The 57,050-nt window shown below is 60.0% G+C and carries 49 protein-coding genes, 1 tRNA gene, 3 pseudogenes and 1 CRISPR repeat array (2 of these 54 cut by a window edge); of the genes and pseudogenes, 24 read left to right on the top strand and 29 right to left on the bottom strand.

What is annotated here, in order from left to right:
- Positions 1-235: direct repeats of the CRISPR family, unit length 28 nt; unit sequence TTTCTGAGCTGCCTATACGGCAGTGAAC; it reaches 453 nt to the left of the window's first position.
- 54 nt (positions 236-289) lie between these two features.
- Positions 290-1,458, top strand: a protein-coding gene (locus AC6I6U_RS14800; RefSeq protein ID WP_497878044.1) for an IS3 family transposase whose coding sequence is annotated in 2 segments (ribosomal slippage) — positions 290-551 and positions 551-1,458 — 1,170 coding nt in all. Because the reading frame shifts where the segments join, the coding sequence is not laid out codon by codon here.
- Positions 1,459-1,669: 211 nt separating this feature from the next.
- Here AC6I6U_RS14800 and AC6I6U_RS14795 read toward each other — a convergent pair.
- Positions 1,670-2,371 carry a transposase gene (locus AC6I6U_RS14795; RefSeq protein WP_497882646.1) on the bottom strand — a complete coding sequence of 234 codons (702 nt, stop codon included), beginning with the start codon at positions 2,369-2,371 and terminating at the stop codon, positions 1,670-1,672.
- Between the two features lie 104 nt (positions 2,372-2,475).
- Between AC6I6U_RS14795 and AC6I6U_RS14790 the strand changes: the two genes are divergently transcribed.
- Positions 2,476-2,610, top strand: a complete 135-nt coding sequence (locus tag AC6I6U_RS14790) for a hypothetical protein (RefSeq protein ID WP_497882645.1) — start codon at positions 2,476-2,478, stop codon at positions 2,608-2,610.
- A gap of 418 nt (positions 2,611-3,028) precedes the next feature.
- On the opposite strand, the gene AC6I6U_RS14785 is transcribed toward AC6I6U_RS14790, so the two are convergent.
- The 4 genes from AC6I6U_RS14785 to AC6I6U_RS14770 all read right to left on the bottom strand — a co-directional run bounded on the left by AC6I6U_RS14785 (position 3,029) and on the right by AC6I6U_RS14770 (position 5,271).
- The gene (locus AC6I6U_RS14785) at positions 3,029-3,562 is read right to left on the bottom strand and encodes a DUF7919 family protein (RefSeq protein WP_497882644.1); all 534 of its coding nucleotides are present in this window, start codon (positions 3,560-3,562) and stop codon (positions 3,029-3,031) included.
- 5 nt (positions 3,563-3,567) lie between these two features.
- Positions 3,568-4,209: a putative adhesin gene (locus AC6I6U_RS14780; RefSeq protein WP_497882643.1), complete on the bottom strand. Its 642-nt coding sequence runs from the start codon at positions 4,207-4,209 to the stop codon at positions 3,568-3,570.
- A gap of 197 nt (positions 4,210-4,406) precedes the next feature.
- A complete protein-coding gene (locus tag AC6I6U_RS14775) occupies positions 4,407-4,691 on the bottom strand; it encodes a hypothetical protein (RefSeq protein ID WP_497882642.1) in 285 nt (94 codons plus the stop codon).
- The gene (locus AC6I6U_RS14770) at positions 4,666-5,271 is read right to left on the bottom strand and encodes a cysteine peptidase family C39 domain-containing protein (protein ID WP_497882641.1); all 606 of its coding nucleotides are present in this window, start codon (positions 5,269-5,271) and stop codon (positions 4,666-4,668) included. Before AC6I6U_RS14770 ends, AC6I6U_RS14775 begins: the two co-directional genes overlap by 26 nt.
- Positions 5,272-5,358: 87 nt before the next feature.
- On the opposite strand from AC6I6U_RS14770, the pseudogene AC6I6U_RS14765 reads away from it, so the two are divergent.
- A pseudogene (locus AC6I6U_RS14765) lies at positions 5,359-6,020 on the top strand (MFS transporter); the annotation flags it as partial.
- Between the two features lie 557 nt (positions 6,021-6,577).
- On the opposite strand, the pseudogene AC6I6U_RS14760 reads toward AC6I6U_RS14765, so the two are convergent.
- The 3 genes and pseudogenes from AC6I6U_RS14760 to AC6I6U_RS14750 all read right to left on the bottom strand — a co-directional run.
- Positions 6,578-6,673 (bottom strand): annotated as a pseudogene (locus tag AC6I6U_RS14760) (transposase); the annotation flags it as partial.
- A 67-nt stretch (positions 6,674-6,740) separates the two neighbouring features.
- Entirely contained in the window at positions 6,741-7,199 is a 459-nt protein-coding gene (locus AC6I6U_RS14755; protein WP_497882640.1) for a hypothetical protein, read from the bottom strand.
- A 5-nt stretch (positions 7,200-7,204) separates the two neighbouring features.
- Positions 7,205-16,330 (bottom strand): hemagglutinin repeat-containing protein, encoded by a 9,126-nt coding sequence (locus AC6I6U_RS14750; protein WP_497882639.1) that lies wholly within the window; start codon positions 16,328-16,330, stop codon positions 7,205-7,207.
- Positions 16,331-16,593: 263 nt separating this feature from the next.
- On the opposite strand from AC6I6U_RS14750, the gene AC6I6U_RS14745 reads away from it, so the two are divergent.
- Positions 16,594-16,824 (top strand): hypothetical protein, encoded by a 231-nt coding sequence (locus tag AC6I6U_RS14745; protein ID WP_497882638.1) that lies wholly within the window; start codon positions 16,594-16,596, stop codon positions 16,822-16,824.
- A 212-nt stretch (positions 16,825-17,036) separates the two neighbouring features.
- Entirely contained in the window at positions 17,037-17,585 is a 549-nt protein-coding gene (locus tag AC6I6U_RS14740) for an RNA 2'-phosphotransferase (protein WP_497882637.1), read from the top strand.
- 77 nt (positions 17,586-17,662) lie between these two features.
- On the opposite strand, the gene AC6I6U_RS14735 is transcribed toward AC6I6U_RS14740, so the two are convergent.
- Complete coding sequence (locus AC6I6U_RS14735) at positions 17,663-18,178, bottom strand: GNAT family N-acetyltransferase (RefSeq protein ID WP_497882636.1); 516 nt, start codon at positions 18,176-18,178, stop codon at positions 17,663-17,665.
- Positions 18,179-18,320: 142 nt separating this feature from the next.
- Here AC6I6U_RS14735 and ybiA point away from each other — a divergent pair, with 142 nt between their 5' ends.
- Complete coding sequence (gene ybiA / locus AC6I6U_RS14730) at positions 18,321-18,875, top strand: riboflavin biosynthesis intermediates N-glycosidase (RefSeq protein WP_497882635.1); 555 nt, start codon at positions 18,321-18,323, stop codon at positions 18,873-18,875.
- Positions 18,876-18,933: 58 nt separating this feature from the next.
- Here ybiA and AC6I6U_RS14725 read toward each other — a convergent pair whose 3' ends face one another.
- Both AC6I6U_RS14725 and AC6I6U_RS14720 read right to left on the bottom strand, forming a co-directional pair.
- Positions 18,934-19,887 carry a sensor domain-containing diguanylate cyclase gene (locus tag AC6I6U_RS14725; RefSeq protein ID WP_497882634.1) on the bottom strand — a complete coding sequence of 318 codons (954 nt, stop codon included), beginning with the start codon at positions 19,885-19,887 and terminating at the stop codon, positions 18,934-18,936.
- Between the two features lies 1 nt (position 19,888).
- Positions 19,889-20,881, bottom strand: coding sequence for a response regulator (locus AC6I6U_RS14720; RefSeq protein ID WP_497882633.1), 993 nt, complete (start codon positions 20,879-20,881; stop codon positions 19,889-19,891).
- 301 nt (positions 20,882-21,182) lie between these two features.
- Here AC6I6U_RS14720 and AC6I6U_RS14715 point away from each other — a divergent pair, with 301 nt between their 5' ends.
- A complete protein-coding gene (locus AC6I6U_RS14715) occupies positions 21,183-23,012 on the top strand; it encodes a serine hydrolase domain-containing protein (RefSeq protein WP_497882632.1) in 1,830 nt (609 codons plus the stop codon).
- Positions 23,013-23,054: 42 nt separating this feature from the next.
- Here AC6I6U_RS14715 and AC6I6U_RS14710 read toward each other — a convergent pair whose 3' ends face one another.
- From AC6I6U_RS14710 to AC6I6U_RS14680, 7 genes are all read right to left on the bottom strand, one after another.
- Positions 23,055-24,377, bottom strand: coding sequence for an ABC transporter ATP-binding protein (locus tag AC6I6U_RS14710; protein WP_497882631.1), 1,323 nt, complete (start codon positions 24,375-24,377; stop codon positions 23,055-23,057).
- A gap of 14 nt (positions 24,378-24,391) precedes the next feature.
- The gene (locus AC6I6U_RS14705) at positions 24,392-26,140 is read right to left on the bottom strand and encodes an ABC transporter permease (protein ID WP_497882630.1); all 1,749 of its coding nucleotides are present in this window, start codon (positions 26,138-26,140) and stop codon (positions 24,392-24,394) included.
- A gap of 326 nt (positions 26,141-26,466) precedes the next feature.
- Complete coding sequence (locus AC6I6U_RS14700) at positions 26,467-27,222, bottom strand: ABC transporter permease (protein ID WP_497882629.1); 756 nt, start codon at positions 27,220-27,222, stop codon at positions 26,467-26,469.
- On the bottom strand, positions 27,222-28,421 hold the full coding sequence (locus tag AC6I6U_RS14695; RefSeq protein WP_497882628.1) for an ABC transporter substrate-binding protein: 1,200 nt from the start codon (positions 28,419-28,421) through the stop codon (positions 27,222-27,224). The genes AC6I6U_RS14700 and AC6I6U_RS14695 overlap by 1 nt, the downstream gene beginning before the upstream one ends.
- Entirely contained in the window at positions 28,387-29,229 is an 843-nt protein-coding gene (locus AC6I6U_RS14690) for an ABC transporter ATP-binding protein (protein WP_497882627.1), read from the bottom strand. The genes AC6I6U_RS14695 and AC6I6U_RS14690 overlap by 35 nt, the downstream gene beginning before the upstream one ends.
- A complete protein-coding gene (locus AC6I6U_RS14685) occupies positions 29,226-30,296 on the bottom strand; it encodes an acyl-CoA dehydrogenase family protein (RefSeq protein ID WP_497882626.1) in 1,071 nt (356 codons plus the stop codon). The genes AC6I6U_RS14690 and AC6I6U_RS14685 overlap by 4 nt, the downstream gene beginning before the upstream one ends.
- 49 nt (positions 30,297-30,345) lie before the next feature.
- Complete coding sequence (locus tag AC6I6U_RS14680) at positions 30,346-30,906, bottom strand: carboxymuconolactone decarboxylase family protein (RefSeq protein WP_497882625.1); 561 nt, start codon at positions 30,904-30,906, stop codon at positions 30,346-30,348.
- A gap of 105 nt (positions 30,907-31,011) precedes the next feature.
- Between AC6I6U_RS14680 and AC6I6U_RS14675 the strand changes: the two genes are divergently transcribed.
- Entirely contained in the window at positions 31,012-31,932 is a 921-nt protein-coding gene (locus AC6I6U_RS14675) for a cupin domain-containing protein (protein WP_497882624.1), read from the top strand.
- A 149-nt stretch (positions 31,933-32,081) separates the two neighbouring features.
- Positions 32,082-32,903 (top strand): cyclase family protein, encoded by an 822-nt coding sequence (locus AC6I6U_RS14670; protein WP_497882623.1) that lies wholly within the window; start codon positions 32,082-32,084, stop codon positions 32,901-32,903.
- A gap of 12 nt (positions 32,904-32,915) precedes the next feature.
- On the opposite strand, the gene AC6I6U_RS14665 is transcribed toward AC6I6U_RS14670, so the two are convergent.
- On the bottom strand, positions 32,916-34,796 hold the full coding sequence (locus tag AC6I6U_RS14665; RefSeq protein WP_497882622.1) for an ATP-binding protein: 1,881 nt from the start codon (positions 34,794-34,796) through the stop codon (positions 32,916-32,918).
- 202 nt (positions 34,797-34,998) lie between these two features.
- A complete protein-coding gene (locus tag AC6I6U_RS14660; protein ID WP_497882621.1) occupies positions 34,999-35,817 on the bottom strand; it encodes an alpha/beta fold hydrolase in 819 nt (272 codons plus the stop codon).
- Positions 35,818-36,199: 382 nt separating this feature from the next.
- Between AC6I6U_RS14660 and AC6I6U_RS14655 the strand changes: the two genes are divergently transcribed.
- The 4 genes from AC6I6U_RS14655 to AC6I6U_RS14640 all read left to right on the top strand — a co-directional run bounded on the left by AC6I6U_RS14655 (position 36,200) and on the right by AC6I6U_RS14640 (position 41,039).
- The gene (locus tag AC6I6U_RS14655) at positions 36,200-37,246 is read left to right on the top strand and encodes an N-acetylmuramidase family protein (RefSeq protein WP_497882620.1); all 1,047 of its coding nucleotides are present in this window, start codon (positions 36,200-36,202) and stop codon (positions 37,244-37,246) included.
- A 1-nt stretch (position 37,247) separates the two neighbouring features.
- Positions 37,248-37,850 carry a hypothetical protein gene (locus tag AC6I6U_RS14650; protein WP_497882619.1) on the top strand — a complete coding sequence of 201 codons (603 nt, stop codon included), beginning with the start codon at positions 37,248-37,250 and terminating at the stop codon, positions 37,848-37,850.
- A gap of 307 nt (positions 37,851-38,157) precedes the next feature.
- Positions 38,158-40,011: an acyltransferase family protein gene (locus AC6I6U_RS14645; protein ID WP_497882618.1), complete on the top strand. Its 1,854-nt coding sequence runs from the start codon at positions 38,158-38,160 to the stop codon at positions 40,009-40,011.
- A gap of 158 nt (positions 40,012-40,169) precedes the next feature.
- Positions 40,170-41,039, top strand: a complete 870-nt coding sequence (locus AC6I6U_RS14640) for an isocitrate lyase/PEP mutase family protein (RefSeq protein ID WP_497882617.1) — start codon at positions 40,170-40,172, stop codon at positions 41,037-41,039.
- A 135-nt stretch (positions 41,040-41,174) separates the two neighbouring features.
- Here AC6I6U_RS14640 and aepX read toward each other — a convergent pair whose 3' ends face one another.
- From aepX to AC6I6U_RS14605, 7 genes are all read right to left on the bottom strand, one after another.
- The gene (gene aepX / locus AC6I6U_RS14635) at positions 41,175-42,065 is read right to left on the bottom strand and encodes a phosphoenolpyruvate mutase (RefSeq protein ID WP_497882616.1); all 891 of its coding nucleotides are present in this window, start codon (positions 42,063-42,065) and stop codon (positions 41,175-41,177) included.
- Between the two features lie 47 nt (positions 42,066-42,112).
- Positions 42,113-43,501 (bottom strand): class II fumarate hydratase, encoded by a 1,389-nt coding sequence (gene fumC, locus AC6I6U_RS14630; RefSeq protein WP_497883031.1) that lies wholly within the window; start codon positions 43,499-43,501, stop codon positions 42,113-42,115.
- A 62-nt stretch (positions 43,502-43,563) separates the two neighbouring features.
- A complete protein-coding gene (locus AC6I6U_RS14625) occupies positions 43,564-44,394 on the bottom strand; it encodes a hypothetical protein (RefSeq protein WP_497882615.1) in 831 nt (276 codons plus the stop codon).
- A 28-nt stretch (positions 44,395-44,422) separates the two neighbouring features.
- Positions 44,423-45,661, bottom strand: a complete 1,239-nt coding sequence (locus AC6I6U_RS14620; protein WP_497882614.1) for a pyridoxal phosphate-dependent aminotransferase — start codon at positions 45,659-45,661, stop codon at positions 44,423-44,425.
- A gap of 104 nt (positions 45,662-45,765) precedes the next feature.
- A complete protein-coding gene (locus AC6I6U_RS14615; protein ID WP_497882613.1) occupies positions 45,766-46,986 on the bottom strand; it encodes an MFS transporter in 1,221 nt (406 codons plus the stop codon).
- Positions 46,979-47,821 carry a hypothetical protein gene (locus AC6I6U_RS14610; protein WP_497882612.1) on the bottom strand — a complete coding sequence of 281 codons (843 nt, stop codon included), beginning with the start codon at positions 47,819-47,821 and terminating at the stop codon, positions 46,979-46,981. Before AC6I6U_RS14610 ends, AC6I6U_RS14615 begins: the two co-directional genes overlap by 8 nt.
- Before the next feature lie 41 nt (positions 47,822-47,862).
- Positions 47,863-49,035 (bottom strand): MFS transporter, encoded by a 1,173-nt coding sequence (locus tag AC6I6U_RS14605; RefSeq protein WP_497882611.1) that lies wholly within the window; start codon positions 49,033-49,035, stop codon positions 47,863-47,865.
- A gap of 92 nt (positions 49,036-49,127) precedes the next feature.
- Here AC6I6U_RS14605 and AC6I6U_RS14600 point away from each other — a divergent pair, with 92 nt between their 5' ends.
- From AC6I6U_RS14600 to AC6I6U_RS14590, 3 genes are all read left to right on the top strand, one after another.
- Positions 49,128-50,027 (top strand): LysR family transcriptional regulator, encoded by a 900-nt coding sequence (locus AC6I6U_RS14600; RefSeq protein ID WP_497882610.1) that lies wholly within the window; start codon positions 49,128-49,130, stop codon positions 50,025-50,027.
- Between the two features lie 197 nt (positions 50,028-50,224).
- Positions 50,225-50,734 (top strand): ProQ/FinO family protein, encoded by a 510-nt coding sequence (locus AC6I6U_RS14595; RefSeq protein WP_497882609.1) that lies wholly within the window; start codon positions 50,225-50,227, stop codon positions 50,732-50,734.
- Positions 50,735-51,174: 440 nt separating this feature from the next.
- Positions 51,175-51,975 carry an EAL domain-containing protein gene (locus AC6I6U_RS14590; RefSeq protein ID WP_497882608.1) on the top strand — a complete coding sequence of 267 codons (801 nt, stop codon included), beginning with the start codon at positions 51,175-51,177 and terminating at the stop codon, positions 51,973-51,975.
- A gap of 133 nt (positions 51,976-52,108) precedes the next feature.
- On the opposite strand, the gene AC6I6U_RS14585 is transcribed toward AC6I6U_RS14590, so the two are convergent.
- A complete protein-coding gene (locus tag AC6I6U_RS14585) occupies positions 52,109-52,579 on the bottom strand; it encodes a BRO-N domain-containing protein (RefSeq protein ID WP_497882607.1) in 471 nt (156 codons plus the stop codon).
- A gap of 633 nt (positions 52,580-53,212) precedes the next feature.
- On the opposite strand from AC6I6U_RS14585, the pseudogene AC6I6U_RS14580 reads away from it, so the two are divergent.
- Both AC6I6U_RS14580 and AC6I6U_RS14575 read left to right on the top strand, forming a co-directional pair.
- Positions 53,213-53,425: pseudogene (locus AC6I6U_RS14580) on the top strand (DUF4258 domain-containing protein); the annotation flags it as partial.
- A 106-nt stretch (positions 53,426-53,531) separates the two neighbouring features.
- Complete coding sequence (locus AC6I6U_RS14575) at positions 53,532-53,963, top strand: helix-turn-helix domain-containing protein (RefSeq protein WP_497882606.1); 432 nt, start codon at positions 53,532-53,534, stop codon at positions 53,961-53,963.
- Between the two features lie 213 nt (positions 53,964-54,176).
- Here the strand turns inward: AC6I6U_RS14575 and AC6I6U_RS14570 are convergent.
- A tRNA-Ser gene (locus tag AC6I6U_RS14570) sits at positions 54,177-54,264 on the bottom strand.
- Positions 54,265-54,385: 121 nt separating this feature from the next.
- Between AC6I6U_RS14570 and AC6I6U_RS14565 the strand changes: the two genes are divergently transcribed.
- The 6 genes from AC6I6U_RS14565 to AC6I6U_RS14540 all read left to right on the top strand — a co-directional run.
- Positions 54,386-55,057: a Bax inhibitor-1/YccA family protein gene (locus tag AC6I6U_RS14565; protein WP_497882605.1), complete on the top strand. Its 672-nt coding sequence runs from the start codon at positions 54,386-54,388 to the stop codon at positions 55,055-55,057.
- Between the two features lie 111 nt (positions 55,058-55,168).
- Positions 55,169-55,561: a sulfurtransferase complex subunit TusD gene (gene tusD / locus AC6I6U_RS14560; RefSeq protein WP_497882604.1), complete on the top strand. Its 393-nt coding sequence runs from the start codon at positions 55,169-55,171 to the stop codon at positions 55,559-55,561.
- Between the two features lies 1 nt (position 55,562).
- Positions 55,563-55,925, top strand: a complete 363-nt coding sequence (gene tusC, locus AC6I6U_RS14555) for a sulfurtransferase complex subunit TusC (RefSeq protein WP_497882603.1) — start codon at positions 55,563-55,565, stop codon at positions 55,923-55,925.
- Complete coding sequence (gene tusB, locus AC6I6U_RS14550; RefSeq protein ID WP_497882602.1) at positions 55,925-56,224, top strand: sulfurtransferase complex subunit TusB; 300 nt, start codon at positions 55,925-55,927, stop codon at positions 56,222-56,224. Before tusC ends, tusB begins: the two co-directional genes overlap by 1 nt.
- Complete coding sequence (locus tag AC6I6U_RS14545; protein ID WP_497882601.1) at positions 56,221-56,556, top strand: TusE/DsrC/DsvC family sulfur relay protein; 336 nt, start codon at positions 56,221-56,223, stop codon at positions 56,554-56,556. The genes tusB and AC6I6U_RS14545 overlap by 4 nt, the downstream gene beginning before the upstream one ends.
- Positions 56,553-57,050: the 5' portion of a glycosyl transferase family protein gene (locus AC6I6U_RS14540; protein WP_497882600.1), read on the top strand. 504 nt of this gene lie beyond the right edge of the window; the window shows 498 of its 1,002 coding nt (coding positions 1-498); its start codon is at positions 56,553-56,555; the stop codon falls past the right edge of the window. The genes AC6I6U_RS14545 and AC6I6U_RS14540 overlap by 4 nt, the downstream gene beginning before the upstream one ends.

The following is a 57,050-nucleotide window of genomic DNA, read 5'->3' as shown; positions in this document are numbered from 1 at the left end:
AGCTGCGACGGTGGCCTGGCACCCGCTTTTCTGAGCTGCCTATACGGCAGTGAACGCGTTTCATTGATTGAAGTCTCCGCAAATGAGTTTCTGAGCTGCCTATACGGCAGTGAACTCCTGCCTCAACCCTTCGATGACTTGGCGTCCTTTCTGAGCTGCCTATACGGCAGTGAACCCTTGTAACCGGCTGGAACCAAATCGTAGCCATTTCTGAGCTGCCTATACTGTAGTGGTCTACTAACCCCGGACACCTTTTTAGGCGAGAATGATCGCCATACAGAGGTGTTCGATGAGCAGACAACGACGTACTTTCACCCCCGCCTTCAAGCGTGAGGCTGCCAGCCTGGTGCTCGATCAAGGCTACAGTTGCCCCGAGGCCGCCAGATCCCTCGACGTGGGTGAGAGCTTGTTGCGTCGCTGGGTCGCCCAGTTGCAACTGGAGCGCGGCGGCATTACCCCCACTGCCAAGGCGCTCACGCCGGAGCAGCAGACGATCCAGGAGCTTCAGGCCCGCATCAACCGGCTGGAGCTTGAGAAGAAAATCTTAAAGGAGGCCACTGCGCTCTTGATGGCCGAGGAACACGGGCGCAGACGTTGAAGTCGATTCGGCAGTTGGCAAGACACTACCCTGTTCAACTGTTGTGTTCGGTCTTCGAACTGCCCCGATCTTGTTACTACGCCCATCTGGCCCGGCGCCGTCGTATCGATGTGCGCCGAGTGAGCCTGCGCAGCCGCGTCAACGAGCTGTTCAGTCAAAGCCGTAGCTCAGCGGGTAGCCGCAGTCTCGTTGCCATGCTCCGGGATGAAGGCGTCGAGGTCGGGCGTTTCAAAGTCAGAAGATTGATGAAGGAGCAGGGTTTGATCAGCAAACAGCCTGGTTCTCATGCCTACAAGAAGGCCACGGTTGAGCGCCCCGACATTCCCAATGTCCTTGATCGGCAGTTCACCGTGGCAGCGCCGAACACGGTCTGGTGCGGTGACATCACCTATATCTGGGCACAGGGTCGATGGAATTACCTGGCCGTTGTATTGGACTTGTTCAGCCGCAGAGTGGTGGGCTGGGCGATGTCGGCCAAGCCTGATGCCGAACTGGTCATCAAGGCGCTCGACAGGGCTTACGAGATGCGTGGCAGACCACGGGGTGTCCTGTTTCACAGCGACCAAGGCAGTCAATATGGCAGCCGTAGTTTTCGCCAGCGGCTCTGGCGCTATCGGATGACCCAAAGCATGAGCCGACGAGGAAATTGTTACGACAATGCCCCCATGGAGCGGCTGTTTCGTAGCCTGAAAACGGAGTGGGTGCCGACGGTGGGTTACATGACGACCGCGTTGGCCGAGCAGGACATCGGCCGCTACCTCATGCAGCGGTACAACTGGATAAGGCCGCATCAGCACAACGGTTTCGTACCGCCGGCGGTGGCGGAAGAAAAACTCAATTCTGTGTCCGGGAATTGTTGACCACTACAGTGCTCTCGGATAACGAGCTCCCCATACCTCCCATGTTGGAGACAGCCAAGGCCGCTTGAGCCAGCTTCACGGCCTTGAGCTTCGGATCATCGGCATTGTTCGCCGCCTTGACCGCGCTACGGATAGTGTTGACGCTATCCACGACAACACTACTGATCACCCGCCCTACCGGGAAAACGGGGACGGATTTATTTTCCCATATTTACTTTCCCAAATCCCTCCCTGGACGCCCCGGACCTCGCCTCTCTATCCTTAAACCAATAATCCTCTCTACCTCGTCCACGAAACGACACGTCCCCGTCAACTGACTTCGTTGCAGGGCATCGCGGATCAAATTGATCTCGTCAGTTGAAACAACTTGTCGTACAAAGGTCTCGTAACGACGGCCTCGTTCTTTCGCAGTTTCGCCCAAAGCAGCAAAGCAAGGGTCAAAATCCAGCAAACCGTCATTTTCAAGCCCATTCAAACGAGCTTGGTAGCTCGACCATGGGTAATCCACGGGGTCAGCGACCATGCGAGCACGCACAGGATTCAGCTCGATGTAGCGACAACACGCCAGCAGATAAGCATCCGATTGCACGACACTGGACTTGTATCGGCTTTCCCACAAGGTGCCCGAACGCCCCTCCAACCGATTGCGATAACGTGTCGTCCGTGCTGCCAGAGCCTTCATCAATTGGCCCAACCCTGCGACTGCTTCACCGGGGGCCAGCAAGAGATGAACATGATTGGTCATCAGGCAATAGGCGTAAACCTTCACGCCGAATGCTTCTTTGAGCTCCCGCAGATTCGCGAGATAACGCCGATAATCTTCCGCACCCGCAAACACTATCTGACGGTTATGACCGCGTTGTACTACATGGTGCGGGTAGTTTGGTAAAACAATACGTCCCATCCTGGGCATACCTGAAGCCTCCTTCCGTTGAAGCTTTCAGAGTAGCAAAGGGGTCAGAAAATAAATCCGTCCCCGTTTCTACGGTCCCCGTTTCTACGCCGTTTCTACGCAAGGTGCTGTTCATCACGGGCTACGCCGAGAATTCGGCGATCAGCGACGGCGAGCTGCCCTGCGGCATGCAGGTGATGACCAAGCCGTTTGTGCTGGATAGCCTGGAGAGTCGGATACGGGAGATATTGACGGTGTAGGTGATCGCTGCGCTGTCGATCAACACGGCAGCTTACGAGCCGTGGAACTGAGAACCCGTGCCGGTGCTACTGACCGCGATTATCGCCATGAGCATATTCAGTACCGCTGCTGCACAGATCAAAGGCCTGCCAAGGGATTGCTGGCGATGAGAAGTCTTCATTAGCGGTAGAAGGCTTGCATGCCAACACTGATAATCTCCCGCGCCCACAAACACTATCTGACGACTATTACTGTGCTGTACTAAATGATGCGGTTAGTTTGATAAACAATACGTCCCATCTCGGGCATACCTGAAGCCTCTTTCCATTGAAGCTTTCAGAGTAGCAAATGGGTCAGAAAATAAACCCGTCCCGTTTCTACTGCTGAACATAAACCCCAAAAAAATCTGCCCCAGCTCCTCCGCCCTTCCCGGCCAGCCTAATTTGATTTTCCGCCAGACATTCGCTCGCTATTTACTTTAGCAATATTCATCTTCTCCTCAGCCGATAACCTACCCCACTCGCTATGCCACAACCTTTCTCTATATACGTCATCTGCAACAAAAGGAATATTTTCATCCAACGCATCAATTGCAGAAATATATTCTACAGGAGGAAGATAACCATGAACCTCAATATAATGGAGAATCGTTACAGGAGACGCATAGACAACTTCACGCCCAGGAATCCAAAGCCCAGAATCAGGTATCAATCTCCCAGAAGACCCAAACAGCTTAATCTCACCACATAATTCACAAACAGGAAGTTCCCGAAGCGGCTCCACAAGAGGCTTAACACAACCAGCGCCATCGACAAGAGACTTCAACTTACTAAAAGTTGAAGCCGGCATATCTCCCACCGAAAACTCAGACCCAACATCAATCCAACCAACATTTTTCACCCCTTTTAAAATACAAGGCGTTATCCCATAAGAATATTCAGTCAAGTCGGGAAAAACATTGAATTTATTCATAATCACTACTTCGACGGTATGTATGGAACGGGCTGAGTGCAAGCAGCCCAGAAAACGCAACCCATATTTGGCTCCAAAAACTCTGAAAGCTGAGTCGGCGCGTTAGTTGTAGTTGAATTACTCAATATATTCAGAGGCTTACCCTGAAAACCTGGGCTAAGCAAAGTATAATTATATCCAGCCTCACCAGGCTTTGTCACCTGATAATTCCGAAGATCCGCATAATTTCGATCAGAGAGAATATATCCATTTGGAGCCACCCCACTCTTAATAGTATGTTCCAACTGTTCTACCGATGTAAGCTGCTCCAAAATTTTACCAGTTGAATCAGAGATAGTTATGCCAGGCCGTGGAGAAATAACAAATGTGCCCTCAGGAGAAACATATTGCATTGACACGCCACTGCCGTTCATCACACCGTGGCCAGCGAGCGCCTGTCCACTCCCCCCCTCTGTAACGGTCTCGGCAAACTCATGACCGCTGGTACCACCAAGTCCTCTCTCGGCCTCCGATGCTGACTTTATACCATTTGCCGAAACGGTTGCTTTCAAACCAACCACATTCAAAAGAGCCTGCGCAAACCAACCAATTCGCTCCCCTGTGGTCGCCTCGGCTCCCGTCACTGGATTTACCACACCAGCTGCCATCGAAAGCTGGCAACCAATGCCAATCGCCCCCACAGAAAAACGGGGACGGATTTATTTCCCTCAACGGTTCAGAAAATAAATCCGTCCCCGTTTTTCTGCGTCCCCGTTTCTGGTCCCCGTTTCTGTTCGCCCCCGTTTCTTTTGCGTTTCTTTTGTGCCCCGTTTCTATCAGTCACCGCTCCCACAAAAAGTTACAATTAAATGAGAGGCACAGGAAATTCAACCCTCCCCCCTTCAGCACAAGCCCAAGTCAAAGCCACAAGTTTCTTAGAGACTCCTTGATCAACAGGCATGAGCCCCATCAAAAAATCTTCTAATTCCTCACTATATTCAACACCTTTTATGCCACCCTCGCCCTTCAACTTCCCAACAAATTCACATCCAACACCATCCACATCAAAAGAATACACTACCTTCGAGCCAGCTTCAAAAATAACAATGGCGCGAACAACAACACTATTGCTTATAAACTGCATGACCATTCCAGACCTCCTTAAATTTATCTACCTCCATCTTATACTGGGCACCATTAAATGGATCCTTGACAACTACGCGCCCCACATCATCGACCCCGTTAACCACGACCCAGTGCCCAACTCTGCTTCCAGAGTCCCACATCATAGCACTCCACGTACCGGTCCTATTGAGCGCATTAAAACTAGAGCTATCCACAGCATTACCAACCCACCCAGAATCAACTTTATTTAGCTTATTTGCCAATGAATGCATAGAAGTGAGTTCGGTCCCCAAATCAACCTGAGAAGCGAACACCCCTCGATCTTTCAACAGCATTTCACCACATGCAGCACCACAGGATGTAGGAGTGACCTGCTTCACGACACTAGGATTAACAACTTCATCTAAAACATTCCAGTTTCCACCAGCACCTGCCAGCGCATCTTTCGTACTAGCACTAACAATGGTGCTCTTAAGACCCACGATGTTCAACAGAGCCTGCGCAAACCAACCAATCCGCTCCCCTGTGGTCGCCTCGGCACCCGTCACCGGGTTTGCCACGCCAGCTGCCATCGATAGCTGGCAACCAATACCAATCGGCCCCATACCACCGCAGCCCCCAGCAAAAGAAAAACGGGGACGGATTTATTTCCCTCAACGGTTCAGAAAATAAATCCGTCCCCGTTTCTGTTCTTGCGCGAGGTGTTCCACAGCCTGTTCGTCGACCACCGCCGCCGGGCGCTGGTCGGCCTGACCCTGCTGACCGCCCAGGCGTTCTTCTACAACGCGATCTTTTTCACCTATGCGCTGGTGCTCACCGACTTCTATGACGTGCCCTCGGCCCATATCGGCTGGTACCTGCTGCCCTTCGCCCTCGGCAATTTCTGCGGGCCGTTACTGCTCGGCCGTCTGTTCGACGTGGTCGGCCGGTGCATCATGATCAGCAGCACCTACCTGATTTCCGGCGTGCTGCTATGCTTCAGCGGCTACCTGTTCCAGCAGCAGCTGATCGACGCCACCCAGCAGACCATCGCCTGGGTGGTGATTTTCTTCTTCGCCTCGGCGGCGGCCAGCTCGGCCTACCTGACCGTAGCCGAGACCTTTCCGCTGGAGATCCGCGCGCTGGCCATCGCCGTGTTCTACGCCTTCGGCACCGGCCTGGGCGGTTTGATCGGTCCGACGCTGTTCGGCGCACTGATCGAAACCGGGCAACGGACCAATGTGCTGTATGGCTACCTGATCGGGGCGGCGTTGATGATTGCGGCGGCGGGGGTGCAGGCGATCTGGGGGTGGCGGCGGAACGGCGGTCGCTGGAGCACGTGACCAGACCGTTATCACAGATGAAAGACAGCTAGCGTCTCGATCCCCCGCCCTCACGAATATACGCAACTAACGCCGTCGACCGATAACTGACGGTGTAGATTCTCGCAGTAGCATCGATCAAATCAGAAACTTGAAAACTGCACAAAGCTGGGGATGGCTTGATGCAGAAAAGCAGCTATTGCCCCGATGAAGGGCAGCCGGAGACAATAAATTCTTTCCACTCCGACAAAGCGCTCTCAAAATTATCAAGGCTCATATCCACGAAACAATTTTCATCATAGAGAAAATATATCCTGACTCCCTCAATACTAAAAACCGCCCCCCAACATTCTCGTATCCAGTCACCTTCTTTCAAATCTCCAGACCGCACCTGCTTTATCGCCAAAAGACCATTATCAATCCACGGAACAGTCTCAATACAGGAGACTCCACCACCATCCACCAAAAGACTCGACAGCAAGTCAACCCCGTCCTCATTACGAACATTTGAGCAACTATTTGGAAATGGCTCACCAAAGGAATAATCCCAAAAAAAAGACAGATCTGAAAACGGGGACGGATTTATTTCCCAGCAGCAGAAAATAAATCCGTCCCCATTTCTCCCAAACACTATCTGACGGTTATGACCGCGTTGTACTACATGGTGCGGGTAGTTTGGTAAAACAATACGTCCCATCCTGGGCATACCTGAAGCCTCCTTCCGTTGAAGCTTTTAGAGTAGCAAGGGGCTCAGAAAATACCCCCCGCTTCGCCTATCTACGCTCTTTTAAAAAAGCATCCCTACCGAGATACAGAGAGATTTCCAAGGGTAAAACACAGATCATATCCTTTATGCTATCTGGTAAGTCGAGGTAGCGAATACCAACATTGGGCTTTGCCATTAAAACATAACCATCACTATCGCCAACCTCACCATCCAAATCAGCATCATAGCTAAACAACCCCTTCTTCGCCATCGCAGCAAAGCCCTTCAAATAGCAATCACGCTGCCCATCACCGTTAAACCGAGGATGCCTCGACTCAATAACCTCAGCATCAAAATTTTCAGGCAGCGATTCAAAATACTCATAAAGGGCTTCATAATTAGAAAGTGATGACCTCACTTCCAACGGTACGACTCCTCTTCCTCCCGTAGAAAAATGAAAAATAGAACCATCGTAACTAGAAGCAAACCAATCCAAGTCGTGATCACTCAGAAAATCATCATCCATTTCCATCATTCAACCCCAAAAATATTTACACAATTCTCGCAACGAGGACGAACTTCATTCTTACTAGGACGAATAGCTGGCGTAAATACAATATCCGACACCTTGAGATCTGGATTGTGCAGCATCAAATCATTAGCCGCTCTAAATTCAGCGCAACGACCAAGCACATTACCACAAGAGGTCTTAACACCCAATCCCCCCAAGCGCTCCGCATAAGCCATCAATTCTGGAGCAACTTTAGCAGGAACATCCCCATTACTTGCAACAACAACATATCCGGTCAAAGGATCTGCAGCCCCGATAGCCATGGCTGGCTTAAACTTACCAAGCCCACCAATGTACTGACTTAACTTGAGACTTGCACTTTCAAGTAGACTTTCCTTATTAAGCGCCAAAGCTCCAAGACCAGATGTTCCTAGAACTGTACCGCCCAGCGCTGCCTGCCCTGCTCCCATCTCTGCCGCAATGATAGCCACTTCATTGCACAACGCAGGAGAAAGCCCACACCCCATGGCCAATTCTGGAAGCACCAAAGCAACGCCAGCAGCTCCAGAAGCATACGCCCAGCCCTCGACAAAGTCGTGACCTGGCCCCCTGTACCCATCACCTCTCGCAAGCGCTCGTTGAGCTTCGCTTCTTTCCTCTGGAGTCGCTCCCTGCTGAACCAGATAGGTGTCCCAACTAGCTGCGGCCGCACCGAAGCTATCACTCAGCGGGAAAGATATTTCGTTGTTCTCAACAGCGTTCTTCGCCGTGTTGCCTGCCACGATGGCACTGGTCGAATCGCCACCAATCAGGCCACCCACCCAACCACCGGCCAGCGTCGACAACGCCGAGATCTTCTGCTTTTCAACCTCGCTCAGCTCACTGGCTTTCTTGCCTGGATAAAGCTGAGTTGCAAGCAGCTCACCTATACTGGCGCCAGCGGCTCCAGCCAACGCCGAACCATCCTGGGACTTGGCCAAGACCGCGCCAAGAACCGCGTGGGCCATGATTCTGGCTTCGAGGTTATCGCCGGTGCTCTCCTTGATAATACCGGCCAGATACGGAGCCGAAGCACCCGCCAACGCTTGAGCAATGTTGCCACCAGCCAGCCCCTGAATCGCAGCCGTAACAGCCTGCGCGGCACGTTGGTAATTACCCCCCGTCCCGTAATCACGCATGACAACATTGGTAATCTGGTTGGCAATCTGCTCGTTTGTAGGATTGGTGTTGCCCTTATCGGCCAATTGCTGGCGCGCCGCTTCGATCTTCTGAGGATCCTTCAGCGCCTTGGCTGTCTCAATCGCTCCCTGAGTACGAATGATGTCTGCTGCCTGGGTACCGATCTCTCCGATCAGTTGGGCCTGGCGCAAACGTTTCTGCTCTTTTTCCTTGTCAAAAATCGGGCTCAGAGCATTGTTCGCGTGCTCGACATCACGGCTCAGCGTGGCGACATCCTGCTCTTGCTTGTCCTTGTCACGGATGTTGATCTCACCCGCCGAGACCGCCGAGTAGGTTGTACTACTGTCATGACCACTGTGGTTCGCTCCAGCCAACAGCATGCTGCCCATGTTGCCCATGAACATCGAACCGGTGTTGCCACCCGTCCCGCCGCTGATTCCTTGGTGCTGGCTGGTAAAGTCAGCCTTGTTACCGATATCGGTCCAACCCAGTGTTCCAGTACTCAGCTTATTTTGATCGGCAGTGGATGTGCTCGCTATTACCGCACCATTGAGCTGGGTATGCTCCCCGACGGTAACCTGATAGCCATCTTTACCAGCAAACAGACCGGTTTGCTCCTGAACACTGTCGAAGTTCGACTTGATCTTGTCCTGGCTGATGCTGAGCGAGGCACTGCCAGACATGGTGCCAAACGTAAAGCTGGCGCCACCGCTAACGTTGGTCTGCTTGGAGTCAAAACGATCGGAGTCTTGCAGACTGGTCAAGGCCAGATTACGACCAACATCGGCAACCACTTTTTGGGCCGTAGCCTGCGCGCCTTCCAACGTAGTATCACGGCCACTTTTCAGGGTCAGTTGATTACCAGCATTGACAGTGGTTTCTGTCCAGGCAGTCCCATTGCCTTTCTCCTTGCCGACACCACTGTTTCCACTAGCAAAGATACTTAGCCCCGCACCACTGGAACTCACTCCCAGACTGATACCAACCGCGCCACCGCCACTCTTGTTGGAGCCTTCCTGTTTCTGTGTATTACTTCCCGCATCCAGTTCAATGTCCCGAGCGGCAGTCATCGATACATCATGACTGGCCTGCAGCTTGCTTCCGACGACCGAAATATCTCCAGCAGTCGAGCCCGGCTGCCCGTTCCCTGTCGCAATGATGGTCAGGTCCTTACCAGCCGTCAGGCTGCTTCCTTGACTGACGCTCTGCTCCTGGAGCTGCTTGGAGCTGGATTTCTGCGTTCCCAGTGAGAGGGAAATGCCCACAAAGCTACCGGTCTGTGCACCAGACTCCAGTGCCTGGGCTCCCTGCCAAGCCTGATAGCCGGACAAACCGGCCTTGATACCTTGCAGTGCCGCAAGACGGGAGTCGTCCTCTTGTTTGGCGGCCTGGACGGTTTGTACTGCCGTATTGACCGCCTCTCCAACAACACCGGACAACGCCAGCGTCAAACCACTCTTGCTACTCGTCTGAGCGGATCGAGTTGAGTTGGTATTGGCAGCATCAGTGATGTGGACGTTTTGCCCAGCGAGGTTGATATCCTTATCAGCGACCACATCGCTGGCCTTGATGCTTAGGTCCTTGCCAGCAGTGATATTGACGTTACCCAGCACACTCCCAACAGTGCTGGCTTTTTCTGTCTTGGTTTCAGTGCTTTGCGTATAGGTATTCTTGGAAGACCCCAAAGTCACGCCTACACCGCCAGAACTCATCAAGCCAGACTTCTTGGTCAACTGGCTATGTTGTGCACTGAAGCTTTCGGTATCACTCTCAATGCGGATGTCGTTGCGGGCTTGCAAATCGGTTTGTTCTGTAGAAACCACGTTGCTGGCGGAAACGACAAGATCATGCCCAGCCTGAATCAGCGTCGTATCCGCGCTAAGCGTTGCCCCTGTCAGCGATGTGCTGCTGGAAGAGTCACTGCTTTTTTTGCTCGTACTGGAGAATCCGAAACCACCCGACTTCGACTTGGCCGAAGCGTTGAACTGGCTGTTTTGCGCTGCGCTCAAGTTGACGTCGTTGCCAGCTTGAACAACCAGAGCACCCTTTTCACTGTTAACGGTTGAGCCCGTGATATTCACGTCATTAACAGCAGCAATCGTGGTCTTCCCTTGCGCCTCGATAACCGAAGAAACAGCCTGCTCACTGCCGCTTTCCGTCATCGTCGATGACTTCTTGCCCCAAGAGCCTTTTTTTGTCTTGGAGTAGTGGGAGTAATCACTGTTTGCTGCCGTTTCCAGCGTCAGATCATTACCTGCGTAAACATAAGCCTCATTACCCGATGTCACTCGGCTGGCCACCAACCTCAGATCGTTGCCCGCCGTCAGCATCAGGCTGCCGCCAGCATTGACCGAGCTGGAAACCTGGCTGCTATGGTTCTCCTCCCCCCGATACTTCTTATTCCAACCGCTGTAGCTACTTTCATTCGCGGCTGAATACAGTGTGAGATCATTCAGCGCGCCCATGGCAACATCGCGCTTGGCATCAATCTGGCTCGCAGTGCTCCTCAGATCGCGCCCGGCGCTGATGGACACATCGCGCCCGGAACTCAGGGTCGAACTCAACTGAGTCACCTGGGCACTGGCGTAGTTGTCATAGCGGACACTGCTGGCCTGCTCGGCCGAGGTTATGCTGACATCACGCCCGCCCGTAATCTGCGTGTCGCGCCCGCTCTGCAGCACACTGCCCAGGCTGGCTACGTCACGACCAGCCTTGACGCTCAGGTCATTGCTCGCCTCAATACGCGCAGCATTGTCCGCAAAATCCTTCCGATTGCTGACCAGGCCGTCAGAGCTCTGATGCGTGGTCACCGTTCGCTCGTTGCGCACATCCCCCGTGACAGCAGCCACACTCACGTCGCGCCCGGCAATAATCCCGCCGGCCTTGTTGCTGAGGTTATTGTTCGCCAAGGCATCAAGGCGATTACCAGCTTCCAGCAGGCCACTGTTCACCAGGTCATTGCTGGCGGTCGCCTTCAGATTGTTGCTGGCCCGCAGGGTGCCGGCGTTTTCCAGGTCCTTGCCGGCGATCAGGCTTACATCAGCGCCCTGGATCAGCGCGCCATTGTCCGCCAGGCGGTTATTGGCATTGGCCAGGTACAGCACCGGTACCAAGACCTGCTCACCGTTGATGGTCTGGTTTTCCATCCAGACGATATCGTGGGTCAGCGCCGCGACCTGCTCGGAGGTCAGGCTGACGCCCAGTTGCAGATTCAACGCCTGCTTGCTGGCGACCGCGTTGTTCATCAGGTACTTGAACATCGCATCATCGGAGGTCTGCCCATCGATGAAACGCTGGCCGGTACGAGCCGTCACTGCCTGCTGGATCAGTTTCTGCTCGTAGAAACCATCGCCCAGGCGCTTGGCACTGGCGTCCGGGTCATACCCCAGGTTGGACAGCAGGTAGTCCGAACTCATGAACTGCTTGAGGTCGGTGAGCACCGGGTTGGTTTCGATCAGGTATTTCTGCGGATTGGACCTGGCCGAAGTGTCGGGCAGGCCCGGCACGTGCGGTTGATTGGCCGCCGGGGCCGTGCTGCCCTGCCCACTCAGACGAAACAGGCCGTTCTGGCCTGTCGGCAAGCTGAAGCCAGGCAGAGACACCGGATTGATCTGTTGCTGGGCCAGATCTGGCGGGAGCTGTGCGTTGATATAGACCGCAGTCGAATAACCGTTGCCCGTTCCGGTGTCGGCGGCGGTGCGGCCGGCTGCGACATATTCATAGAAGGGCCGGATCACACTGTTGTTGATCTTGTTATCGGCATCGAGCGTGACATTACCACCAGCCTGGATGATGGCATCGTAGGACTTGTCACTGGTATTGGTGGTGACTGAAGTCCCCCCCAGGTCGACGGTCGCCCAGCGGAAGAATGCCCCCAGGTCCGAACCGTAGGAGGCCGAAGGCGTCGGGTTGTTTCTGGCGTTGAACGTGGCGGCAGCACCAGCCGCGGCACCGGTTTCGTTGACGAAACTCCAGTAGCGGCGCGTGGTTTTGATTTCCTGCGGTTGCAAGCCCTTGTTGTTGATCGTGCTGGCGTTGACCTGCACATTGTCGGTGGCGGCAATGGTGCTGCTGGTGTTGTTCAGCGTTTGCGTGTCGATCGCCAGGTCGGCGCCGCTGGTCAGGCTCGCGGCCGCCGTGCTGCGGGTGACATTCAGGCGATCGGTTTCCGCCAGTTCCCACAGGCCGTTGATACGGCCACCACCCCGATCATCACAACCGGCACCGGGAATCAGCGTGCAGGAGAGCCGGGTAATACCCGTGGCGCTCTTTTCATGCTCGGTGTACTCCAGCACATCCATGACGTTATTGACGGTGGTCGCCGCAATCGTCAGCTTGCCAATGCTCTCGATGTCCCCCGAGCGGTTATCCAGCAGATCGGCCTTGGTCCCCGCTGTGTCGCGGGCAATCAACGCCGTCCCCAGGCTGTAGACCTGCGCGTAACGGTTGGTGAAGCTACTGGCCAGCAACTGCATGTCGCCGCCGCTGGAGATCAGGCCCTGGTCGTTGACCAGCGCCCCGGTGGTGACCAGCAGGTCCTTGCCGCTGCCCAGCGTGCCGTTGTTGGTCACACCGGTCGCCGTCAGCTTCAGGTTGCCGCTGGAGGTCACGCGCCCGGCGCTGTTGAGCAAGGCATCGATGTTGATCGTGGTATCGCCGCCACCGGCGATGCTCGCCGTGTCCTGCAGTTCGGCTTGCGCCGCGTGGAAATCCAGAGTGCCAAGGCTGCTCAGGCGGCCCTTGCCGGCGTAGTGGCCGCTCAGGTCGATATCGAGGGCACCGTCGGTGCCGAACAGACCATCGTTGGTCCAGTCGATCCCCCGGCCCTTCAGGCCCGACGTCGACAGGAGCTGAGCGCCGTCGGTCTGGGTCAGGTGGTTGACGTTGACGGTCAGGTGCTCGGCCTGGATCGAGGTGCTGTTGGTCCAGCTGTCGCCATCGAGTGTCAGGTCACCGTGGGTGACCAGGCGCCCACCAACGTCCTCGAGGTTGGCCATGGAGAGACCGAAGACCCCGGTACCGACGTGCAGCAGGCTACCGCCCTGGTTGCGGAAGCTGCCAGCGTCCAGCCCCAGATCGGTGTTGGCGGTTTCCAGGGTGCCGTTGCTGTTGTCGAGCAAACCGCCGATGGCGAAGACGGTCTTGAGGCTACGGCCCAACGAGCGCAGCTGGCCATTCTGGTTGTCCAGGCTGGCCGCCGTGGTCGACAGGGTGCTGCCACTCTCGATGATGCCCTTGCGGTTGTTCAGCTTGCCCAACAGGGAGAAGCTGATCTCGCTGGCGCTGATCTTGCCGCCCTGGTCACCGCTGTTGTCCAGGTCGTTGCCGCTGACCTGCACGAGGTTAGTGGCGTAGAGTCCACCGTTGCGGTTGTCGATGTTGCCGCTGCGGGCATCGAGCACCGCGTCGCCCGCCTGGGCGGCGATGCGGCCACCGTTGTTGTCGATGCCACCAAAGGCATTGAGCGCCAGGCGCTGGGCCTGGATCGTGCCGCCCTGGCTGTTGTTGCTCAGGTCGTAGCCGTTTTTCAGTACGCCGACGATGTGGCTTTCAAAGGCGCCCTTCACGCTGGACAACAGGCCGCTGCGGCTGTCGAGGTTGGCTGCGGTGACGGTCAGGTCGCCGTCCTGGGCGATGACCTTGCCGCTCTGGTTGTCGATGTCGCCCGCGACATCCAGGGTGACTGCGCCCTTGCCCTGCAGCGAGCCCTTGGCGTTACCCAGGCTGGCAGCGTTGAGTTGCAGGTCGGCATTGCGGCTCGCGATCAGGCCGTCGGCGCTGTTGTCGACGTTGCCACTAGCGGTAATCAACAGCGTGTCAGTGGCACCGAGGGTGCCCTGCTGGCTGTTGTCCAGGCTGCCGGTGAGCAGGGTCAGCAGGCCCTTGCTGTTGATGCCGCCGTGCTGGTTGTTGATCTGCGCACTGCGCTGGACCAGCAACGGCCCGGCGCTGGAGAGCTTGCCGTAGCTATTGGTCAGGGTGCCGAGCAGGTCGAGGGTGACACCGGCATTGCCAGTGAAAGTGCCGTGGCTGTTGTCCAGGTCGGTGCCGGTGAAACTCAGGGCATCATCGGCGCTGATCGTGCCGGCGTTGTTCAGGGCCATCGCTTGCAGGGTCAGGGTGGCCGAGCTGGTGATGGAGCCGCCCTGGGTGTTGTCGAGCAGGCCGGTGACGGTCAGCTTCTGGGCAGCGCCGCTGGAGAGAACGCCCTGATCGCTGTTGTCGAGGCTGTCGGCCGTGACGGTCAGGGCCTTCTGGCTGACCACGGCACCGGCCTGGCTGTTGAGCAGCGCACCGCTGAGGGTGACGCCGACATCACCGTTGCGACTGGAGACGGTACCGTTGTTGCGGTTGTCCAGGCGGGTGCCGGTGACAGTCAGGCCCTGCCAGCCGGAGAGGACGCCGTTCTGGTTATTGATGGCATCGGTGGCGGTGAGGCTCAGGGTGTTTTCGGCCATCACCAGGCCGGTGAGGTTGTCCATCGTGCCGAGGATCAGCGTGCTGCTGGCCTTGCTGGAGACTTCACCGCCGTTGTTGTTCAGATGGCCGAGGGTCGCTGTCAGTTGGCCGACACTGTTGATCAGGCCTCCCTGCCCGTTCAGCGCAGTATCGGCGGTCAGGTTCAGGCTGTCCGAACTCAGGACCCGGCCCTGGTTCTGGTTGTCGAGGGTGCCGGCACTGACCGTGACCTGGCGCTTGCCGCTCAGGGTACCGCCCTGGTTGGTCAGCGCCTGGGGGGTGGTGATGGTCAGGTCGCGGCTGGCGATGACGCTCTTGCCGGTGTTGGTGAAGTTCTGTGCGGTGACGCTGACGTCGCCTGCGGTGTTGCGGCTGTTATCGGCGTTGACCCCGGCTTCGATGATGCCGTTGTTGGTCAGTTGGCCGCCGCTGCCCAGGGTGATGCGGTCCTTGGCCACGAGGTTGTTCTGGCTGGTCAGGTCGCCGGTGGTCTTCACGTCCAGGGTGGTGCCGGCATAGACCGGCCCCTTGGCTTCCAGACTCTGCGCCTTGACGTTGACCGCACCAGTCGCCGCCGCGTCGACCATGCTCAGGTGGCCGTTGGCATCGAGCTGGATGTCGCCACCGCTGGCGACCATCTTGCCGTCGAGCTTGACCCCGACCCCCGCTTCGGTACCCACCAGCTTGATCGCCCCGGCGTACATGCCGCCCAGGGCCGAGGAGTCGATCGCCAGTTGCGGAGCACTGGCCGGATCGGCTGCGCGCGCAGTGGCCTTGAGGGTCTTGGCATCGACGTCGTTGGCACCGGCAACGATGGTCAGGTTCTTCGCCTGGATCTCGGCATTGAGCTTGGCCGAGCGGGTGATGATCTCGAAGCGGTCGAGGTTGTTGGCGTTCAGGCCTGCGCCTTCAATCGAGACACTGCCCTGATCGACCTGGTAGCCCGAAACCTGCCCATTGGTAATCACCGCCTTGCCGGTGCTGAGCGTCGCCTGCGGCGTGTTGATGAAGCCGCAGCCGTTACAGGTGATGCCATAGGGATTGGCGACGATCACATGGGCCGACTGACCCGCCACTTCGGTGTAGCCGCGCAGTTGGCTCGGGCTACCGCCATTGACCTCGTTGAGAATCGTGGTGGCGGCACGCCCGTTGAGGTTGCTGTTGCCGAGGATGATCCCGCCCAGTTGCGTCGACTGGGTGCGATCGGTGGCGTTGTTGAGGATGACGCCCTGGCTCCCGACGTTATAGTCGTGGAACTGGTTGTGCGACAGGCCGCTGCCGTTCGGTGCGGCGATGTTGACGATGGGCACGCCGTTGCCCGCCTGACCGAGCGTCGTCCCCGGTGCACTGACCACGATTCCATCCGCCTGCACCCACAGCGGCTGCCAGAACATGACGTTGGCCAGCAGGAAGGCCAACCCACGTTTCGGCAGTCCCCAAAAGTGCTCACGTTTTTTCAGGGACGCAGAAGGCTGATTCGCGAGGAAGGCGAAGTGACGAATGTCCATGTCAGGAATCTCGGCGCGCCACACAAAAAACGGGCCGCCCAGTCGTCTCGATGAAGAGACAGGCAGCCCGTTTTTCGCATGAATGATATTAAAGTAATATCACAATGTTAATTTGCCATCATTCTGGCGTCAACAATCCTCCGCCCCATACGCAAACAACGGGATAGCAGCCGCTGAACCGACTCCCGATTCAGCCTGCAACCTTCTGCGCACCGGCTAGTGCTGTCGTACCGCCGCCCCGGCCAAAGAGGAGCCCTACCTCCTTGAAGACCCGAGTCGAACACGTGGTGTTGCTTGCAGACCTGGCCGGTACCGCCGTGTTCGCCGCCGAAGGCGATCATCGCCCGGCGTCTGGGCGTACCCCCGGTGACCTCGGCACTGCTGGCCGCAATGGCTTGCGTTGCACTAGGTCTGGCTTCGGTGAGCTGGGGCTGGCAACTGCCGAAAGGATGGATTCAGTACTGGATAAGCCGACTGCCGGAGCCGGTAGCTGATAAGCCTGATGTTCAACAGAACGGGAAGCCTAGCCTCCCGTTCTCACGGAGAGATGGGCGACATTCAAGCCTCCTCCTCATCAGCAGCCAGATTGATAGTCAGGGGCTGCTTCACTGGCCCACGCACCTCACTACTCTGTGCTCGCCCCAGTTCGATGTGATAGTTTTAAAAAGAAACATGTTTCACTCAAAACAACACCAAAACGGAAACCATGAACAGTAAGAAACTCACCGAAACCAGCAAATTCCTCAGCTACGTTCTACGACATGAGCCCCACTCCATTGGCCTTCAACTGGACACCGAAGGCTGGGCAGACATCGACGCCCTGATCGCCGGCGCAGCCAAGTCAGGCCGCACCCTGGACCACGAACTGATCCAGGCCGTTGTCAGCAGCAACGACAAGAAACGCTTTGCCCTTTCCGATGACGCCCGCCGCATTCGCGCCGTGCAGGGCCACTCCACCGAAACGGTCAGCATCCAGCATATCGAGAAAGAACCTCCCGCCGTTCTGTACCACGGAACAGCTACCCGCTTCCTCGATTCGATTCAACAGAAAGGCCTGATCCCGGGCTCTCGCCATCATGTGCACCTCTCGCAGGAAGTGAACACCGCCGTCGCGGTCGGACAGCGCTATGGAAAGCCTGTGGTACTACACATTGATGCGCTGAAAATGCATCAGCAGGGTTTCAAGTTCTTCCAGGCCGACAACGGTGTCTGGTTGACGGACCATGTCCCTACTTCCTTCATCAATCAGCAATAGTCGTTGTTTCAGGTCAGTCAGTTCTACAGCGGTAAACTTCCGTTGCAGACTTCCCACGCCGGATCGAACACCGGCCTCTACCCTTTCAGCCGCAGCACCATCGCACACCGCACCCCTGCCTCATGTCCCGCCTCCAGCTCATGCTGCAACTGCGCCACATGCGCCTCCCCCAGGCTCGCCGCATCGACCTCGACAAAACCCAGGCGGGCATAAAACGGCGCGTTCCAACGCAAATGGCGGTAGGTGGTCAGGCTCACGGTCGCGAACGACTCGGCCCGCGCATGGGCGATGGCCGCCGCTATCAGGCCAGCACCCAGTCCCAGTTGCTGATGCCCGGCATGCACCGACAGCTCGACGATGAAGAACGAGCGGTCCAGGGTTTCCGCCGCCAGGAAACCCACCGGATGATCACCGGCATCCGTTGCCACCCAAAGGCTATGGTGGCGACACAGCTGCTCCAGGTAGTCCGCCGGTAACGGCTCGCCCTCGGCCACCCAGGCCAGCCCAACCTCGCGAAAAATGGACGCGGCAGAGCGCTCAATCTCGGCCAGGGCAGGGATATCGTCAGGGCGTGCAGGGCGAATGGCTGGCATCGAAGTCTCAGGCTCGCAAACTAAACGCCAACCATAGCAAACCCTATCCGAGTTGACCCGGCCCCCACACGGCCCCAGCCATCGAGTTGACGGCATCGTGGTAATCTTCGGCTTTCAAGACTCTGCCGCCAAGGAGGCCCTCTTGTCCGATTCAAATCACCTGGAAGCGCTGCGCTCGCGCTTCAACGCCGGCGAGCCCATGAAATACGTGTTTTTCTGGGGCCACCAGCGCAGCAAGGACACCATCACCGCCAGTTGCTTCAGCCAGTGGTACGAAGCCGAATTCACCGTCGACGGGCAACGCTATCCGACCGCCGAACATTTCATGATGGCCGAGAAGGCCGCGCTGTTCGACGACCAGGACATTCGTGCCCAGGTGCTGCTGGCCCCGACACCCGGCGCCGCCAAGGCCCTGGGCCGCCAGGTGCGCGGCTTCGACAACGCGACATGGTTGCAGCATCGCTACGGGATCGTCGTGCGCGCCAACCAGGCCAAGTTCACCCAGAACCCGGAACTGGAGACTTTTCTCCGGGGAACCGGCTCACGCATCCTCGTCGAGGCCAGTCCGGTCGACAACATCTGGGGCATCGGCCTGGCCCAGGACGATCCACGGGTGAACGATCCCAACACCTGGCAGGGTCTGAACCTGCTGGGCTTCGCACTCATGCAGGTGCGCGACGCACTCGACCGGGCTTAATCAGACAGCCCTGGCCTTCAATCGCCAGGGCCGAGCGCTGAAGGCACTGGGAATCCCCCTACTCATACACCGTCACACAATTACGCCCAGCCTTCTTGGACTGGTACAGCGCCTGGTCGGCCCAGGCGATCAGGTCGGCGTGGGTGACCGAAGGCCGGCTGAGGTCGGCCACGCCGAGGCTGATGGTGAAACGGATGGTCACGCCCTCGTGCACCACCTCCTGTGCCTCAATCGCCTTGCGCAGGCGCTCGGCGAAGAACCGGGCACTGGCCTTATCGGTGTCCGAGAGCACCACGCCGAACTCTTCGCCGCCGTAACGCCCCGCCACGTCGCTGTCGCGCACGTGTTCGCGTACAACCTCAGCCACCCGCTCGATCACCCTGTCGCCGGCCTGGTGACCGTAGGTGTCGTTGACCCGCTTGAAATGGTCGATGTCGAACATCACCAGGCTGGTCGGATTGCCATGGCGCTGGTGACGCGCATAGGCGACCTTCAGGCTCTCTTCCCAATGCCCGCGGTTGTACAGCCCGGTCAGCCGGTCGGTACTGGAAAGCGTCTGCAACTGCGCATTGACCGCCTGCAACTGGTGGCGGTTGGTGGCCACGTCGGTCACGTCGTAGATCACCAGGCAGATGTGATGGATCGCACTGTCGGTCGAGCGCAGCGCCAGCAGCGTGGTGTTCTGGTACATGAAGTCTTCCTGGCCGGTGATCGGCTGGTAGTTCTTGAACCGCACCAGATAGGGCCGCTGTTCCCAGATGGTGAAGGCCGGCGTACCAAGGGTGGCGACACTCTCGACCTTGCGGCTGAACCACTCGCGGTCCACTTCGGGAAACAGCTCGAAGAAGGAGTGGTTGTAGGCATCCTTGGGCTGCACCCCGGAACGGTTCTCCATGAAGGTGTTCCAGACCTGCACGCAGTAGTCGCGATCGAGTACCACCACGCCGACATCGATGCTCTGGACGATCGCCAGCAACCAGTGAAACTCGTTCAGATCAAGGTGATCGCTCATGTCAGGTCATCAGGTAGGCGAGTTTATGGGTCAGGCGCTCGATCGAGTCCTCGGTCAGCAGCAACAGCAGGTCGAAGTGGATGTGGTGCCCTTCCAGGCTGTAGCTGATCTCCACCGCCAGGGTCTTTTTCCAGCGCTGGCTGTTCACGCGGATCAGGTCCTCGATGGCCGCGTGCTGCCCGAGGATCTGCGGGTGGCCCTGGGAGAACACCACGTCGATCTGTTCGGCGATGCTGCTCAGGCAGGCGCCGATCAGCACGCTGGACAGGTCCAGGAGCATTTCCAGGTCCGAGTATTCCGGCCCCTCGCGCTTCATCAACTGGGCCATGTCGGCGATTTCCGAATCATGGAACATCAGCAGGGCTTCGCCGGCGATACCACCCCCGATGAAGCCCTGGCAGATGGCAGTGAGCTGCTGGCAGGTGCCAGCGTCCGCCAGGGCCATGTGCAGTTCGCCGACTTCGAGGATGTTGACGTTGGGCACCGGCAATTGCACGAACACCCCGAGTACCTTGGCGATCAGCGCCGCCGCCCGGCCGATGGCGACGTTGACTGTCTCGCGAAACGCATCGCGGAAGCTGACGTCGGCGTCCAGCGCCAGGCGCTGCGGCGCTTCGCCCGGTGCATCGAGCAGGCCCAGGTCGGCCAGGGTGCGGTGCAGTTCGTCCTGGTCGAAGGGCTTTTTCAGGAAGGCCAGCGCGCCCAGTGAACGAACCCGGCGCACCGCCTCTTCCTGCACGTCACCGGAAATCACGATGACCTGAGCCTTGAGCCCCTCGGCCCGCATGGCCGCCAGGACCTGGTAGCCATCCATCTCCGGCATGGTCAGGTCGAGCAGCACCACCTGCCCCAACCCCTTGCGGATCGCCTCCAACCCCTGGCGCCCATTGCCGGCCTCGGTGACCGAGACCGGCCAGTTCGCCGGCAGTGCCCGCAATACCTGCTTGCGCGCCACGGTGGAGTCATCACACACAAGTAGGGGAATCACTGACACAGACCGGCGCTCATCATGTTGGGCATCAGGGAAAACATTAGTGGCATGATGCCATGAAACTGACATAAAACGCTGATCGTCGAGGCATTATTGAGAACCACGTCGAATAATCCACCAGCCTATCGCCGATGAACATCTCAGGGAATGCCCTAGATCAAAGGTTCGCATGCCTGCCCCCCGCCTCGCCGCGAGCCAGGCACGGTTTAACACTCTTTGACATTTTTTCGACAATCCGCTCACAGACCTGCAAGCTCTTCGAACCTAGGATAGGGCGTCCATTTTCGATCCCGCCGGGTGTTCCATGTTCCGCTTGCTTCGTCTGTTTCCCCTGATCGGCGCCTTGCTGGGTAGCGTGGGATGCAACGGCCAGCCGCCGGTGCCGCCACCGACCCTGGAAAAAGGCGACTACAGCGGCATCATCCGCTACCTCAAGGAACTGATTCCCCAGGAAATGGACGAGCAGAAGGTTCCCGGCCTGTCGATTGCCCTGGTCGCCGACCAGGAAGTGATCTGGGCCCGCGGGTTCGGCTACGCCGACAAGGGCGGCGGCGTGCGGGTCAGCAATCACACCGCGTTCCGGGCCGGCGCCCTATCCAAGCTGCTGACCGCCAGTGCCGCGCTGCAATTGGTCGAGCAACAACGGCTGAAACTGGATGCGCCCTTGCAGGACACGCTCCCGGAATTTCACGTGCGCTCGCGTTTCCATGAGCACCAACAGGACGCGGATCTGGCCATCACCTTGCGCCGCCTGCTCAGCCATCAATCCGGCCTGCCCGGCGAATACCCGCGCGACCAGCGCACACCGTCGCCCCTCGACCAGTTGCCGCAACGGGTCGGCGGCCTGTGGCTGAGCAATCCGCCAGGGCAGCAGGTGGCGTATTCCAACCTGGGCTATGCGCTGGTCGGCGCCGCCATCGAGCGCAGCAGTGGCGAAACCTTCGAGAACCAGTTGCAGAAGCGCCTGCTGCAGCCGCTGGAAATGACCCAGTCGAGCTTCATCGGCGACGACAAGCTGCAACCGTTCCGGGCCCGCGGCTACCGGGACGGCTCCCCCCAGCCCGACAGCGCGGTCCGCGACCTGTCGGCCAACGGCCTGTGGACCAGCCCGCGAGACCTGAGCCATTACGTGCAGATGCTGTTCGCCGAAGGCACCTACAAGGGTCGGCGCGTCATGGCGGCAGACTCGGTACGGGAAATGTTCCGCCCACAGAATCGTGGCAATGCGCTGGATTTCGACTGCGCGATGGGCCTGGGCTGGTTCCTCTCGCCCTGCGGCGACGAAGCGATCAGCCCAGGCGTGCGGACCTTCCAGCACAGCGGCGCCGGTGATGATTTCGTCTCCCAGGTCAGCCTGCTGCCGGACCAGAAACTCGCGGTGATCATCATGGCCAATTCCAGCAGCAGCGCCGACCTGGTCGCCTCGCTGACCACCCGCTCGCTGCGCATGATGCTCCAGGCCAGCGCCGGGGAAATGGCCTGCACCGAGGAATGCGAAGAGGAACCGGCGATTGCCGACGATACCCGCGAAGTGCCCAGCGCCAGCGAGCGACAACGCCTGGCGGGCTTCTATGCCACCTATTCCGGCGTACTGCGCATTCGCGACGAACACCAGCGGTTGTACGCCGAGCTGGGCGGTGAGCGCTTCGAGTTGCGCCGCGATGAACAGGGTTGGCTGCGGGCCGAGAAAAAACACCTCGGGCTCTGGCCGGTCGACCTCGGCGAACTGGGCCGCCTGCAACTGGAACTGGTCACGGTGCAAGACCGGCCGATCCTCATCGGCCGCAACCATGGACAGATGATGCCCCTGGGCGAACGGATCGAACCGGTGCCCCTGCCCAAGGGCTGGCTGAATACCGTGGGCGACTACCAAGTGATCAACTCCGACGAGCCGGAGACGGCCCTCAGTGGCGTCAGCATTCGCGTCGAGAACGGCTTCCTGCTGATTCGCGGACGGATCGAAAACGAGCCACTGACAGAGTTCATTCTCACGCCAATCGACAACACCCATGCGATCGTTGCCGGCAACAGTCTTGGCCTGGGCGATACGGTCAGCCGCCAGGTGCTGGGGATCAGCGCCCTGGGCTACCGCTTCAAGCGCACCAGCGAAGCACCGGCCACGCTGGTTTTCTGAGCGCCCGCCACAAGAACAGCGCCGGTCAACGGATTCGGCGCCTCAGCTCTCGCCTTCCACGTCCTCGAGGCTGAAGGTTTCGGTCGCATCGTTGTAGGAGAAGATTTCGGCGTAGCGGCCCCAACTGATCACGCTTTCCAGGGTCTGCTCGACGAAGTCCTCGCTGAGGGAGTCTTCCAGTTCCTGCTCGAAACGCACCCGTGGCGCCCAATGCCCGCGACGCTCCTGCAGGACCTGGCGAATGCGCGCCGCAAGCGGCACCTGGCGCAGCAGGTGCTCGGCGAACATCACCTTGCGCTCCTGGGTGCCGTATTCGGCGAACAGCTTGCCCGCGTCGGTCAGGGAAATATCGGCGCCGCGCAACTCGGCGAAACCCAGGTGCTCAAGCATCTCGGCCACCGGGAACAGGTCGTCGACCTCCAGCAACAGACGCTCCGCCACATTCGGCAAGCCGGCGCGCCCATGATAGGGCTCGGCCGCCAGCGCCTCGATGAGACCGGCCATCAGGTTGGTCGGCACTTCCGGCAGGCGGCTGCCCAGTTGCAGTTCGGGCTTGCCGCTGTGAGCGTCGGCGCTGCGCCGGTCGGTCATCAGCGCATAGATGTCGTCGACCATCTTGCGGAAGATCGGGTCCAGGCGATTGCGCGGATGGGCGAACGGCACCTTGATCTGCGCCACCACCCGGCCGGGGTTCGAGGACAGGACCATGATGCGGTCGCACATCAGCACCGCCTCCTCGATGTTGTGGGTGACGATCAGGATCGACTTGATCGGCAGTTGCCCGCCACTCCACAGTTCCAGCAAGTCGGTCCGCAGGTTTTCCGCGGTGAGCACATCGAGGGCGGAGAACGGCTCGTCCATCAGCAGCAAGGTCGGGTTGACCACCAACCCGCGGGCAAATCCCACCCGCTGGCGCATGCCGCCGGAGAGTTCGCGTGGATAGGCGTTCTCGAACCCGTCCAGGCCGATCAGGTCGATCGCCGCCAGGGCACGCTTGCGCGCTTCCCTGGGTTCGACCTGCAATGCCTGCAGGCCGGCCTCGACGTTCTCCAGCACGGTCAGCCAGGGAAACAGGGCGAACGTCTGGAACACCATGGCCACGCCCTTCGCCGGGCCGGTCAGCGGTTCACCGTGATAGAGCACTTCGCCGGAGGTCGGCTGGACCAGCCCGGCGATGACCCGCAGCAGGGTCGACTTGCCCGAGCCGGAACGCCCCAGCAGGCCGACGATCTCGCCTTCGTGCAGGTTGAGGTCGACTTCGCTGAGCACCTGGCGTTCGTCCTTGCCCTTGCCAAAGCCTTTGGTCACCTTGGTCAACGAGTAGATTTCGCGGGCGGAATGGGTGTATTCGGTATGGCTGTTCATGGGACCGACTCGGGTTAATTCATACGAAGTTTGTTTTCGGCGATGGCGTACATCGGGCGCCAGACCAGCCGGTTGAACAGCACGACGAACAATGACATCACCACCACGCCCAGGGTGATCTTGGGGAAGTCGCCGGCCGCGGTCATCTGCGCGATGTAGGCGCCCAGACCGTGGGCAACCACCTTGTCCTGGCCCCAGGAAACGAACTCGGAAACGATGCTGGCGTTCCACGCACCGCCGGACGCGGTGATCGCACCGGTCACGTAGTACGGGAAAATCCCCGGCAGCATAACCTTGCGCCACCACTGCCAGCCACGGATGTGGAAGTTCGCCGCGGCTTCGCGAAAGTCGTTGGGGAACGCACTGGCACCAGCGATCACGTTGAACAGGATGTACCACTGGGTGCCCAGTACGATCAGTGGGCTGAGCCAGATGTCCGGGTTCAGCTGGAACTTCAGGATGACAATGACGAACACCGGAAACAGCAGGTTGGCCGGAAACGCCGCGAGAAACTGCGCCAGCGGCTGGACCTTCTCCGCCAGGCGCGGACGCAGACCGATCAGCACGCCCAACGGCACCCAGATCAACGAAGCGACGCCGATCAGCAGCGCCACCCGCAGTAGGGTGATCACCCCCAGCCACAGCACATGCCCGACCTCACCGAGGGTCACCTCGGTGCCGACGTACTGCACGATGTGGTAAAGCGCATAAAACGTCAGCGCGCCGATAAAGGCCCCCCAGACCCAGTCGACCACCTTCGAGGCAGCCTGGCCGCCCTGCCCCGCCACGCGGCGAGACGGCGCCAGGTTCAGGCTCAGGCGCAGATGGCCGAGACGGGTGACGGCCCGGACCACCGGCCGGATCAGGCGCTGGATCACCCGAGTGCGCTGGATCAGGCGCAACACCCAGGATTCGGGGGTACCGCCCTGGGCCGACGTGTCCTCCATGCGAAACTTGTCCGCCCAGGCCACCAGCGGCCGGAACAGGAACTGGTCGTAGATCAGGATCACCACGATCATGGCCAGGATCACATAGCCGACGGCCGACAGGTCGCGCTGGTCGATCGCCAGCGCAAGGTAGGAGCCGATGCCAGGCAAGGTGATGGTCTTGTCGCCAACGGTGATGGCTTCCGAGGCAACCACGAAGAACCAACCGCCGGACATGCTCATCATCATGTTCCACACCAGGCCGGGAATGGCGAACGGCACGTCGAGCTTCCAGAACTTCTGCCACCCCGACAGTTGCAGGCTGCTGGACACTTCCACCAGGTCACGGGGCAGCATGCGCAGCGACTGGTAGAAGCTGAAGGTCATGTTCCAGGCCTGGCTGGTGAAGATCGCGAAGATCGCCGCGCACTCGGCGCCCAGCACCCGCCCCGGAAACAGCAGCAGGAAGAAGGTCACGGTGAACGAGATGTAGCCCAGCACTGGCACCGACTGGAGGATGTCGAGCACCGGCACCAGCAGTTTTTCCGCACGCCGGCTCTTCGCCGCCAGGGTGCCGTAGAGAAAGGTGAACACCAGCGCCGCGACCATGGCGGCGAGCATGCGCAAGGTGGTACGAATCGCATACTCGGGCAGGTTGCCTGGGTCGAGGGATATCGCCTGGCTTTGCAGGGTGGAAATCGGTGCCCAGGTTTCCCGTGCACCGATCGACAGCAACAGCAGGAAACCGACGACCAGCGGCATGGCCATCAGGTCCCAGCGGTTGGGCAGCAGGCGCCGGGTACTGGCCGGGATGTAGTGGCGAAAAACCTTGTTCATGGTCGATGCGTCCAACAGCGCTCCACACGGGAGACGAGACTACGGATCAGCACTGTCCGGCGCGCACGGGCACGATCGCGCCAGATCCAGGCCGTCTAAGCACAGCACATTTTGCAGAACCAACAGGGAAAACATCGGAGGGAGCCCACGGGCCGGACGGCCGTGGGTATCGCTGCGTGGGCGCGAGTATATATTTCAAAATATTACGAAAATGTAAATTCCACATGAATTCTGCGGCCTGCCCAGGCCCGGCCTTTCGGCACCCGCGGTCGGCGGCTCAGGCCTGTGTGCCGAACCGCCAACGAGCTTCGCTCATTCGGGCAGACTCAGGCATGGGCCCAGCGCCGATGCAGGCCACGCGCCAGGGCATCCAGGGCAAACCCGAGCACGCCGATCAGCAGCACCATCGCCATCAGCTCCGAATAGGCCAGGCGGTCACGGGTGTCGAGAATGAAGTAACCCAGGCCGGCGCTGACCCCGAGCATTTCACACGGCACCAGCACGATCCAGAGAATGCCGATGGACAATCGCACGCCGGTCAGCACATGGCCGAGCACACCCGGCAGGATGACCTTGCGCAGGGTTTCCCAGCGGGTGGCGCTGAGGCTGCGGCTCAACTGCAACCAGCGTGGGTCGAGCTGACGCACGCCGGCCGCGGTGTTGAGCATGATCGGCCAGACGGCGGCGAAGGCCAGCAGGAAGTAGATCGGCTGGTCGCCCACCCCCATCAGCATCACCACCACCGGCATCCACGACAGCGGCGAGATCATCCGCAGGAACTGGAAGGCGGGCGTGGTCGCCGCCTCCAGTTGGCGGTAGCTGCCGATCAGCAGCCCCAGGGGCACGCCAATCAGCAAGGCCAGCAAGAGGCCGACCAGGATCCGCTTGAGGCTGACCAGGATATGCTCGTAGAGCTCGGCGCGACCGAGCAGTTCGACCAGGCTGGTCAGGGTCGCCTGCGGCGAGAAGCGCGCCGACAACCCATCGGCGCTACCGAACAGCTGCACCCCGAGCCACCAGGCCAACAGCAGGCCCAGCAGCCCGGCGATACCCAGCGCCCAATTCCACAACGGCTTGCCCATCAGATGCTGAACTCCTCGCTGCGCTCGAAATTGTCCGGCAGGCCGAACGCCTTGAGCCCACCCACCGCCGCGATGCTGTTGCGCACGAAGCGGTCGTCCACCAGGTCACGGGCGGTCTGCGCCGGGTCGAGGTTGGCGAGAAAGCCCTTGTCGCCCTCGATCAGGGTGCCCTTCAGGCGCCGCACCAGTTCCTCGGTGTAACTGGGGAACGGATAGGGCTGGAAGTCAATGCGCTGCTCGTCCCAGTTGCCATGGCGGATCGCGCCGCTGGCAAGGTAGGCGTCGCGGTCGGCAGTGGTCGGCGTCAGGACCCGGCCAAGCACCTGCGGCGTGTGCGGGGTGTAGCGGTTGCTGCCGTCCTTGGACAGCAGCTTGGCCGCCTCGGCGCGGTTGTCCCGTGTCCACAGCTGTGCCTTGACGATGGCGTTGACCACTTTCTGCGACCACTCGGGACGGTTGTTCAGGTCCTGCTCGTGCATGAACACCACGCAGCAGGCGTGGTTGCGCCAGATGTCACCCGTGAAGCGCTGGACCCGGCCGACCTTGAGTTCCTCGGCCAGGGCATTGAACGGCTCGGCGACGATGTAGCCGGCGATACGCCTGCTGGCCAGGGCCGGTGGCATGTCCGACGGCGGCAGCACCACCAGGTTGACCTCGTTGGCCGCCAGCGCGCTGTTGGCCGGCCTGCTCACCGGCTCCAGGCCGTGGTCGCGGAACAGTTGCTGCACCACCACGTTGTGGATCGAGTACCAGAACGGGATCGCTACTGTCTGCCCGCCCAACTGCTTGATCTCGTTGATGTCCGGCGCGACGGTCAGGCCCGAGCCGCCGACATGGTTCCAGGCCACCACCTTGGCCGGGACCTTGCTGCCATAGCGGGCCCAGACGGTCATCGGCGACAGCAGGTGAATGACGTTGACCTGGCCGGAAATGAACGCCTCGATCACCTGCGCCCAACTGCGCAGCAGCACCGGCCGTTCGGCCTTGATGCCCTCGGCCTCGAACAGGCCGTTGTTATGCGCCACCAGCAACGGCGTGGCATCGGTGATCGGCAGGTAGCCGATGCGTACCGGCGCATCCGGCTCCGCCGCCGCACGGGCCTGCAGGCTGTTGAGCAGCGGCAAGGCGCCTCCAGCTGTCAGCAGGGCGCTGAGTTTGAGGAAGTCACGACGAGTGTGGGTGAAGTCGTCCAGGCACATGATCCATCTCCGACGGTTCGGGCTGCGTTGAGTTGAGGGGATTGCGGCTTGCCCGCCGAAGGGTTTTGAGAATTTCGATGCGCAGGGCACCCAGTTCGTCGACCAGTTCGGCACGCGGCTGCGGCAGGTCGATCGTCCATTCACCGAGCGTGCGCGCCGGGCTGTTACCCAGTAGCAGGATACGATCGGAGAGCAGCAGGGCTTCATCGATGTCATGGGTGATGAGCACCGCGGCGGTGCGATGCTCGGCAATCACCCGCAACAGCAGTTGCTGCATGTCGGCGCGAGTGATTTCGTCGAGCGCGCCGAACGGTTCGTCCAGCAACAGCACTTGCGGCTGGCGAGCCAGGCAACGGGCCAGGGCCGTACGCTGGGCCATGCCACCGGACAACTGCGCCGGGTAGTGTTCGCGGGCGTGCTGCAACCCGACCTCGCCAATGGCGTCATTGATCCGGGCCTGGCGCTGCTCGGCACTCAGTCGCGGTTGCCGGGCGAAATCCAGGCCGAAGGCGACATTCTTCTCCAGGCTCAGCCAGGGCAGCAGGCTCGGGTCCTGGAAGGCCACCGCGACCCGCGGATGCGGCCCCTCCAGGGCTTCGCCGTACAGGCTCACCTGGCCCTGATGAGGCGCCTGCAAGCCGGCCAGGACGCGTAGCAGGCTCGACTTGCCGACGCCGCTCGGGCCGAGGATCGACACCACCTCACCCGGTTTCAGTTGCAGGTCGAAGTTTTCCAGCACCGCCTGCCAACCCTGCTCGCGCGGGTAGCCGAGACTGATCTGCCGGGCCTCCAGCAGCGCCGCGCTCATGCCGCCGCTTCCCGCGCCTGGCGCTGCAATTCGGCACGTAGTTGCACCAGGCTCGGCGTGACGATCGGCACGAACGCCGACTCGCGCCAACGGCGGGCGAAGCCACTGCCGAACTCGCTCAGGTAGGCCTTGCCGCCACTGGCCTGCAACTCCAGTTGCACCGCCTGGGCCGCCGCTTCGGCGAGGGTGATGCGGATCTTGAACAGTTCGGCGGGATGCGCGAGGAAACGGCCGTCGAGCAGACCGCTCTTCAACGCCTCCACCGCCTGTTCCAACACGTGGCGTTGCTCCAGCAGGGGTTCGCGCAGAATCGAACGGCCGTCCTGCAGATGCTGTTCGACTTCACTAAGCGCTCGGCGGCTCAGGCCGATCGACATGCCGCATTGCAGGCCGAGAAACGCCGGCCGGACTGCCGGCAGGAAACGCTTGGCGTCCTCGTGCAGCAGCCAGTCGCTGTTGACATTGACCTGACGCAGATCGATGGCGGCGGTGTTGCTCGATTGCAGGCCCATCAGTTGCAGGTCATCGGAACGCTGCAAACCGGCGACATTATCCGGAATCGCCAGGACGAAAGGCCCTCCACCCTCCTCGCGCTCGATCGCTGCGGCGACGACGAAACCGCTCTTGCGCAGGTTGGTCACCCAGTGCAGCCGGCCGTCGAGCTGCCAGCCCTCGGTCTGGGCACGGGCACGCACTTGCAGCGACTCGATGCCCGAGAGGAACTTCATGGCGTTCGACAGCCCGGTCGCCCCAGCCAACTCGCCGCTGAGCAGCGTCGGCAGCAGGCGCTCACGCAGGGCGGCGTTGGGGCTGTGCAGCAGGTATTCGATAAAGGCGCGCTGGCCCCAGAACACAAAGGCCGCCGCCAGGGAATGGCTGGCGACACGGGCCAGCGTCTCGACGGCGTCGGTGACATTGCCACCGCTGCCGCCCGCTGCCTCGTCGACGCCGACCCGCAGCACCCCGGCCGTCGCCAGTTGCGACAGCACGCCCTGTGGGTCGCACTGCCCCAGGTCCAGGGCCTGGGCGTGTTCGTCCAGCCATTGGCTCAATGCCGGATCAAGCATGTGATGTTCTCCTTGAGCACGGCGCCGGACCACTGCCGGCGCCGTTGAATCATTGAACCGCCGATTGCCAGCTGTATTTGGCCAGCTCCGGATTGAGCGGCGTGCGGGCGAACACGTTGGCGAAGTTGCACAGAGTGGCCAGGCTGACGCCGAGAATCACTTCCAGGGCGTTGCCTTCCGTGTATCCGGCATCCTTGAAGGCATTGAAGGTCTGGTCGCTGACATTGCCACGGGTGGCAATGACTTCACGGGTAAAGGTAGCCAGTACTTCGAGTTTTGCCTCTGGCAATTCACTCTGGCCACGCAGGGCGTCGACCACTTCGTCCGGCAGCCTGGCCTTGTTCAGCGCCACCGCGGTGTGACCGGCGACACAGAAGTCGCAGCCGTGGGTGGTGGCGGCGATCAACTGCACCACTTCGCGCTCGGCCAGGCTCAGTTCGGCTTTGCCATTGAGGCCCGATACCGTAACGTAGGTTTCCAGTGCCGCCGGGGCATTGGCGAGCACGCCCAAAAGGTTCGGGATGAACCCGGAGTTCTTCTGCGCGTTTTCCAGAAAAGGCCTGGCCGCTTCAGGGGCGCTTTGCAGCGTGTGTAGGGTGACGCGCGACATGGAGTGGACTCCTGCTGTATTGGGTGTGCGACAAGTCTGTTGGTTATAAGAATTTCGATCCATATTCAAAAGTAGCGATTACTTGCTCCTGAGTGTTTCCATTAGATGATTTCGTCCAGCCCACTGGTTGATTGGTTATTAGAAAGCCTCGAGTTAGACACCCGCCTGTTTCACGTGGGCCGCTACTGCGGGGGCTGGCACGCCAGCACCCATGGCCTGGCACGGGCCAGCTTCCATCTCATCGTGCAGGGTCACTGCTGGCTGCATATTGATGGAGCGCAAGGCGGCGTGCGCCTGGATGCCGGGGACGCGGTGTTCCTGCTGCGGGACCTGGACTATCGGCTGTCCAGCGCCGAGGACGGCCCCCAGGCCCAACATCTTCCACGCCTGGCCATGAACGCACTCGACGACCAAGCCCAGGACGGCGTCGGCCTGGTCTGCGGCTTCTTTCATTTCCGCTCGGGGCTGTCGTCACTGATCATCGACGGGCTGCCGGACTGGATCGTGCTGCGCGCGGGCGATCCGTCGTCGAGCGCGGCACGGGCGCTGTTCGAACTGATCCTGGAGGAATGCCAGCGCCAGCCGGCACCCTCCTCGGCCCTGCTGGAGCGCCTGAGCCACCTGCTGTTCCTGTATGTGTTGCGCCAGCAAGTGAGCGACAGCCAGGAACTCGGCGGCCTGGTGGCGCTGGCCCGACATCCGGGCTTTGCGCCGCTGCTGGAACAACTGATCGAACGCCCTGGGGAAAGCTGGTCGCTGGAGAGCATGGCGGCCTGCACCGGGATGTCGCGCTCGGCATTCTTCAAGCGCTTCAACGAACTGGCCGGCCAGTCGCCGGGCCAGGTGCTGCTGGCGTTGCGCATCCGGCATGCCTGCCAACTGCTCAAGAGCAACCAGACCGTGGAGCAGGTCTGTGCAGCGGTGGGCTATCAGTCGATCGCCGCGTTCACCCGGGCGTTTGCCAAGGCGGTCGGGGTGCAGCCGGGAGCGTATCGCCGACAGCATGAGCAGGCCGTTACCCAATAGCGCCTGGGAAAAGCACCGCACCCGCCAAGGAGAATTGCACACGCCGGCCCAATTCCCGGCCAAATCCCCTTGGCATACTGGCAGGCAGAATGGATAGACTCCCCTGGAGCCGGGGCCCAAGACCCTGGATACCCAAGGAGCACAAGGTCATGGAACTTTCAACACAACACAAGGCGCGACTCAGGCGGGTGTCTTTCGGTTTGCTGGCGGCATGGCTGGCAACCGGAGCGGCCCAGGGTTTGGCCGGGGAAAAGGAAGCAAAGGGAATGCAGAGTATCCAGTTTCGCAAGATCGTCGACCTCAGCCACGTCGTCGCCCCCTCGATACCGCTCTGGCCACACGACCCTCCCGTCAAGTTCGATGTGGTGGCCAGCCAGGAAAAGGACGGCTACTACCTGCGCAACTTCAGCATGGGCGAACACAGCGCGACCCACATGAACGCGCCCAACGGCTTCCACCCTGACGGCGTCGGGATCGATACCTACAAACCCGAGTCACTGGTGCGCCCGGCAGTGGTGATCGACGTGCGCTCCCAGGCCCAGGCCAATCCCGACTATGTGATCAGTATCCAGGACATCAAGAACTGGGAGCAGCGGCATGGGCGCATCGAGAAAGACGCCCTGGTACTGCTCTATACCGGCTGGCAGAACTACTGGAACGATCCCAAGCGGTTCTTCAACGAGGATGACAAGGGCGGCCTGCACTTCCCGGGGCTGGGCAGCGACACGGCGGCGTTCCTGGTCAACGAACGGCATATCGCCGGCGTCGGCACCGACACCCATGGCGCCGATCCGGGCCAGGACACGGTGTATGCCACCAACAGCCTGGTTTTGGCGAAGAACGGCATCATCCTGGAATGCCTGACCAACCTCGACCAGTTGCCCGCCAAGGGCGCCACACTGGTCATCGGCATACTCAAGCTCAAGGACGGCTCCGGCTCACCGGCCTCGGTGATGGCCTTCGCCCCCTGATCCCGCCCCGGCTCAGAGGCCCTCGACTACCGGAGCACCGGCCTTGAACGGCTTCCGGTAGTCCGCCGAGCGACGCAGCACTTCGGCAAAACCCTGGAAACTGGCCGGCTTGGTCAGGATGTCGTTGGCACCGGCCACCCGGAAACGCTCGATCTCGTTCGAGAAGGCGCTCGCGGTGAACGCGACGATGTAGCACCCATCGCCCAACGGCAGTTCGCGGATGCGGCGAATCGCCTCCAGGCCATCCATGCCCGGCATATTGATGTCCATCAGGACCACGTCCGGCAGCGCCTGCCGGCATCGTTCCAGCGCCTCCAGGCCATCGCAGGCCAAGCCCGGCTGGTAACCCAGGGTCTGCAACATCGCCATGGCGACCTTCTGGTTCAGCTCATGATTCTCCACCAGCAGGATATCCAGCGGGTAATGCTCGGCAAACGACGCGTCGAACTCCACCGACGGATAGTCACCGGCCGTGGGAATTTCCAGCTCCGAAAAAGGCTCGATCGGCAGCGAGAAGCTGAAGGTCGACCCCACGCCGAACAGGCTGCTGAAGGACAGGATGCCGCCCTGGGCCTCGATCAGGTTCTTGCAGATCGACAACCCCAGGCCGGTGCCGGTGAAACGTTGATTGTTCGCTCCCTCGAACTGGGTGAACGGCTTGAACAGGCTGCCATGGCGCTCCGAGGGAATACCGACGCCGGTGTCGCGGATGGAGAAATTGAGACGGGCCCCGGAGGCATCGTCACTGAGCGAGACGGTCAGCGAAACCTCACCCGTCTCGGTGAACTTGATCGCGTTGCCCAGCAGGTTGATCAGTATCTGGCGAAGCCGATCGGCGTCGGTCTTGACCAGGGCCGGGACGTCCGGGAAGACCGCGACCTCAAGCGTGATCGGCTTGTCCTGGATGTTCTGCCGGACCATTTCGACACTGGATGCCACCAGGCTGCGCAGCTCGAATACCCGCGGCCTGAGATCGAGCTTGCCCGACTCGATCTTGGCCAGGTCGAGAATGTCATCGATCAGTGCCAGCAAGGTCTTGCCGCTGGTGTGGATGGTGTTCAGCAGGTCTCTCTGCTGCAGGCTCAGGGGCGTGGCCGACAGCAGGTCGGTCGCACCGATGACGCCGTACATGGGCGTGCGGATCTCATGGCTCATGGTTGCCAGGAACTGGCTTTTCATCCGGTCGGCTTCTTCGGCGGCGATCTTGGCCTGCTTCAGGACCTGTTCGTTGGTCTGCAACTGGCGCAGGTGGGTGCGCATGCGCACCGAGTCGATGACGAACAGCAGGCTGAACGACAGGAACACCAGGATGGCCAACACGATGTGGTGCAGGGAATCCTGGTTCAGCTCGTGGTAGTAGTCGGCCAGGGTGATTTCCGCCCCGGCGACAAAGGGCGTGCCGTCCTGGGACGTCATGGGTATGAAGACCGCGCGAAAATCACCCCAGTGGTCGGTGTAGTCGATCCAGCTCGGCCCCGTCTGGTCGAAGCTGTCGAGCAGGGTCTGGCTGGCGTCGGGATAGGGGTCGAAGAAGCGCACGAAGTTCTTTTCCTGGACCTCCTTCGCCGAAGCGCTGGAGCTGACCAGGATGGCCTCGCCTCCCCGCTTGATCACGGTGTAGACGAAGGCAGTGCCCATCGATTCGTTGAAACGGGAAAGCTTGCGGATGGCATCCAGGTCCTCGGCCTCGGACTTGGAGTTCTTGTCGACCAGGGCGTTGTGGTATCGGTCGCCGAGAATCGCCGCCCCGCCGAGTGCCGCATGCAACAGCTTGTTGTTGATACTGTCGGTCAGAATGCGTTGAGCCTGGGCGTGAAGATAATAGATATAGCCACTGACACCCACGACGTAGACCAGCAGCAAAATCCCGATTTTTCGCCTGACCTTGAACATGCGCTACGGCCTCCATTGCCGTCAGATCCCGGTTTCCTCAATCGCTCTCCGGGCTTCGCCGTCGAGATTAAGTCATGTACCGGGAAAACACACCCCCAAGAATCTGTAGGAGCCGACTGACTGGCGATTCGCTACATCGCCTGGAACAGGCAATATCGTCCGCGCCAGCAAGCCAGTTCCTACAAGATCACCAGACGATGGATCAGTCGGCCAGGAACGCCAGCAGATCTTCGTTCAGCTGTTGCGCGTGGGTCACCGCGAAACCGTGGGGAGCGCCAGCGTAGACCTTGAGGGTCGCGCCACGAATCAGCTCGGCAGCCAGCTTGCCGGTGGCCTCGAACGGCACGATCTGATCGTCGTCGCCATGGATCACCAGGGTGGGGACGTCGATCTTGGCCATGTCCGCGCGGAAGTCGGTTTCGGAAAACGCGGTCACGCAGTCCACGGTGCCCTTGAGCGAGGCCAGCAGGGCAATGTTCAGGGTCTGGGTCAGTACGCCCTGGGAAACCACCTGGCCGTGGTTGGTGCCATAGAACGGTGCAGCGAAATCGGCGATGAATTGCGCACGATCCTTGAGCAGGCCGGCCTTGATGCCGTCGAACGCCGCCTGGGGCACGCCCTGCGGGTGATCTTCAGTCTGGATAAACAGCGGGGTCACCGCACCCAGCAGGACCAGCCCGGCAACGCGCTGGCTGCCGTGACGGGCGATGTAGCGGCTGACATCACCGCCACCCATGGAGAAGCCCACCAGTGTCACGGCTTCGAGGTCCAGGTGTTCGATCAGTTGAGCCAGGTCGTCGGCGAAAGTGTCGTAGTCGTAACCTTCCCATGGCTGGCTCGAACGCCCGAAACCGCGCCGGTCGAAGGCGATGGTGCGGTAGCCGCGGCTGCTCAGGTACTCCATCTGGTATTCCCACATGTCCGCATCCAGCGGCCAGCCATGGCTGAACAGTACCGGCTTGCCGGTACCCCAGTCCTTGTAATAGATCTCGGTGCCATCGCGTGTCACGAACGTGCTCATAAAGACTCCTGTGGGTCGTTGGTTGAAGCAGACAAGATGGCAAGCCGGGAGACTGGCTTACCCGCGAGCAGCCAGCGGCTTGCTCGTGCGCCCTACTATCACTGCAACCCGCCGGGCGCGATTGCAGGCATGTGCTGTCTCATCCGCCCTGTGCAGCGATAGATCGCCAGCACGGAGCGTAGAGAAGATTCGTGACATTTGCTCTGTTCCGGCTGACGGGATGATGGGCATTTCACAACTTTCAAGACAGCCTCTGGACAACCCAAAAGCTGCTTGTTAGTTTCCGCCAGCCAAATGTTTCAACGTATGATAGAGCGATAGAAATGATATTAAAGTGATAGCACTTTCTATCTTTCTCTACACCATAACAAGGATGTCGATGATGAAAAATCTGCAGGGTTTGCCTAGCCTTATCAGTGCGTCAGTAGGTGCTCCCGGCAAGGCGCGAAACTTGCCCGCCGATGTTCAATGCATCCAGTACTTGTTCAACCTGATCATTCCCAAGCTGGGTTTCCCGCTGCAGGAAAACGGCAAGTGCGATGGCCAGTTGGTACAGTGCATCAGCCAGTATCAATTCCGGCATCTCAAGTATGCCCACCCCGACGGCGTCGTCGACCCGACCGGCCGGACCTTCAACAGCCTGATCGAGGAAGCGATCAAGGTGCCGGTCAAGCCGCACCCGACCTTGCGCCTGCCGACCTTTCTCAATGTGTTCGGCAACAACGGCGGCGACATGGTCCAGGCCACCGTCAACCACTACCTGGACCGCATGCGCGCGATGATCGAAGCCGAGCGACGCAACCGCCAGCTGGTACTCCAGGCCACGTGCGACGGCGGCATGACCCTGACCGACACCGACTTCCAGAACGCCGCGACCCAACTGGGCAACGGCATTCCGGTCAATATCATCAAGGCCTTCGCCACGGTTGAATCCGGCGGGCGCTCCGGTTTCGGCCCGGCCAAGCTGCCGGTGATCGCCTTCGAAGGGCACACGTTCCGCAAGTACACCAAGAGCAAATACGACAAGACCCACCCGCTGCTGTCGTACCCCTATGTGAAAAAGGCCGGCCCGCAATGGCAGGTCAACAACAAGGACCAGACCAAGGCCTGGGAAACCATGGCCACGGCGTTCGGCCTGGACCAGGAAGCGGCGTTGATGTCGGCGTCCTGGGGCATGTTCCAAGTCATGGGTTTCAACTTCGCCGCCTGTGGTTACAAGAACGTCTTTGATTTCACCGCCGACATGAAAATCAATGCTGGCGCGCAACTAAAGGCATTCGTCGGCTTTTGCCTGAAGAGCCCGGCGCTCATGAAGGCGATGAAGAACAAGGACTATGTCGGCATGGCGTTCAACTATAACGGCAAGGATTATGGCGACTATGACTCGCGCATTAAAAAGGCCTATGAAAAACTTGAAGGGAAAAAATGACATGACGCGCAACCTTTCCGTTTCCCGCTGGCTGCTTGCCGGGGCGATCTCGCTGTGTGCCGCGACGCCAACCTTCGCCGCGGGGCTGCATTCGGGCAAGTACGAACAGTTGATGCTGGCGGTCACGCCGGACCACCAGGTCGAGGGGTTCTATGCCGAAGAGCGCGGCGAAGGCAACAGCTTCAGCTGTGCCTTCTACCTGCAGGGCAAGCCCGAAGCCCTGTCGACCTGGCTCGATGACGTCTACCCTGGCAGCGTGAAGGCCTCGGCCGATGGCGTCACCCTGACAGTCGAACAAGGCCAGCAGCACCCTGGCTGCATAAACGTGCTGATGCCGGAAATCGCCACCGGCCTGGACCTGACCCAGACCGCCAGCAAGAACTGGATCGGCCTGGTAACGATCTCGGCCGACAAGGCCCTGCTGCAAAAGACCCCGGACGCCAAAGCCACCAAGGGCCCGTACATCGTCAAGGGTGACGTGGTCGGCGTGCTGGCCTACAAGAACGGCGCGGCCCAGGTCGAGTTCACCAACGCCAAGGATCGCACCTTCACGGGCTGGATCAGCCAGGACCAGTACTCGCGGGTGAGCGTGCCGCAGCACTGATCCCTCGTCTTCTGTCGGAGCGGGCTTGCCCGCGACAGCGCTGCAACCGGTACCCTGCAATCCCCCCCATGCAGGGTACCCCTCCTCACGAAAACACCCACTTCACTCACACTGGTCTACCCTGAGTAGCTCGAATATCTGCGCAGAAGCATTTGTCTGCATGCAGCCCCACCACCGGTGCGAAAATTTCGTGTGCCGAATTGTTGTTCCGCGTTTTTCTCGTTGACATACTTTCCGATTAAAAACGTACTACTCATCCTCTTCGGATCGAAAAAAATCACGCTGGCAGCAAAGGATCTCGGCATAAATGGGAATGCTTCGGTTGTTTCTCGCTTTATCGGTGCTCGTACACCATACCCCGAAAGCGCCTTTCCACTGGCTGCACGCTTCGATCGCCGTAATGTTTTTCTTCATGATCTCGGGCTTCTACATGACCCTGGTCATCAATGAGAAGTATCTGAAATCCGATACCCCGTGGATTTCAAAATTTTATTTGGCGCGGATATTCAGGATATTCCCGGTGTACCTGGCCATGCTTATATTCATGACCGTCTGGTATGCCTGCACCGACACGCCCAGCGTCTTCACTGACAACCTGGGGCATGGTTTCGTTGGCCAGCTCAGCCTGGTTTTAATGAACCTGTTCATTCTCGGACAAGACTGGCACCAGCTTACGTCCTACGTTCTCCTTCACAATGACATCAATGGCTACACCAGCTTCATCAGCTCGCACATCGACAAGTCCTATTTTGCAGACAATGTCATGCTCATTGGCCAGGCCTGGACTCTCTCCATCGAGTTTGTCTTTTACCTCCTGGCCCCCTTCATCGTTCACAGCCGTCGCAGAATCATCATTCTGCTGATTGCCAGCTTGCTGGTACGCTGGGTTTTCTGGGAGATGCGCGGCTCATTCGACCCGTATGGGTGGGGATACTACTTTCTGCCCTCGGTCCTGTGCTTTTTCCTCATGGGGAGCCTGGGCTACTACGTCTACCGACGCCTGATCGTGTGGCCACCACTGAGAAACGCGGCCATACCGGTCAACCTCGTCGTACTCGGCGGAACGCTCTACATACTGTTTTCCGGTGGTTATCCCCTCGTTAGCAGGACGACCGGCTACGATACGGTGGCGCTATGGCTGTTCTATTGCACCTTTGCCCTCTGCCTGCCATTTGTTTTCGTGCTCTGGAAGGACAATCGCCTTGATCGCTGGCTAGGCGAGTTCAGCTATCCGGTCTACATCGTTCATGGGCTGGTTATCGGAATGATGCTGGGGGAATTCGGCCTGCCTGCCGGAACCTACTCGACGCAGGCAATTATTATCGGAATTTCGCTCCTGGTTGCCTGGTTTGCCTGTGTCGCCATTGAGACGCCATTCAATAAATGGCGGCAGCGCAAGATCGTCACGCCGCGATCTCCCACGTTGATTACCGGCTTGCGCAAGCCATTGGCGTGGACCGGGGCCGCCACGATTACAGCCTGCCTCTACATTGCCTGGCTGACCGCCTATACCTCGAGGCAAGCGCCTCCCGCCGTCCTGGTGAAGGTCGAGTCGGCGCAGCAGTACAATATCGTCCGCTATGACGATAAGTTTTATGGCGTTCCGTTCGGTACGGCGATCACGTGGGGAAAGAGTCATTATGAGCAGACTCCAGGACTGATCATCGCCAAGACCCAGGACGCCGTCAGCGAAGCTATCCATGGTAAAGCCGGTAACACGCCAGTTCCCGTACCCGTACAAGGACCTTCCCCCACGCTTGTGAAAGCCGAACTGGAATATCGATACAATATCGTCAGCTACGCCAATAAGTTCTATGGCATCCAGTTCGGCACCCCGATCGAGTGGGGTGCTCCGAACTATGAAGAAACCCCGGGCCTGATCATCGCCGATACTCAGGAGGCGGTCAGCCAGACGATCCATCGGAAAAGCGCTGAAAGCGCTTCAGGAGCCCAAGTGCCGCCCGCCATACTGGTAAAGGTGGAGCAGACGTACCGCTACAATATCGTCAACTATGACAACAAGTTCTATGGCGTCCAGTTCGATACCAACATCGATTGGGGCGGACGGAATTATGAACAGACCCCAGGCTTGATCATCGCCAAAACGCAAGAGGCAGTGATGGACGCGATCGCCAGGAAAGTCGGCGCACTTGCCCGATAGAGTCCGCAGGTGCGGCCTGGGTAATGCGTCAAGCGTATGTGCATGGCGCATAGCCTATTCTCAAACGTCATAACCGCCTATGTTTGCGCGTGGTAGTCTCGCCGGACAAATGAATAGGCATAGATCGTATTTGACGATGGCCAGAACCAGGAAAGATCATGCCGAAAATCTCCCACACCGCTCTTCGTCGCAACTTCCGTGAATTGCTTGCCAAACCGACCTGCGTAGAAACCGCCTCCGTGTTTGACCCGATGTCGGCGCGCATCGCCGCCGACCTGGGTTTCGAGGTCGGTATCCTCGGTGGCTCGGTCGCCTCGCTGCAGGTGCTGGCCGCCCCCGACTTCGCCCTGATCACGCTGAGTGAGTTCGTCGAACAGGCCACGCGGATCGGCCGTGTCGCCCAGCTCCCTTTCATCGCTGACGCCGACCACGGCTACGGCAACGCCCTCAACGTCATGCGCACCGTCGAAGAGCTCGAGCGTGCCGGTGTTGCAGCACTGACCATCGAAGACACCCTGCTGCCGGCGCAATTCGGTCGCAAGTCCACCGACCTGATCTCCATCGAGGAAGGCATCGGCAAGGTCAAGGCTGCCCTCGAAGCCCGTGTCGACCCGGAGCTGACCATCATCGCCCGGACCAACGCCGGCGTGCTGCCGACCCAAGCCATCATCGAACGCACCAAGGCCTATGAAAAGGCCGGCGCCGATGGGATCTGCATGGTGGGTATCAGTGACTTCGAGCACCTGGAGCAGATCGCCGAAAACCTCAGCGTGCCGCTGATGCTGGTGACCTACGGCAACCCGAAACTCAACGACAGCCAACGCCTGGCCGACCTGGGCGTACGTGTGATCGTCGCCGGCCACGGTGCCTACTTCGCCTCGATCAAGGCCACCTACGACAGCCTGCGGGCCCAGCGCCAGATCACCCACAGCACCTCGAACCTCAGCGCCACGGAACTGACCCACACCTACACCTTCCCCGAGAGCTACGTGGCTTGGGCGAAGGAATTCATGGAAGTGGAAGAGTGACACCGGCCGGACTGCAACCGTAAGCGCTACAAACCTGTCGCCCAGGGAGCGGGCGAATAACAGGACGCGGCGAGGACCGGATCGGCCCCCGCCAGCTGCAGCCTTCCCAACTGCCCGTTGCCCCTTGTTGGCGCGTTAACGGGTGCCAGGGATGAGATCGAGGATCTCATCGATCCCCAGGCAGCGTTGCTCCACCTCCAGCGTACGCCCATGCGCCAGGATCCCCGTGGCCACCTCCTTCATGGCCATGTAGGCACTGCGCAACATGTGGTTGGCATAGATGACCACGTTGAATCCCGCCTCCTGCAACTGGTCAAAACTCAAGTGCGCATAGCTGGTCGGAACGCAGACCAGCGGGACATCGGGGTGATGCACGCGAAACCGCCGGGCAAACTCCAGGACTTCCTCGCCATCCTTCCTGCGACTGTGAATCATGATGCCGTCGGCCCCCGCCTCGGCATAGGCCAGGCAACGCTCCATGGCCTCGTCCATGCCGCGGTCCAGAATCAGGCTCTCGCAACGCGCAATGATCATCATCCCGTCCGGTGCCCTGCTCGCCCGGCCCAGGCGGATTTTCTGGCAAAAAGCCTCGATCGACTCCTGGGCCTGGGTGACATCGGTGCCAAACAGCGAGTTTTTCTTCAGGCCGCACTTGTCCTCGATCACCACCGCCCCGACCCCGGCGCGCTCCAGCATCTTGACGTGGATGGCGAAATGCTCGGGCTTGCCGCCGGTATCGGCGTCGTAAATCATCGGCAAGTCACAGACATCGAAAATCTCGCGGATCCCCTGTAAGCGATTGCTCGGCGATAGGATCTCGATGTCGGGCAGGCCACGTTGTGTCGAGTCGGTAAGCGAACTGGACCAGATGGCGTCATACGCCACCCATTGGCCAGGGCCTGTTTCCAGGCGCGATTGTTCCGCCAGCAAGGCGGATATCGGGCTGTGTACCTCCAGCACCCGCAAGCAACGGAGGGTGCCCAACAGGGCGCGAAGGTTGCCTGGACGAACGTCTGCTTCCTGCATATGAAACCTCTCAAAGTCTGATAGGCAATGCTCTCGGTTGGCCCTGATCATGAGTGAGTCATGTCCAGGGGCACGACGAATCGATCGAACTCCTCGGGGGAGACGAAGCCCAGCTGCTGCGCCACCTCGCGCAAGGATTTCCCCTCGTGGTGGGCGGTCTTGGCGATGATCGCGGCCTTGTCGTAGCCGATGTGGCGATTCAGTGCCGTGACCAGCATGAGGTTCTTCTGCAGGTTGGCCTCGATTCGAGGCAGGTTGGCGGTGATGCCCTCGGCGCAATAATCGTTGAAGGCGCGGCACGACTCGGCCAGCAGAGTGATGCTCTCCAGTACGTTGTGCACCATCACCGGCTTGTAGACGTTGAGCTGGAAATTGCCCTGGCTACCGGCAAAGGCCACCGTTGCGTCATTGCCGAAGACCTGGGTACAGACCATCGTCAGTGCCTCGCACTGGGTCGGGTTGACCTTGCCGGGCATGATCGACGAACCGGGTTCGTTCTCGGGGATGTCGATCTCGCCGATGCCACAGCGCGGCCCGCTGGCCAGCCAGCGCACATCGTTGGCGATCTTCAGCAAGGCCATGGCCAGCGTGCGGATCGCCGCCGAGGTGTTCACCAAGGCGTCATGGGCAGCGAGGGAAAAGAACTTGTTCGACGACGCCCTGAACGGGTAGCCGGTCAATTCGGCGATATGCCGCGCGCACTCATCCCCAAAGCGTGGGTGAGCATTGAGCCCGGTGCCCACCGCCGTGCCACCGATGGCCAGGTCATACAACCCCTGGACGTTCTGCTCGATACCCTTGAGGGTGTAGTCGAGCTGTTCGACCCAGCCACCGACCTCCTGGCCGAGGGTGATCGGCGTCGCGTCCTGCAAATGGGTCCGGCCGACCTTGACCACGTCGGCGAATGCCTCGGCCTTGGCCGCCAGGGTATTGCGCAGCAGCGTCACGCCAGGAAACAGGGTTTCGAAGACTTCACCCACCACCACCATGTACATGGCCGTCGGGAACGTATCGTTCGAAGACTGCCCGCGGTTGACGTGGTCGTTGGGGTGGATCGGAGTCTTGCTGCCCATCTCCCCGCCGAGCATCTCGATCGCCCGGTTGGCAATGACCTCGTTGGCGTTCATGTTCGACTGGGTACCGGAGCCGGTCTGGAACACCACCAGCGGAAAATGCTCGTCCAGCTTGCCATCGATGACTTCATCGGCGGCCCGGACAATCGGCAAGGCAACCGACTCGGGCAGTTCGCCCAGAGCGAGGTTGGCCAACGCCGCAGCCTTTTTCAGAATGCCCATCGAACGGATCATGGGGGCGCCCCACTGGAAGCGCGAACGGCCAATGGGAAAGTGATGGATCGAGCGCTCGGTCTGCGCGCCCCAGTATTTGTCGGGCGCTACCGGCACAGAGCCCATGGAATCGGATTCAAGACGCATCAGGTTCTCCTGTCATCATGTCGATGAGCGTGATCAATGGATTATCGCAACGGTTGTCGACCTGCCTAGGCTGCAAGCACCGACGCCATCTTGCCCAGGTGCTCGCAGGCGCGAATCACATATTCATTGGAGAGTGCGGCAATGCGCCGGTAGTTGATCGACTGGCCGGTGGCCTGGCAGTACAGCGCCAGGGCATCGGTGGCGTGACGGAAGTGCCGCGCCTCGACACTGCCGCAATGGACGCTGAGAAAGGCGGCGATGCGATGGGTTTCACCAGCCGGGTAACCACGCGACTCGCGCAGCCAGCGTTTCCACAGCGGGGTCATCACGTTGTATTCGCCGGTGTTGAACAGCTCGGTCAGCGCCATCATTTCCAGGGCTTCGGTCAGGTCCGGGGCGAGCGGACGCTTTTCGCCGACCCAGGCCGAAAACTCCTTGGTGATCGGGTTCAGGTAGCGGTCCTGCAGACGCCAGTCATCGGAACCACAGATCGTCGTCGCCATGCGCTGATACAGCTTGGAGTGGTGGGGATGACCATGCATCTCCCCCAGGCCGACGTCCTCGACAATGATTTCGCCGCAATGCCTGGCGGCTTCGAGCAAGGCCAACTTGGCCTGCGGCTCAGGCACCGACTCGGACAGTTGCAGCAGGCGCACGATAATACTGGCGACGGCATGGGCCGCCCCATCCGGACTTCTCCACCCGCAAAAGAACGTGCACAACGAAGACGTCGACCAGGGTTGGGCCGTCATCTCTTCATAACGCCGGGTGTAATCAACCAGCCTGTCGGCGTTATTGATAAATCCGTCCAGCAGTGCTTCCACCAGGTTGCCGTCTTCAACTTCCACCAGTGCCTGATGCACGTAATCAATGAATGCCCCGTTTGAACTTTCCATGTTATCTCCTGACGTTATTGTTATTGAATCAGTGGCTACTCAAGCGTTCTACCGACGACAGAAAGTGCACGAAACGAGATAGCCCCTCGACCAACTCTTCGTGCTCAAGTGCATAGGAAATCCTGATACTGGAGGGATCGCCACAGCCGGAGCCGGGCACCACCGCGATATGTGCCTCGGTCAACAACAGGTCGCTGAGGTGGTCGACGTCCCTGATCAGCTCGCCGCGATACAGCCCACCCAGCCATGGGGTGACATCGATGTACAGGTAGAAGGCGCCTTCCGGCGGCGCATAGGTCATGCCCGGAACCGGGTCCAGGTAGCTGCGCGCCGTCTCCAGTTGCCCTTGCAGGAAGGGCCCAAGCTGGGCGACGAAGGGCTCGGTGCCAGAGGCGAGCGTGGCCAGTGCGGCGTACTGCGACAGGCTGCTGGGGTTCGAGGTGGTGTGGCCTTGCAGGTTGTGCATGGCTGAAATGACCTGGGCCGGCGCGCAGGCATACCCCACCCGCCAGCCGGTGACGGCCTGGCTTTTGGAGAAGGAGTCGATCAACACCGTCTGGGGCTTGAGTGCCGGCAACAACGACAGGATGTTGTGATGTTCGAAGGGTGTGCGGGTGAGGCTGCGATAGCACTCGTCAAACAACACCCAGAGCTGATGATCGACCGCCAGTTGGGCGATCTCGAGCAGTTGCTGTTTCTGATACACGGTGCCGGTGGGGTTGTTCGGCGAGTTGATCACGATCATCCGCGTACGCGGCGTGAGCGCGGCGCGCACGGCCCTGGCCGTCAGGCGGTAGTCGTCGGGTCGGGTATCCACCCCCACCGGGGTCGCGCCTGCCAGGCGGATCTGCGTCGGAAACGTCTCCCAATGCGGGATCGGCACGATGACCTCGTCCCCGGGGTTGAGCAACACCATGCAGGCGTTGTACAGCGCCTGCTTGGCCCCGGCGGTGACGGCCACCTCGTTGGCCGCGAACGCTACCCCGGTGCGTTCCGACACCCGCTGCGCCAGCTGTTCGCGCAGGCGCGGCAGGCCGAGTGGTGGGGTATAGCGGTTGCGTGCGCCCTGGATGGCTTCCAGGGCCCCCGCCTTCATTTGCGCACTGGCATCGAATGACAACTCGCCGGCAGCGAAGTTGATAACATGCACGCCACTTTCCTTTAAGGCGTTGGCCTTACTGCGCATACTGGAAGTGCCGGGAGGAGTTAGTTGCAGCGCGCGTTGCGACAGACAAAACCGAGGAGCGGATAATTCATTATTATTCATCGTATACCTGCACGTATGCTCATCACTGTCATCAGGTGCCCCCTACTTCGGTGCAGTTACAGCTTGATGACAACTTGACGCGCAGGCCAATACTCTTTCAGTCGTTATTGATACTTGCCGTGGATTGAATCCAGGCCTTTCTGCACCCACCACGAAAGAGGCAGGGTCAATAACAGAAGTGCCGCCAGGCCCACCACCGCGACCGGAATGCCGGTCATGTCCCCCAAGCCGCCAAACAGCACCGGCGCCAACGCACCGCCACCAATGGTGCCGGTGTAGAACAAGGCAAAGGCATGGTCGACCTTGCCCTCCCCGGCCAGGTCTGGCACCGCGCCATACAGCACCGACGAAGTGCCATTAAGGGCCAGGCCCAGCAACGGCAAGACCGCCATCAGCCCCAGGTACGGCAGGAACAAGGCCAGGACGATCAGGGTGGCGGTGGTGAACTCGGTCAGCCACACGGTTTTCATCATGCCGATGCGGGCGCCCAGGTAACCGCACAACAGCTTGCCGAACGCCCCGCCGACAAACAGCATCGTCAGGGCCAGGCCGATGCCGGCGGTGCCAGCACCCTTGGCCTGGAGCAGGAACGGCAGGAACGTCAGGAAGCCCATGCGCACCGCGCTGTCCAGAGTGCCGGTCAGGATCATGGCACGCAGCCCGCTGGCCGAACCCTTACCTCCAACCGCCTTGGTCTTTTTTGCCTGCCCGCTGCTGGTGGCCGACGGAATCAACCACCACAACCACAGCGCCACCGCGAGCCCCAGCAAGCCCACCAAGGTCACGCTGGCACGCCAGCTGATCACCGCCAACAATAAGCCGACCAGGCCGGGCACGAGGGTCTTGCCGATATCGCCGGCGAAGTTGTACTGCGACAGCGCCTGCTTCACCCCGCCGCCGGACTCGTAGGCATCGGTGATCAGCGAAGAGGCCAAGGGGTGCTGGGTGCTGGCACCCAGTCCGCCCATCATCAGCGCCAACAGCAAGACCCCCAGCCCACCGGCGCACCCCGCCACCAGGTAGGCCAGCCCCGCCAGCAGCGTGCCGCCCACCAGCAGCCGCTTGCGCCCCCAGCGTTTGGCCGCGCGGCTGGCGAGCAATTGAAAGCCCGCCATCATCGCCGAGTAGGCGCCGCGCAGCAGCCCGATCTGGGCGTAGCTCATGGCGAACTGCGCCTGCCACACCAGCAGCAGCACGTAGATAACGTCCGTCAGCCCGTCATGGATGGCATGGGCACCACACCCGGCAAACAGCGTGCGCCGGCGCCGGCTGGTGTCCTCGGCGGTCATCGCCGGTGCCGGCGACGGCTGGACGAGTTCATTCATGGGGTTGGGCCAGGCACTGGACGCAGTCACGCATCACCGCCGCCTTGCGCTGCAGGTACTCACCGAATATTTCCTGCGCAGCCGACTTGACCACCGCCACGTCCATCACCTCGACGAACTCCTCCACGGCCGCGACCGCGTGAGCGAAATGATTGCTCTCGGTGCCACCGGTATGCACGGTGACCCAGGCCACCGTGGACCTGACCTTTTCGGCAGGCACCCCCATGTCACGGGTAAACCACTGTTTGAACAATGGGTGGATGAACTCCACCTCGCCATGGGTGTAGACCTCATGCACCAGCGTCGTCAACAACCCTTGCAGCAGGTCACGGTCACGCAGGCGGCGCATGTCCGTCCAGTCCTTGAAGGCCTGTGCCGACGGCAGGCAGTTTTCCTTCAACAACCATTGGTCATCGCCACAGAGCGGCGTGGCCATGTTGTAGAACAGATCCGCATGCAGGATGTTGCCCAGCGCCCCCAGGTCCTCGTCGGTGATCCGCTGCAGGTTGCTGCAAACCCGGTACAAGCGCTGCGCCGCCGCACCGTTCTGTTCGGAGCGCGCCAGCAAGGTAATCCGGTTGGCCAGCCCGGACACACTGGCGGCGGAGTTGTTGGTCTTCGACCAACTGGCGAAGAAGCGACGCAGCGCCTGGGCACCGTGACGCCGGGCCGTCAGCGCGTGAAAGGCCTCCTCGATATCCACCAGCGCCGCCTCCTGACTGCGAAATGCATCCTGCAAGGCCTGCTGCAGGACACCGGCATGCATCAGCTCCAGCACCGGTTCCACGACGTACAACAACTGGCTTTGGCGGGTCAGCGAATTGCTCACGGTCATCTCATTTTTTTCCTTGTTGGATGATGATGAATCAAGCGTATTCAGGCGCGCGGGCGCGGCAGTGGATACCCCGGCAGCGCGACAGGCTTCCAGTAGGCCCAGGCGACCAGCAGTGACAGCAACTGGAAGACCACGATCAATGCCACGCAGCCAGGCCACCCCCACTGCTCCCACAGGGCGCCTGGCACCCAGGCACCAAAGCTGCCGCCCAGGTAGTAACTGGTCAGGTAAAGCCCCACGGCGCCGGCCTTGTTGTACCGCGCGTTACTGGCGGTGAAAGCATTGGCCGCGGCCTGGGCCAGGAACACCCCGGTGGAACTGAGCGCCAGGCCCAGCACGATCAGCCACAACGTCGGTGCCAGGGTCAGCAACGAGCCGGTCACGCCCAGCCAGGCCGCCACCTTCACCAGTTCGCCCTGCGGCCGCGCCTTGCTCAGGCGCCCGGCGATGGGAATCACCACCAACGCCAGCAGGAACACCGCGTAAATCGTTCCCAGCGCACCCGAGCCCAGTGAGAACGGCGCCTGGCTCAGGTGCAAGCCGGCGTAGGTAAAGGTCGCCACCTGCGAAAACAGCACGCAGAAACCGACGGCATAGGCCGCCAGCAACGGCCTGCGCCACAATTCGCCAGCTGCGGCCGCACGATCGACCGAGACCGGCGCAGCCACTGCAGGGTTACGCGGCAACAGCCACAGGATCAGCGCGCCCATGACCAGGCTCAACGCACCCAACAGGGTCAGTGCCAGGCGCCAGTCGGCATACTCGGTCACCAGGCCGGTCAGGAAACGGCCACAGAAGCCGCCCAGGATCGTACCGGCGACATACACACTGGTAGCTTCGGACACCGCGCCACCACTCCAGCGCACACCGATATACGCAACGCTGGTGGCAAACACGACGGGGATGAGCATGCCCTGCACCCCTCGCCAGAACAGGAACTCACCGAAACCGCTGGCCCAGGCTGCCAGCAGCGCAGGCAGCGCCAGCAACATCGCCGCCACGGCAATCACCCGGTGTTGCGCCGCACCGGCAGTCAAGCGACCGACAAAGGGCGCGGTAATGGCGACGGCCAGGGTAGTAACGGTGATGCTCCAGCCGGCCTGCCTGGCGGAAACCTGAAAGGCCCCGGCCAGCTCGGTGAGCAGCCCCTGGGTGGCATACAGGTTGAGAAATGCGGCGCACCCAGCCAGAAACAAGGCGGTTCGAGGGCTCATAAGAAAATTCGTAATGCTTTTAAACAATTTATAAGATAGGCGACGAATGGTTCCAATACCTATTTCCGACCGATTGATACCCAAGGATGAACATGATCGATCTGCGCCGACTGCGTTACTTCCTGACTGTCAGTGACGAGTTGCACTTCGGCCGCGCGGCATCGCGCCTGCACATTGCCCAGCCACCCTTGACCCGGCAGATCTCCGCACTGGAAGCGGAGCTGGGTTTTCGCCTGTTCGACCGCAGCACCCGCAACGTCACCCTCACCGCCGAAGGTCGTCACTTTCTGCCCTACGCCCGTGCCGTCATGGAGCAGGTCGACCTGACCACCGCCATCACCGGCAAGCTGGCGGCTGGCTCCGCAGGCCACCTGGCCGTCGGTTATGCCAGCTCCATCGCCCTCTCGGACGTGTTCAGCCAGACCATCCAGGCATTCTGCACCGCGTACCCGGATGTCCAGCTGAGCGTGGAAGAAGGCGCCTCCAGCACCCAGTGGGCACACATCATCGAAGGCCGCCTGGATATCGGCTTGAGCCGCATGCAACCACCCGGTGACGATATCGACGTCCAGGCCATCTGCCTGGACAACGAACCACTGGTGGCAGCCATCGCCAGCGACAGCCCCCTCGCCCGCCAGGAACAGGTGACGCTGGCCGAACTCAGCGCCTATCCCCTGATCGCCTTCCCGGCCGACTACGGCTCAGGCCTGAACGAGATCGTCGAAACGCTCTACCGCCGCCACGCACTGACCTGCCGCCCGGCGCCCACCGGCAAGCAGATCACCTCTATCATCGCCCTGGTCGCCGCCGGCCGTGGCGTCGCCGTGGTACCCCAGTGCACCCAGACCCTGGCCAAGCGCGGCGTGACCTATCGGCCCCTGGCCGAACCCGAGGCCACCGCGCCCCTGCTGGTACTGACCCGCAAGCGAGAGCGCAGCCCACTGGTCAGCGCTTTTGTCGAGGTGATCAGGCAGACGATTGGGATGAGGTGATTTCGGGAATCCGTTCGATCAACGGGCTGTAGAGATTCATGCGGCCGGATCAACCCGGTGTTCAAAACAACCTTGAGCACCCGAGCAGGCTGCTATCGAGACCGTGCAATCAGCCGCGCTCATCTTGTTTCTGCTGCCACCGAGTGCTGCATGGCTTATCCTTGCGCCACGTAATCAATGAATCTGTGAATTAGACGATGGGTTTTGAACAATTAGCTGAGCTCCGTGACCGCCTGCGCGCTGAAAAAGCGCCGGTACAGACTGACAAAACGCTTGCTCCCAAGCGCAAGCCTTACCCGAAGGCAAAGCCCCGCCCGCAAGATCCGGCCGTGGAAGCGATCTGGCCATTGCAGAAGCATTTCCCCTTGGCTTTCCCGGTCAATCCGGCGCCCAAGGCTCCACTCAAGGAAGGGATTTTCAAGGACGCGGAGCAACACCTGGAACTGCTCGGGCTAACCCGCGAGCAACTTAAACTGGGTATCTCCACCTGGTGCCGAGGCACCCGGTACTGGGCCTGCATGGTGGAAAATGCGCCGCGCCTGGACTTGAACGGTCAAGCAGCTGGCGTCGTGACGGCTTCCCAGGCGCTTCATGCGAAGCAGCAAGCCTCACGGCAACGAAGCCAGGACCGGCGAAATCGTGCAAAGCCCAAAACCGATGCCCTGGCGCCCGCCGTCGAAGCCGTTGCAGAACAGACAGCGGATTGAAAAAAGCCGCCCATGCTCAACGGGCGGCTGGCGCTCACTGATGTACGCCCTTGGAAGCAGACAGAACGCGCTACGGCTTCGTGTAGGAAAAAGCGTACATAACGACGAGTGAACCAGCCATTTACGGGGCAAGCGCAAAACCATAAATTAGACCCATCAACTGAGGAACATGATGTACCTCGGAGATCATGGATGATCTGCCACTGCTCGGAATGCTACCGACAGGATGTTGGATGGATTTGATGGCAAAGAACCCGCTTCGGCGGGTTTTTTATTGCCTGGCGTTCAGGCGAATGGAAGGCCGCCCGGACATAGGCTTGAGCCGCAGGCAAGCACCAAAAGTGAACACCGTTTGACAGTCTTTGCACGCCGAGCCGATATCGAGGTACAACGTACCCATTGATGCGTCTACCAAACGACGAATTCTCAAGGGACCAGCAATGACGCCAGCATTACCCACGGCGAACTTCAAATCTCTCGGATGCGCCGAGTGCCGAAACCTTGAAGGTCTCGGCTTCGAATTCACGATGGCCTTCCAACCTATCTTCAATGTCCGGACGGGAGCGCCCTACGCCTACGAGGCGCTGGTGCGTGGACTTGACGGTGAGTCCGCTGCGAGCATTCTGGGACTGGTGAACGACACCAACCGATACCGCTTTGACCAGGCGTGCCGGGTGAGAGCTATCGAGCTTGCGGCACAACTCGGCCTCCACGCCATTCCTGACTGCAAGCTGAGCATCAACTTCCTGCCTAATGCCGTGTACAGGGCTGAAACGTGCATCCGAGCCACCTTGGAAGCCGCCCGGGTCTTCGAGTTTCCAGTCGAACGCCTGATATTCGAGGTGACCGAGGGCGAGCGCGTGGATGATCCGGATCACCTCAAATCCATTTTCCAGGAATACGAACGCCAGGGGTTCACCACGGCCATCGATGACTTCGGATCAGGCTATTCCGGCCTCAACTTCCTGGCAATGTTTCAGCCTCAGGTGTTGAAGATCGATATGGCCCTGACGCGAGACATCGGCAACGACCCAGTACGCCGCGCCATAGTCGAAGGTATCGTTCTGGTTTCGAAACGTCTGGGCATTACCGTGATTGCCGAAGGCATCGAAACCCTTGAGGAGCGAGACGCCCTTTTGGACCTGGACGTTGACCTGATGCAGGGTTATCTGTTTGCGAGACCTGTGATTGGGCAGTTGCAATCAATGCCTCCAGAGCTCATTCAGCTCTCTCGTAGCTAGAGCTTGAACGAGACCGTGGCAACGCTCTACTGCCGCCATGCGCTGACGTGCCGCCCGGCGCCCAACGACAAGCGGATCATCCCACCGGTCGCCACAGGCCATCGCGATGAGGTGATTTTAATAACCGGTTCGATTACTGAGTTGGGAAACGCTCAACCGACTGCACCAACACCGGCATATCTCGCCACCTGATCCACGCCTCGTTCTGCCAGTGCAGCAGACTGACTGCATGACCTGCCCAGTGCAACGAACTGAGGCTGGGAGCTTGCTCGGCGATGCCTGCCTGAACACCTCTCAACGCTGGAATGACTTCGTGCGTCAGCCATTTGCGCAGGTTTTGGTTTTCCGGGATGTGGTGATAAACCATCAAGGCGTAGACGCCCGATTCACTGACCATCAAGGTTTCCTGGATGACCCCGTGGTAGTTCAGCCAGAGCATGCGCCTCTGATCGCTGTCGAGCTTACGAGTCAGGCGTTCGTCCAGCGAGCGCCCCATCAGGCGCCCAAGGTCGGTCACGCTGAACCAGGCTTGTGATTCCAGTATCAGGCCGTGGATGAAGCGGTTGTGACGGGTAAAGCGGGTAGATTCGAAGTGTTCGTTCATGTGGATACGTCCGACTAGTCATGTTTAAAGCCGCAGTGACGGCTTTGCGTCTTCCCAACTAGCCAGGACGCCAATCCTGTATCGCTGAAATCCAGCGCCTCCCTTGACATTAACGCCCAGTAGACGGTCAGAGATATCGGATAAACGAACGCATATCGTACGAAAAGTCTTGGATGGCGCTGTAAACCACCCGAAAACGAAAAAGCCCCGAAAATTCGGGGTTTTGACAGTGTGCAAGATGGCGGAGGCGCAGAGATTCGAACCCTTGTCTAAGGCACCCTGTAATGATTTGGCCTTAAAACAGCTATGTCTTCTTACTTAGCGACTAAGTCCCTGAACCAAAAGCGAAAATTGAAGCTTATAGGCATCACCTTCACACAATCGCCGGACGGATACAGAAAACTCCTGGGGCAAGAGCAATTCCGACTCATATCGGACAGCCTGTATTAGGAGAGTCATACAGCACGCGTCGGCGATGCAACCATTCACATCAAGGTGCTTTTGATCTGAAATGCAAGGAATGCATGACCCTCGCACCGCGAAATGTAAATTCATCATTTCGTGGCGCTGAGTGGGTTGACTAACGGAGGTTGTGCTTTAGCATGGCATGACCTATAAATTTTATAGGTAGACATGAAGCCGATTCAACCCTTATGGACAACACAACAGCTGGAAGACTTGGTTCACGTCTTGGCGCGGGATTCGGCCAAGGTTGTTTTCACCGAGCACTGCTTGGAGCGCATGAGGCAAAGGGAAGTTTCCACGATTGAAGTCTTGCGCTGCCTTCAGCGCGGGTCAGTCATTCGCGGCCCCAGCTATAGCAAAGACCACAAGAGCTTCGAGTTCAGAATGAGCGAACCGCCTCCGCGGGATATCATCTGTGTAGTGGTCGCGGTGAAGCCTACCCCCTGCACCAAACATGCTCTTCACTATCACGGTTTGGGAGGTCTGAATGTACGAGTACACAGGGAGCGGCCTAGAGGGCATCTACCTGAAAAACGGGTACCGGATTGTCGAGACCGACCATGGTCAGGGTGTCTCCATCGACAACATCGAGGATCTGCACCGAGCAATCGCGGAAGACATCATCAAGCAAAGATCGCCGATGACTGGCCATCAGTTCCGCTTCCTACGAAAGGAGCAAGACTTGGTGCAGGCAGAGCTCGCGTCGATTTTGCGCATTGATGTCCAGACAGTGGCGAACTGGGAGAAGAAAGGCGCGCAAGAGGTGCCTGGCCCGGCCGACATCGCAATGAGGGGCTTGTACTCTGCTTACTGTCACGTCCAGTACGGCCCCTACAAAGCACCGAAAACTACAGTTCCGTCAGAAACAGCGACATTCGCTCTTGAAGGAGATCATTGGGTAGAGGCCATCGCCGCATGAGCTTGGCAATTTTTCCTGAAACAAACTCTCCAAAAGCCCGCGACTGAGTGGGCTTTGCCATTACTGCCGTTGAGCCGAGAGGACAGGGCGTTCGGCAGTAATTGCGGAAACGATGAAAAGGTTGCGGAGATGATCGGCGCCCCACAGACAACGCTGCGCATCACCCAGAAACGAAAAAGCCCCGAAAATTCGGGGCTTTGACAGTGTGCAAGATGGCGGAGGCGCAGAGATTCGAACTCTGGGACCTGTTACAGTCGGCAGTTTTCAAGACTGCTGCCTTAAACCACTCGGCCACACCTCCCATGCATTGCGGGCGCCATAATACCGGAATGAAACACACTGTCAAACTCTCGTGATAGCTTGTTACAGAGCCTCTGTTATGATCTTTGCGACTGAACATTTCAAACCGAAGGAGTTTCGCCATGCGCGAACAGGATTACGCCGTTAACAACAGCGTGCAGGCTGAGCAGCTAGAGGTTAGCCGCGTCCTGCGCAACACTTACAGCCTTCTGGCCCTCACCCTGGCTTTCAGCGGTGTGATGGCCTTCGTCGCCCAGCAGATGAACGTCCGCTACCCGAACGTCTTCGTGGTGCTGATCGGCTTCTACGGGCTGTTCTTCCTCACCAACAAACTGCGTGACTCCGTCTGGGGCCTGGTGTCGACCTTCGCCCTGACCGGTTTCATGGGCTTCCTGCTCGGCCCGATCCTCAACCGCTACCTGGGCATGCAGGGCGGCGCTGAAGTGGTCAGCTCGGCCTTCGCCATGACCGCCCTGGTGTTCGGCGGCCTGTCGGCCTACGTCCTGATCACGCGCAAGGACATGAGCTTCCTCAGCGGTTTCATCACCGCCGGTTTCTTCGTCCTGCTCGGTGCCACCCTGGCCAGCATCTTCTTCCAGATCAGCGGCCTGCAACTGGCGATCAGCGCCGGCTTCGTGCTGTTCTCGTCGGTGTGCATCCTGTTCCAGACCAGCGCCATCATCCATGGCGGCGAGCGTAACTACATCATGGCGACCATCAGCCTGTATGTGTCGATCTACAACCTGTTCGTCAGCCTGCTGCAGATCTTCGGCATCATGAGCCGCGACGACTGATCACTTCCAGTGAGTAAAAAGCCCGCTTCGGCGGGCTTTTTATTGACCGCGATTTAGCTTCTTGGCAGCTCTGGCCTTATCATGGCAACAGATTTGCTGACCGAGCCCTCCATGAAGTTTGCCATTGCGCTGTTCTCCCCGCCCCACGCGCCCTCCTCCCGGCGGGCCCTGCTGTTCGCCCAGGCGTTGCTCGCCGGCGGCCATGAAATCGTCCGGCTGTTCTTTTACCAGGACGGCGTGCACAGCGCGTCGAGCAACGTGGTCACGCCCCAGGACGAACAAGACTTGCCGCAGGAATGGGCCAGCTTTGTCAGTGACAACCAGCTCGACGGCGTGGTCTGCATTGCCGCAGCCTTGCGCCGGGGTGTGCTGAATGACGAGGAAGCCAAGCGCTACGAGCGCCAGGCGGTGAACCTGGGCGCAGGCTGGGAATTGTCCGGCCTGGGGCAACTGCACGATGCGGTGCAAGCCGCCGACCGCCTGATCTGCTTCGGAGGGCCTTGAGATGGCCAAGTCGCTGTTAATTATCAGCCGCCAGGCGCCATGGTCCGGGCCGAGCGCCCGTGAAGCCCTGGATATCGTCCTGGCCGGTGGCGCCTTCGACCTGCCGGTGGGCCTGCTGTTCATGGATGACGGTGTCTTCCAACTGTTGCCGGGGCAGAAGGCCAAGGCCGTGCAGCAGAAGGACCTGACCGCCAACCTGCAGGCGTTGTCGCTGTTTGGCGTCGAGGATCTGTTCGCCTGTCGCGACAGCCTGGCCGATCGCGGCATCCTGGCCGACCAGGTGGCTGGCGAAGACCTGAACCTGCTCGCGACCGAGGAAATCGCCGCGCTCGTTAATCGTTATGACCAGGTGATCACCCTCTGATGTCGACCTTGCAAGTGTTGTCTCACTCCCCTTTCACCGACAGCCGCCTGGGCAGTTGCCTGCGCCTACTCGGCGCCGAGGACGCGCTGCTGCTCTGCGGCGACGCGGTGTACGCCCTGCAACCGCGCAGCCTGCCGCTGGAGGCCCTGGAAGAACGGGCCGCCACCCTGCGCCTGTTCGCTCTCGACGAAGACTTGCTGGCCCGCGGACTGGAGTGCCCGAGCTGGGCCACGCGCGTGGATTATCCGGGCTTCGTCGAGTTGTCGGTCCAGCATGACAAGGTCAACACCTGGCTATGAGTATCCTGACTGTGAACGGGCGGGACATCGCCCTGGACAAGGACGGCTATCTGGTGGAGCTGGACGACTGGTCGCCCGAGGTCGCCAGCGCCCTTGCCGCCCGGGAAAGCCTCGAGCTGAGCGCGGATCACTGGGAAATCCTCGAACTGCTGCGCGGTTTCTACCAGGAATTCGACCTGTCACCGGCCACCCGCCCGCTGATCAAGTACACCGCCTTGAAACTGGGTGCGGAAAAAGGCAACAGCCTGCACCTCAACCGCCTGTTCAATGGCACTCCCGCCAAACTGGCCGCCAAGCTGGCGGGCCTGCCCAAGCCGACGAACTGTCTATGACCGATTACACGCCGCTGATCACCGAAACACCCGAGGAACACCCCTTTGCGCAGTTCGTGCGGATTCTCGGCAAGGGCAAGCGTGGCGCCCGCGGCCTGGACCGCGAGGAAGCCCGCGAAGCCATGGGCATGCTGCTCGACGGTAAGGTCGAGGACACCCAGCTCGGCGCCTTCCTGATGCTGCTGCGGCACAAGGAGGAAAGCCCGGAGGAACTCGCCGGCTTCACCGAAGCCCTGCGCGCACGGCTCGATGCCCCGCCGTTGCAGGTCGACCTGGACTGGCCGACCTATGCCGGCAAGAAGCGCCACCTGCCCTGGTATCTGCTGGCCGCCAAGTGCCTGGCCCAGAACGGCGTGAAAATCCTCATGCACGGCGGCGGCGCCCATACCGCTGGCCGGCTGTACACCGAGCAGTTGCTGGAAACCCTGCAGATTCCGCTGTGCCGCAATTGGCAGGCGGTCGGCCAGGCCCTGGCCGACGGCAACATTGCCTTT

The organism is Pseudomonas sp. UTLPPB19802 (assembly GCF_059730225.1).
The sequence above is the reverse complement of the archived record's forward strand: the minus strand, read 5'-3'. Positions and strand labels throughout refer to the sequence as shown.

Excerpts from the sequence above, each read along its gene's own strand:
- AC6I6U_RS14795 (WP_497882646.1), bottom strand. The coding sequence starts at position 2,371 with ATGCCCAGGATGGGACGTATTGTTTTACCAAACTACCCGCACCATGTA.
- AC6I6U_RS14785 (WP_497882644.1), bottom strand. The coding sequence starts at position 3,562 with ATGAATAAATTCAATGTTTTTCCCGACTTGACTGAATATTCTTATGGG.
- AC6I6U_RS14780 (WP_497882643.1), bottom strand. The coding sequence starts at position 4,209 with ATGGCAGCTGGTGTGGTAAATCCAGTGACGGGAGCCGAGGCGACCACA.
- AC6I6U_RS14775 (WP_497882642.1), bottom strand. The coding sequence starts at position 4,691 with ATGGTCATGCAGTTTATAAGCAATAGTGTTGTTGTTCGCGCCATTGTT.
- AC6I6U_RS14770 (WP_497882641.1), bottom strand. The coding sequence starts at position 5,271 with ATGGGGCCGATTGGTATTGGTTGCCAGCTATCGATGGCAGCTGGCGTG.
- AC6I6U_RS14755 (WP_497882640.1), bottom strand. The coding sequence starts at position 7,199 with ATGGATGATGATTTTCTGAGTGATCACGACTTGGATTGGTTTGCTTCT.
- AC6I6U_RS14750 (WP_497882639.1), bottom strand. The coding sequence starts at position 16,330 with ATGGACATTCGTCACTTCGCCTTCCTCGCGAATCAGCCTTCTGCGTCC.
- AC6I6U_RS14740 (WP_497882637.1), top strand. The coding sequence starts at position 17,037 with ATGAACAGTAAGAAACTCACCGAAACCAGCAAATTCCTCAGCTACGTT.
- AC6I6U_RS14735 (WP_497882636.1), bottom strand. The coding sequence starts at position 18,178 with ATGCCAGCCATTCGCCCTGCACGCCCTGACGATATCCCTGCCCTGGCC.
- AC6I6U_RS14725 (WP_497882634.1), bottom strand. The coding sequence starts at position 19,887 with ATGAGCGATCACCTTGATCTGAACGAGTTTCACTGGTTGCTGGCGATC.
- AC6I6U_RS14715 (WP_497882632.1), top strand. The coding sequence starts at position 21,183 with ATGTTCCGCTTGCTTCGTCTGTTTCCCCTGATCGGCGCCTTGCTGGGT.
- AC6I6U_RS14710 (WP_497882631.1), bottom strand. The coding sequence starts at position 24,377 with ATGAACAGCCATACCGAATACACCCATTCCGCCCGCGAAATCTACTCG.
- AC6I6U_RS14705 (WP_497882630.1), bottom strand. The coding sequence starts at position 26,140 with ATGAACAAGGTTTTTCGCCACTACATCCCGGCCAGTACCCGGCGCCTG.
- AC6I6U_RS14700 (WP_497882629.1), bottom strand. The coding sequence starts at position 27,222 with ATGGGCAAGCCGTTGTGGAATTGGGCGCTGGGTATCGCCGGGCTGCTG.
- AC6I6U_RS14695 (WP_497882628.1), bottom strand. The coding sequence starts at position 28,421 with ATGTGCCTGGACGACTTCACCCACACTCGTCGTGACTTCCTCAAACTC.
- AC6I6U_RS14690 (WP_497882627.1), bottom strand. The coding sequence starts at position 29,229 with ATGAGCGCGGCGCTGCTGGAGGCCCGGCAGATCAGTCTCGGCTACCCG.
- AC6I6U_RS14685 (WP_497882626.1), bottom strand. The coding sequence starts at position 30,296 with ATGCTTGATCCGGCATTGAGCCAATGGCTGGACGAACACGCCCAGGCC.
- AC6I6U_RS14680 (WP_497882625.1), bottom strand. The coding sequence starts at position 30,906 with ATGTCGCGCGTCACCCTACACACGCTGCAAAGCGCCCCTGAAGCGGCC.
- AC6I6U_RS14675 (WP_497882624.1), top strand. The coding sequence starts at position 31,012 with ATGATTTCGTCCAGCCCACTGGTTGATTGGTTATTAGAAAGCCTCGAG.
- AC6I6U_RS14670 (WP_497882623.1), top strand. The coding sequence starts at position 32,082 with ATGGAACTTTCAACACAACACAAGGCGCGACTCAGGCGGGTGTCTTTC.
- AC6I6U_RS14665 (WP_497882622.1), bottom strand. The coding sequence starts at position 34,796 with ATGTTCAAGGTCAGGCGAAAAATCGGGATTTTGCTGCTGGTCTACGTC.
- AC6I6U_RS14660 (WP_497882621.1), bottom strand. The coding sequence starts at position 35,817 with ATGAGCACGTTCGTGACACGCGATGGCACCGAGATCTATTACAAGGAC.
- AC6I6U_RS14655 (WP_497882620.1), top strand. The coding sequence starts at position 36,200 with ATGAAAAATCTGCAGGGTTTGCCTAGCCTTATCAGTGCGTCAGTAGGT.
- AC6I6U_RS14650 (WP_497882619.1), top strand. The coding sequence starts at position 37,248 with ATGACGCGCAACCTTTCCGTTTCCCGCTGGCTGCTTGCCGGGGCGATC.
- AC6I6U_RS14645 (WP_497882618.1), top strand. The coding sequence starts at position 38,158 with ATGGGAATGCTTCGGTTGTTTCTCGCTTTATCGGTGCTCGTACACCAT.
- AC6I6U_RS14640 (WP_497882617.1), top strand. The coding sequence starts at position 40,170 with ATGCCGAAAATCTCCCACACCGCTCTTCGTCGCAACTTCCGTGAATTG.
- aepX (WP_497882616.1), bottom strand. The coding sequence starts at position 42,065 with ATGCAGGAAGCAGACGTTCGTCCAGGCAACCTTCGCGCCCTGTTGGGC.
- AC6I6U_RS14625 (WP_497882615.1), bottom strand. The coding sequence starts at position 44,394 with ATGGAAAGTTCAAACGGGGCATTCATTGATTACGTGCATCAGGCACTG.
- AC6I6U_RS14620 (WP_497882614.1), bottom strand. The coding sequence starts at position 45,661 with ATGAATAATAATGAATTATCCGCTCCTCGGTTTTGTCTGTCGCAACGC.
- AC6I6U_RS14615 (WP_497882613.1), bottom strand. The coding sequence starts at position 46,986 with ATGAATGAACTCGTCCAGCCGTCGCCGGCACCGGCGATGACCGCCGAG.
- AC6I6U_RS14610 (WP_497882612.1), bottom strand. The coding sequence starts at position 47,821 with ATGACCGTGAGCAATTCGCTGACCCGCCAAAGCCAGTTGTTGTACGTC.
- AC6I6U_RS14605 (WP_497882611.1), bottom strand. The coding sequence starts at position 49,035 with ATGAGCCCTCGAACCGCCTTGTTTCTGGCTGGGTGCGCCGCATTTCTC.
- AC6I6U_RS14600 (WP_497882610.1), top strand. The coding sequence starts at position 49,128 with ATGATCGATCTGCGCCGACTGCGTTACTTCCTGACTGTCAGTGACGAG.
- AC6I6U_RS14595 (WP_497882609.1), top strand. The coding sequence starts at position 50,225 with ATGGGTTTTGAACAATTAGCTGAGCTCCGTGACCGCCTGCGCGCTGAA.
- AC6I6U_RS14590 (WP_497882608.1), top strand. The coding sequence starts at position 51,175 with ATGACGCCAGCATTACCCACGGCGAACTTCAAATCTCTCGGATGCGCC.
- AC6I6U_RS14585 (WP_497882607.1), bottom strand. The coding sequence starts at position 52,579 with ATGAACGAACACTTCGAATCTACCCGCTTTACCCGTCACAACCGCTTC.
- AC6I6U_RS14575 (WP_497882606.1), top strand. The coding sequence starts at position 53,532 with ATGTACGAGTACACAGGGAGCGGCCTAGAGGGCATCTACCTGAAAAAC.
- AC6I6U_RS14565 (WP_497882605.1), top strand. The coding sequence starts at position 54,386 with ATGCGCGAACAGGATTACGCCGTTAACAACAGCGTGCAGGCTGAGCAG.
- tusD (WP_497882604.1), top strand. The coding sequence starts at position 55,169 with ATGAAGTTTGCCATTGCGCTGTTCTCCCCGCCCCACGCGCCCTCCTCC.
- tusC (WP_497882603.1), top strand. The coding sequence starts at position 55,563 with ATGGCCAAGTCGCTGTTAATTATCAGCCGCCAGGCGCCATGGTCCGGG.
- tusB (WP_497882602.1), top strand. The coding sequence starts at position 55,925 with ATGTCGACCTTGCAAGTGTTGTCTCACTCCCCTTTCACCGACAGCCGC.
- AC6I6U_RS14545 (WP_497882601.1), top strand. The coding sequence starts at position 56,221 with ATGAGTATCCTGACTGTGAACGGGCGGGACATCGCCCTGGACAAGGAC.